The sequence below is a fragment of the Pseudarthrobacter sp. C1 genome, from assembly GCF_034720455.1.
GTDB lineage: Bacteria > Actinomycetota > Actinomycetes > Actinomycetales > Micrococcaceae > Arthrobacter.
Genome location: NZ_JAYESK010000004.1, coordinates 55830 through 113500, shown reverse-complemented (window position 1 = coordinate 113500; position 57671 = coordinate 55830). Strand labels below are relative to the sequence as shown.

General features: G+C 66.0%; 50 protein-coding genes, 2 tRNA genes and 1 riboswitch (2 of these 53 cut by a window edge). Of the genes, 13 read left to right on the top strand and 39 right to left on the bottom strand.

Annotation, left to right across the window (positions count from 1 at the left end; genetic code table 11):
• The 4 genes from U7114_RS08160 to U7114_RS08145 form a co-directional block, all read left to right on the top strand.
• Positions 1-64, top strand: partial view of a carbohydrate ABC transporter permease gene (locus tag U7114_RS08160; protein ID WP_104998153.1) — the final stretch only. 815 nt of this gene lie to the left of the window's left edge; 64 of the gene's 879 nt are visible here — the last part of the coding sequence; the start codon falls outside the window, past its left edge; its stop codon occupies positions 62-64.
• Between the two features lie 2 nt (positions 65-66).
• Complete coding sequence (locus U7114_RS08155) at positions 67-1584, top strand: glycoside hydrolase family 32 protein (protein ID WP_323057066.1); 1518 nt, start codon at positions 67-69, stop codon at positions 1582-1584.
• A 133-nt stretch (positions 1585-1717) separates the two neighbouring features.
• Positions 1718-2797 carry a glycerophosphodiester phosphodiesterase gene (locus tag U7114_RS08150; protein ID WP_323057065.1) on the top strand — a complete coding sequence of 360 codons (1080 nt, stop codon included), beginning with the start codon at positions 1718-1720 and terminating at the stop codon, positions 2795-2797.
• Between the two features lie 233 nt (positions 2798-3030).
• A complete protein-coding gene (locus U7114_RS08145; RefSeq protein ID WP_323057064.1) occupies positions 3031-4887 on the top strand; it encodes a vWA domain-containing protein in 1857 nt (618 codons plus the stop codon).
• Between the two features lie 83 nt (positions 4888-4970).
• Here the strand turns inward: U7114_RS08145 and U7114_RS08140 are convergent, their stop codons facing one another.
• On the bottom strand, positions 4971-5738 hold the full coding sequence (locus tag U7114_RS08140) for a nuclease-related domain-containing protein (protein WP_323057063.1): 768 nt from the start codon (positions 5736-5738) through the stop codon (positions 4971-4973).
• A 179-nt stretch (positions 5739-5917) separates the two neighbouring features.
• Positions 5918-6739, bottom strand: coding sequence for a hypothetical protein (locus U7114_RS08135; RefSeq protein ID WP_323057062.1), 822 nt, complete (start codon positions 6737-6739; stop codon positions 5918-5920).
• Positions 6740-8820: 2081 nt separating this feature from the next.
• Between U7114_RS08135 and U7114_RS08130 the strand changes: the two genes are divergently transcribed.
• The 4 genes from U7114_RS08130 to U7114_RS08115 all read left to right on the top strand — a co-directional run bounded on the left by U7114_RS08130 (position 8821) and on the right by U7114_RS08115 (position 12467).
• Complete coding sequence (locus U7114_RS08130) at positions 8821-9513, top strand: histidine phosphatase family protein (protein ID WP_323057061.1); 693 nt, start codon at positions 8821-8823, stop codon at positions 9511-9513.
• Between the two features lie 24 nt (positions 9514-9537).
• Positions 9538-10092 (top strand): DUF3090 domain-containing protein, encoded by a 555-nt coding sequence (locus U7114_RS08125; RefSeq protein WP_323057060.1) that lies wholly within the window; start codon positions 9538-9540, stop codon positions 10090-10092.
• A complete protein-coding gene (locus U7114_RS08120; protein WP_323057059.1) occupies positions 10092-10859 on the top strand; it encodes an SCO1664 family protein in 768 nt (255 codons plus the stop codon). The genes U7114_RS08125 and U7114_RS08120 overlap by 1 nt, the downstream gene beginning before the upstream one ends.
• A gap of 69 nt (positions 10860-10928) precedes the next feature.
• Entirely contained in the window at positions 10929-12467 is a 1539-nt protein-coding gene (locus U7114_RS08115) for an HNH endonuclease signature motif containing protein (RefSeq protein ID WP_323057058.1), read from the top strand.
• A gap of 79 nt (positions 12468-12546) precedes the next feature.
• Here U7114_RS08115 and nrdF read toward each other — a convergent pair whose 3' ends face one another.
• The 7 genes from nrdF to U7114_RS08080 all read right to left on the bottom strand — a co-directional run bounded on the left by nrdF (position 12547) and on the right by U7114_RS08080 (position 20472).
• Entirely contained in the window at positions 12547-13521 is a 975-nt protein-coding gene (gene nrdF, locus U7114_RS08110; RefSeq protein ID WP_056079660.1) for a class 1b ribonucleoside-diphosphate reductase subunit beta, read from the bottom strand.
• Between the two features lie 92 nt (positions 13522-13613).
• Positions 13614-15734, bottom strand: a complete 2121-nt coding sequence (gene nrdE, locus U7114_RS08105; protein ID WP_323057204.1) for a class 1b ribonucleoside-diphosphate reductase subunit alpha — start codon at positions 15732-15734, stop codon at positions 13614-13616.
• A gap of 20 nt (positions 15735-15754) precedes the next feature.
• Positions 15755-16219: a class Ib ribonucleoside-diphosphate reductase assembly flavoprotein NrdI gene (nrdI, locus tag U7114_RS08100; RefSeq protein WP_321213723.1), complete on the bottom strand. Its 465-nt coding sequence runs from the start codon at positions 16217-16219 to the stop codon at positions 15755-15757.
• A 74-nt stretch (positions 16220-16293) separates the two neighbouring features.
• Positions 16294-16539 (bottom strand): glutaredoxin-like protein NrdH, encoded by a 246-nt coding sequence (gene nrdH, locus U7114_RS08095; protein ID WP_013601222.1) that lies wholly within the window; start codon positions 16537-16539, stop codon positions 16294-16296.
• A gap of 383 nt (positions 16540-16922) precedes the next feature.
• Positions 16923-18347 (bottom strand): class I SAM-dependent methyltransferase, encoded by a 1425-nt coding sequence (locus U7114_RS08090; RefSeq protein WP_323057057.1) that lies wholly within the window; start codon positions 18345-18347, stop codon positions 16923-16925.
• Complete coding sequence (locus U7114_RS08085) at positions 18344-19075, bottom strand: DUF1365 domain-containing protein (protein ID WP_323057056.1); 732 nt, start codon at positions 19073-19075, stop codon at positions 18344-18346. The genes U7114_RS08090 and U7114_RS08085 overlap by 4 nt, the downstream gene beginning before the upstream one ends.
• On the bottom strand, positions 19072-20472 hold the full coding sequence (locus U7114_RS08080) for an NAD(P)/FAD-dependent oxidoreductase (RefSeq protein ID WP_323057055.1): 1401 nt from the start codon (positions 20470-20472) through the stop codon (positions 19072-19074). Before U7114_RS08080 ends, U7114_RS08085 begins: the two co-directional genes overlap by 4 nt.
• Positions 20473-20601: 129 nt before the next feature.
• Between U7114_RS08080 and U7114_RS08075 the strand changes: the two genes are divergently transcribed.
• A complete protein-coding gene (locus U7114_RS08075) occupies positions 20602-21519 on the top strand; it encodes a LysR family transcriptional regulator (RefSeq protein ID WP_104998187.1) in 918 nt (305 codons plus the stop codon).
• A 45-nt stretch (positions 21520-21564) separates the two neighbouring features.
• The gene (locus U7114_RS08070; protein WP_157241985.1) at positions 21565-22071 is read left to right on the top strand and encodes a DUF2004 domain-containing protein; all 507 of its coding nucleotides are present in this window, start codon (positions 21565-21567) and stop codon (positions 22069-22071) included.
• 83 nt (positions 22072-22154) lie between these two features.
• Here U7114_RS08070 and metE read toward each other — a convergent pair whose 3' ends face one another.
• The 8 genes from metE to U7114_RS08030 all read right to left on the bottom strand — a co-directional run bounded on the left by metE (position 22155) and on the right by U7114_RS08030 (position 31186).
• Entirely contained in the window at positions 22155-24494 is a 2340-nt protein-coding gene (gene metE, locus U7114_RS08065) for a 5-methyltetrahydropteroyltriglutamate--homocysteine S-methyltransferase (RefSeq protein ID WP_323057054.1), read from the bottom strand.
• Between the two features lie 111 nt (positions 24495-24605).
• Positions 24606-25565: a methylenetetrahydrofolate reductase gene (locus U7114_RS08060; protein WP_157241983.1), complete on the bottom strand. Its 960-nt coding sequence runs from the start codon at positions 25563-25565 to the stop codon at positions 24606-24608.
• Between the two features lie 328 nt (positions 25566-25893).
• A complete protein-coding gene (locus tag U7114_RS08055; protein ID WP_323057053.1) occupies positions 25894-26649 on the bottom strand; it encodes a hypothetical protein in 756 nt (251 codons plus the stop codon).
• A complete protein-coding gene (locus U7114_RS08050; RefSeq protein ID WP_323057052.1) occupies positions 26646-27791 on the bottom strand; it encodes a vWA domain-containing protein in 1146 nt (381 codons plus the stop codon). The genes U7114_RS08055 and U7114_RS08050 overlap by 4 nt, the downstream gene beginning before the upstream one ends.
• Complete coding sequence (locus U7114_RS08045; RefSeq protein ID WP_323057051.1) at positions 27788-28819, bottom strand: vWA domain-containing protein; 1032 nt, start codon at positions 28817-28819, stop codon at positions 27788-27790. The genes U7114_RS08050 and U7114_RS08045 overlap by 4 nt, the downstream gene beginning before the upstream one ends.
• On the bottom strand, positions 28810-29280 hold the full coding sequence (locus U7114_RS08040) for a hypothetical protein (protein WP_323057050.1): 471 nt from the start codon (positions 29278-29280) through the stop codon (positions 28810-28812). The genes U7114_RS08045 and U7114_RS08040 overlap by 10 nt, the downstream gene beginning before the upstream one ends.
• On the bottom strand, positions 29270-30172 hold the full coding sequence (locus U7114_RS08035; protein WP_323057049.1) for a DUF58 domain-containing protein: 903 nt from the start codon (positions 30170-30172) through the stop codon (positions 29270-29272). The genes U7114_RS08040 and U7114_RS08035 overlap by 11 nt, the downstream gene beginning before the upstream one ends.
• 6 nt (positions 30173-30178) lie before the next feature.
• Positions 30179-31186 (bottom strand): MoxR family ATPase, encoded by a 1008-nt coding sequence (locus U7114_RS08030; RefSeq protein ID WP_321213733.1) that lies wholly within the window; start codon positions 31184-31186, stop codon positions 30179-30181.
• Between the two features lie 139 nt (positions 31187-31325).
• On the opposite strand from U7114_RS08030, the gene U7114_RS08025 reads away from it, so the two are divergent.
• Positions 31326-31529 carry a hypothetical protein gene (locus tag U7114_RS08025; protein WP_157241980.1) on the top strand — a complete coding sequence of 68 codons (204 nt, stop codon included), beginning with the start codon at positions 31326-31328 and terminating at the stop codon, positions 31527-31529.
• A gap of 96 nt (positions 31530-31625) precedes the next feature.
• Here the strand turns inward: U7114_RS08025 and U7114_RS08020 are convergent, their stop codons facing one another.
• From U7114_RS08020 to U7114_RS08000, 5 genes are all read right to left on the bottom strand, one after another.
• Positions 31626-32501, bottom strand: a complete 876-nt coding sequence (locus tag U7114_RS08020; protein WP_323057048.1) for a carbohydrate ABC transporter permease — start codon at positions 32499-32501, stop codon at positions 31626-31628.
• Positions 32498-33379, bottom strand: coding sequence for a sugar ABC transporter permease (locus U7114_RS08015; RefSeq protein WP_323057047.1), 882 nt, complete (start codon positions 33377-33379; stop codon positions 32498-32500). The genes U7114_RS08020 and U7114_RS08015 overlap by 4 nt, the downstream gene beginning before the upstream one ends.
• 4 nt (positions 33380-33383) lie before the next feature.
• Entirely contained in the window at positions 33384-34736 is a 1353-nt protein-coding gene (locus U7114_RS08010; RefSeq protein ID WP_323057046.1) for an extracellular solute-binding protein, read from the bottom strand.
• Between the two features lie 118 nt (positions 34737-34854).
• Positions 34855-36057: an ROK family protein gene (locus tag U7114_RS08005; RefSeq protein ID WP_323057203.1), complete on the bottom strand. Its 1203-nt coding sequence runs from the start codon at positions 36055-36057 to the stop codon at positions 34855-34857.
• A gap of 199 nt (positions 36058-36256) precedes the next feature.
• On the bottom strand, positions 36257-37447 hold the full coding sequence (locus tag U7114_RS08000) for a class I SAM-dependent methyltransferase (RefSeq protein WP_323057045.1): 1191 nt from the start codon (positions 37445-37447) through the stop codon (positions 36257-36259).
• 297 nt (positions 37448-37744) lie between these two features.
• Between U7114_RS08000 and U7114_RS07995 the strand changes: the two genes are divergently transcribed.
• Positions 37745-39067: a class I SAM-dependent methyltransferase gene (locus U7114_RS07995; RefSeq protein WP_323057044.1), complete on the top strand. Its 1323-nt coding sequence runs from the start codon at positions 37745-37747 to the stop codon at positions 39065-39067.
• A 95-nt stretch (positions 39068-39162) separates the two neighbouring features.
• Here the strand turns inward: U7114_RS07995 and U7114_RS07990 are convergent.
• From U7114_RS07990 to U7114_RS07930, 13 genes are all read right to left on the bottom strand, one after another.
• Positions 39163-39235 (bottom strand) — tRNA-Ala (locus U7114_RS07990).
• Between the two features lie 175 nt (positions 39236-39410).
• Positions 39411-39483 (bottom strand) — tRNA-Ala (locus U7114_RS07985).
• Positions 39484-39595: 112 nt separating this feature from the next.
• Positions 39596-39997: a ribosome silencing factor gene (gene rsfS, locus U7114_RS07980; RefSeq protein ID WP_321213738.1), complete on the bottom strand. Its 402-nt coding sequence runs from the start codon at positions 39995-39997 to the stop codon at positions 39596-39598.
• 43 nt (positions 39998-40040) lie between these two features.
• The gene (locus tag U7114_RS07975) at positions 40041-41276 is read right to left on the bottom strand and encodes a hypothetical protein (RefSeq protein WP_323057043.1); all 1236 of its coding nucleotides are present in this window, start codon (positions 41274-41276) and stop codon (positions 40041-40043) included.
• Between the two features lie 7 nt (positions 41277-41283).
• A complete protein-coding gene (gene nadD / locus U7114_RS07970; protein WP_255428835.1) occupies positions 41284-41913 on the bottom strand; it encodes a nicotinate-nucleotide adenylyltransferase in 630 nt (209 codons plus the stop codon).
• 40 nt (positions 41914-41953) lie between these two features.
• Positions 41954-42184, bottom strand: coding sequence for a hypothetical protein (locus tag U7114_RS07965; RefSeq protein ID WP_157241972.1), 231 nt, complete (start codon positions 42182-42184; stop codon positions 41954-41956).
• Between the two features lie 77 nt (positions 42185-42261).
• Positions 42262-43641 carry a glutamate-5-semialdehyde dehydrogenase gene (locus U7114_RS07960; RefSeq protein WP_323057042.1) on the bottom strand — a complete coding sequence of 460 codons (1380 nt, stop codon included), beginning with the start codon at positions 43639-43641 and terminating at the stop codon, positions 42262-42264.
• A 26-nt stretch (positions 43642-43667) separates the two neighbouring features.
• Positions 43668-44819, bottom strand: a complete 1152-nt coding sequence (proB, locus tag U7114_RS07955) for a glutamate 5-kinase (protein ID WP_323057041.1) — start codon at positions 44817-44819, stop codon at positions 43668-43670.
• A complete protein-coding gene (gene obgE / locus U7114_RS07950; protein WP_323057040.1) occupies positions 44809-46398 on the bottom strand; it encodes a GTPase ObgE in 1590 nt (529 codons plus the stop codon). Before obgE ends, proB begins: the two co-directional genes overlap by 11 nt.
• Positions 46399-46514: 116 nt before the next feature.
• Complete coding sequence (gene rpmA, locus U7114_RS07945; RefSeq protein ID WP_009372867.1) at positions 46515-46778, bottom strand: 50S ribosomal protein L27; 264 nt, start codon at positions 46776-46778, stop codon at positions 46515-46517.
• A gap of 61 nt (positions 46779-46839) precedes the next feature.
• A complete protein-coding gene (rplU, locus tag U7114_RS07940) occupies positions 46840-47148 on the bottom strand; it encodes a 50S ribosomal protein L21 (protein ID WP_066276623.1) in 309 nt (102 codons plus the stop codon).
• A gap of 263 nt (positions 47149-47411) precedes the next feature.
• The gene (gene thiD, locus U7114_RS07935) at positions 47412-48959 is read right to left on the bottom strand and encodes a bifunctional hydroxymethylpyrimidine kinase/phosphomethylpyrimidine kinase (protein ID WP_416235548.1); all 1548 of its coding nucleotides are present in this window, start codon (positions 48957-48959) and stop codon (positions 47412-47414) included.
• Positions 48949-49046, bottom strand: a riboswitch (TPP riboswitch). Its footprint overlaps the gene before it by 11 nt.
• Before the next feature lie 129 nt (positions 49047-49175).
• A complete protein-coding gene (locus tag U7114_RS07930; protein WP_323057039.1) occupies positions 49176-52652 on the bottom strand; it encodes an Rne/Rng family ribonuclease in 3477 nt (1158 codons plus the stop codon).
• Positions 52653-53091: 439 nt separating this feature from the next.
• Between U7114_RS07930 and U7114_RS07925 the strand changes: the two genes are divergently transcribed.
• Positions 53092-53763 carry a vitamin K epoxide reductase family protein gene (locus U7114_RS07925; RefSeq protein WP_157241968.1) on the top strand — a complete coding sequence of 224 codons (672 nt, stop codon included), beginning with the start codon at positions 53092-53094 and terminating at the stop codon, positions 53761-53763.
• A 63-nt stretch (positions 53764-53826) separates the two neighbouring features.
• On the opposite strand, the gene ndk is transcribed toward U7114_RS07925, so the two are convergent.
• The 4 genes in view from ndk to ileS are tightly spaced (at most 54 nt apart) and all read right to left on the bottom strand, a layout consistent with a single transcriptional unit that may run on beyond the window.
• Positions 53827-54246, bottom strand: coding sequence for a nucleoside-diphosphate kinase (ndk, locus tag U7114_RS07920; protein WP_228403670.1), 420 nt, complete (start codon positions 54244-54246; stop codon positions 53827-53829).
• Between the two features lie 54 nt (positions 54247-54300).
• Positions 54301-54768 (bottom strand): DUF4233 domain-containing protein, encoded by a 468-nt coding sequence (locus tag U7114_RS07915; protein WP_321213744.1) that lies wholly within the window; start codon positions 54766-54768, stop codon positions 54301-54303.
• Positions 54769-56127, bottom strand: coding sequence for a bifunctional folylpolyglutamate synthase/dihydrofolate synthase (locus U7114_RS07910; protein ID WP_157241967.1), 1359 nt, complete (start codon positions 56125-56127; stop codon positions 54769-54771).
• 3 nt (positions 56128-56130) lie between these two features.
• A protein-coding gene (gene ileS / locus U7114_RS07905) for an isoleucine--tRNA ligase (protein ID WP_323057038.1) crosses the window boundary here: on the bottom strand, positions 56131-57671 show its 3' portion. 1792 nt of this gene lie beyond the right edge of the window; the window shows 1541 of its 3333 coding nt (coding positions 1793-3333); the start codon falls outside the window, past its right edge — the gene reads right to left on this strand; the stop codon is at positions 56131-56133.

Genomic DNA, 57671 nt, shown 5'->3' with positions numbered 1-57671 from the left:
GCTTTTCATCGCCTTCCAGCGTTCGTTCGTCAACAGCATCGCCTCCAGCGGTGTAAAGGGCTAACCATGAATTCATTGACGACGGCGGCGGGCGCCACGTTGGCTGCCACCGACCAGTACCGGCCCGCGTTCCACTACACCGCCGAACGGAACTGGCTGAACGATCCGAACGGGCTGGTGTACCTCAACGGCACCTACCACCTCTTCTACCAGCACAACCCGTTCGGCGCTGACTGGGGCAACATGTCCTGGGGGCACGCCACCTCGCGGGACCTGCTGCACTGGGACGAGCAGCCCGTGGCCATTCCGTGCGACGAACACGAGGCCATCTTCTCCGGCTCGGCGGTATTCGATCAGCACAACACCAGCGGCCTCGGCACAGCGGCCAATCCCCCGCTGGTGGCCATTTACACCAGTGCCTACAGTGACGCCGCGCCGCTTCCGGGCCGGCAGGCGCAGTCGCTCGCCTACAGCCTCGACGAAGGCCGGACCTGGACCAAGTACCACGGCAATCCCGTGCTGGACCGCGCGTCCGCGGACTTCCGCGATCCAAAGGTTTTTTGGTACGACGGCGGCGCCGGAAGTTACTGGGTGATGGTCGCCGTCGAGGCGGTGCAGCGCCAGGTAGTGCTGTACAAGTCGGCCGACCTGAAGGCGTGGGAACACCTGAGCACCTTTGGCCCTGCCAACGCCACCGGCGGCGTCTGGGAATGCCCGGACCTGTTCGAGCTGCCCGTGGACGGGAATCCGGAGGACAGCCGGTGGGTCCTCATTGTGAACATCAACCCGGGCGGCATTGCCGGCGGCTCCGCGGGACAGTACTTCGTGGGAGAGTTCGACGGCGTGGCGTTCCATTCCGGATCGACGGTCACCGAGGGCCTCCAGAAGGACAGCAGCCGGATGCGGGAGTACGGCTGGCTGGACTGGGGGCGGGACTACTACGCCGCCGTTTCGTTCAGCAACGTGCCGGACGGGCGCCGGATCATGATCGGCTGGATGAACAACTGGGACTACGCCCGCGAGACGCCCACCGGCGGCTGGCGCAGCGCCATGTCCCTGCCGCGGGAGGTGTCGCTGACCCGGGTGGACGGGAAAGTGATGCTTCGGCAGCAAGCCATTGATCCGTTGCCGGAGCGGGAAACAGGGCACGTCCGGCTGGGGCCGCAGCCCTTGGCGTCGGGCGTTCTGGACGTTCCGGCCGCCGCATCCGTGGCGCGGATCGACGTTGAGCTGGAGCCGGGCGCCGCGGCGGGCGTGGGACTGGTGCTTCGGGCGGGGGACGATGAGCGGACGGTCCTCCGCTACGACACTGCGGACGGGATGCTGCGGCTGGACCGCCGCGAATCCGGGCAGGTTGCCTTCCACGAAACCTTCCCGTCGATCGAAGCCGTGGCCGCGCGTTTGCAGGGAGGCCGGCTCCGCCTGCGGGTCTACCTGGACCGCTGCTCGGTGGAGGTTTTCGCCCAGGACGGGCTCGCCACGCTCACTGACCTGGTGTTCCCCGCTGAGGCGAGCACGGGCCTGGCCATCTTCGCCGAAGGTGAGGGGGCGCACCTCGTGGTGCTCGACGTCGTCGGCCGTTGAACCTTCCGGGAGTACGGTCTTAGTTCATGCCTGCGTAACGTCCCCGCCACCTGTTCGCTGTTCTTGGTTTCATCTGGATCCCGAGACTTGGTGTGCCCTTTCACCGGGCACCCCCCAACTTGGAGATTGACAGATGAAATACGCAAAGCTGCTGACCGCTGCGGCCATATGCACAGGAATGGCGCTGGGAACATCCCTTCCGGCCCAGGCCGCCGACACCAACCCCAACGGCACGGACAACCACTTTGACCTCCAGGCGCACCGCGGCGGGCTGGGACTGACCGTGGAGTCCACCCTGGCGTCCTTCGCCAAGGGCATCGAAACAGGTGTCTCCACCCTTGAACTGGACCTGCAGATCACCAAGGACGGCCGCGAAGTTGTCACGCATGACCGGAAGATCAGCGACAAGAAGTGCGCCGACACCGTCCCCGTCACCCCCGGAGACCCGCAGTTCCCGTACGTTGGCAAGTACATCAAGGACCTCACCTTCGACCAGGTCCGCAGCCTGGACTGCGGCTCAAAGACCCTGCCGCAGTTCCCGGGCCAGCAGGCGTCCCCAGGCGCCAAGATGCCTACCCTCGCCGAAGTTTTTGCCCTGGTGGACTCCTACCGGGCAAGCCAGGTGAAGTTCAACATCGAGACGAAGGTGGAGGCCGGCGCGCCCGAGCAGACCGCTCCCCGGGAACAGTTCGTAAACGTGGCACTGAAGGAAATCAAGGCTGCCAACATGCAGTCCCGCGTTTCCATCCAAAGCTTCGACTGGGGCGCACTCCGGCTCGTCCAGGAGATGGACCCGCAGATCCGCACCGTAGCCCTGACCAACAAGGACTTCCTGCAGGCCGGCAAGCCCGGCAGCTCACCCTGGTTGGGCGGCATTGATTCAGACGACTTCGGCGGTGACCTGGTGGACGCGGCCGCGTCCCTGGGCTTCGACGCCGTTTCCCCCGTCCACGGCACGCCCCAGAACGGAACCGTCACTGACCCCGGCTACGTCCCGTATGTCACGGCGGACATGGTGAGCCGGGCACACGCCAAGGGGATGCAGGTCATTCCCTGGACGGTTGACGACAAGCCCACCATGCGTGCACTCATCGACACCGGAGTGGACGGCATCATCACCGACTACCCGGACCGCCTTCGCGACGTCATGGCCGAGTACTCCATGAAGCTTCCGAAGCAGTTCTCGCTGGAACCCGGAGCTGCCCGGCCGTAGAGCCGATGCCGGCACCAAGCGGGCCCTGCACGGTATTCCGTGCAGGGCCCTTTTCTTGGCAAAATGTGAATCACAACGCTCAGTTCGCGCCCGCCGGGGTTATCCTCAAAGTGCGTCTCCGGTTGCGGGGGCATTCGGGCGGGGCTAGGCGCAATCGCGGTTTCACGGCCGCGGGTCGGTTTCATGTTTGTATTCACACCGGGGAAACCCGGCGGAAGCCAAAGGAAACGTGCATGGGCCGCCGACGCGCAGCAACTGACCCGATTTATCCACGCTGGATCTGGACTGCCGCAGCGGCAGCCGTGGCACTCCTGATCGTAGGCGCCGCATTCGTGCTTCGGGCGGTGATTTTTCCCGCCGATTCAGGAGGGGGCGGCGCATCAGGCACGCCTCCGGTAAGTGAATCCCTGGCGCAGGACAGCCCTGCCGCCGCCGCCGGGAGCGCTCCCTGCATCCCCTTGAATATCCTCACTTCGCTGGAAAACGCGGACATGGTCAGCGCCCTGGCCGGAGAGTACACGGCGAAACCCCGGAGTGTGGACGGCAAATGCGTGGCTCCTGCAGTGATGCAGGAAAAATCGGGAGTCGCTGCCGGCAAGGTTGCTGCACAATTCTCCGGTGCGCCGGCAGGTGACAGGCCCGCCATCTGGCTGCCGGACTCCTCCGCGTGGTTAAGAATCGCACGGGAAGGTGCCGGTGGGAGCCTTGTCCCCGATGAAGGAACCAGCCTCGCCCGGAGTGCCATTGTGGTGGCTATGCCGGAGACCATGACCGCCGCGCTCGGCTGGGACAGCAACCCGCCGTCGTGGTCTGAGGTCTTCCGGATGGCCGGGGAACAGGATGTGTGGGAACGCCAGGGCCATGGCGACTGGGGAAAGTTCAAGTTCGGCAAGGCCAGCCCGCTCGTCTCGACGTCGGGCTTGATGGCCCTCGCAGCTTCCTACGGTGCCGCCGGCGGCAGCGTGGGAGGTTTGGAGGGCATGGATCTGAACGCACCATCGCTGGTGGAGAAGGTGCGCGACGTGGAGCTCGGCACCAGCCACTACATGGCCACTCCCGAGCATTTCCTGTGGCACGCCAGGCAGGCTGACGACGCCGGGCGGGTCTCGGAGTTCCTTTCCGCGGTGATCGTGGATGAAAAGTCTGTTTGGGACTACAACCGGGGAGTCGTCAGCGAGGACGGCAAAACGAAGCAATCCGGTCCCGCGCCGAAGGAACCCCTTCGCGCCATTTATCCCGACGACGGCGTGCACGTAGCGGACAACCCCGCAGTAATCCTTAACGGTGATTGGGTGGGGCGCCAGCAGCGCATGGCGGCCGAGGACTTTCTCGCCTTCGCAGTAACGGAACAGGGCCAACACGTTGTGAAGGCATCCGGGTATCGCAGCATCCAGGGGAAGCTGGATGCCGGCGTGGCCGCGACCGGACGGTACGCTGAGACGCTCCAGCCGCTGCCGCTTCCCAAGGGCAAGATGCTTAACGACATCAAGGACAGCTTCGCCGATGTCCGGAAGCGGGCCAGGGCCCTGTTCCTGCTGGACGTCTCGGAGTCCATGGTGCAGGAAACCGGAGTGACCAAGCTGCAACGGGCCAAGGACGCCGTGCTCAAGGCGCTGGATCATTTCGTCGGCGAAGATGAGATTGGGCTTGCTGCCTTCTCCCACGTGGGCGACGGTCCCCTGACACCGGGCATCGTAAGCCCCGTAGCTCCTTTTGCAACCAACAAGGACGACCTCAAGGCCAAGCTCGCTGAACTTAAGGCCGTAGATGCTACGCCTCTTTTTGAAGCGGTGAGCCGCTTCGCGGGCGAACAAGCGAAGGAATACAAGGACAGCTTCATCAACACCATCGTGCTTTTGAGCGACGGAAAAAACGACACCACCCATCCGGGGGACCTGAAGGGTCTCTCGGAACAGTTGAGCCGTCAGAACCACTCCACGCCGGTCCTGGTTTTTACCCTCGCTTACGGTCCCGACGCCGATGTCCCCACCCTTAGGGAGATCGCCAAGGCCAGCGGGGCCCACTACTATGACGCCACCGATCCAAACAGGCTCGAAGAGGTGCTCAGCGAACTGGTGACCAGTTTCTAGGGCGGCCCGCCACGAGATCTGGGGCCGGGTTCAGCGGCCGGCGAGCGCCTGAAGAATGGCCGCGCCCCAGTGTGCGCTGTTTGTCAGCATGACGAAGCCCAGCGCCGGAAGTCCCAACGCCCACGCTGCCCGCCGCCGTCGTGCCTGCTCCACCAGCAGACGGAGGGCGTGGAAACCCTGTTGGAGCGCCTCTGGGTCGCCCCCTCGGACCGGCGTCCGGTGCCATGTCTGTGCCAGCAAGGCGGCTTCGGCGATCCGGGCAACTTCTGACGGACCCAGCTCCCGCCTCGCCGCCCAAGCCAACCCAGCAACTGCCCCTCCCCGACCACTACAACCTGGTCGGGTTGAGACTTGATGGTCAGGCTCTTGGGATCCACCACCACAACCATGCCGGTAACATCGACGGCGGTGCCCACGGCTGCGCTGAGCAGCTTCGACGCCCTGGCGGCTTCGTAGGCTGCGTTGTAGAGGTGCCGCGTTTTCCGGCCCGCCACCATCAGGGTGCGGCCTGCCACCCACACGGACTGTCCGGAATGGTTTTTCGTGTTGACTGTAAACACTCCGGCGGGACCGACCAGCAAGTGGTCGATATCCGAGGAACCCTTCCCTACGGGTATGGCATGCAATACCAGCCACTCCGGGCCGAGTCCCTCAAGGGTCCGCCCAACGGTGATTTCGCCGAGGGCTCCTTTGTACCAGGGCAGGCTCTCCGGGCCGAGCGGATTCGCTCCAAAGACCCGTTGGAGCCAGGTACGGGGCGGGACAAAGCTCTGGACCGCCATCAGCTCCTCGATCACGGCCTGCGCCGGCACCCGGGTGCCCAGCAGCAGTGGTTTAGCGCCAGCGGTCATGTCGTCCCCCAAAAATTGGCATGGTCGACAGCCTAGAACGGGAAATGTTCCAAAGACGGCGCCGGATGGCCCTTCTGCAGAATCCTTTCGGAATACTTGCAGAACGCTGAGGGCTTACTGCGGAAGCAGGAAAGGGGCCTCCCTCGACCAGCACCTCCTACCTGCCGGGCACGTCCCTACTAGGGCAGCCCTTCTACCGCGCTGAGGCCCCGCCGGGCGACGACATACCCCCAGAGCAACAACGCGTGCGGACGGGTTCCTCGCCAGCTCAACGGGACCGAAGCGCCGTCCCCCCCGACAACAGTTGCTGACCACCGGCGGCGGACCAGCCCGGGCCGGCGCAGCCGGAGCTTCTCGAGGGAGGCATACGGGATCCAGTTCCCTGCATGTTGCTTTGCAAGGCTTAGTGCCCGCGCTGACGTCACGATGGTGCGCTGAAAATGAGGGTTCTCACCTTGGTCCAGAGGACCGTGGGGGATGATGCCCGCCGGGAGGATAAGGATGCCGTTCATGTTGACCCACACCTGAACGCGCCGGCCGTCACTGGCGGCGTCCCCGGACACCAGCCGGCATAGGTCGTCGCTTTCCGTAGGTTCCACGCTCTGTGCTGCCACCGCCGGGGCGGACGGGCTGGATGGGCCGGCGTCGTCTACGGCCGGGGCACCAGTCTGGTCGGCATAATGCGGGTCATGTGCCCTCCTGTTGGCGGCTGCGACAGCCTGCATCACTGCTGCGCGCAATCCATCGGCACACAACCGGGGCGCGTCAACGGCGAACACCTCCCGATCGAGCTGGACAACCGAGCGGACACCGGCCTGCTCTCCCAGCAGTTCTGCCAAGTCGTAGTGGTCGGGACGAACCAGCAGACGCAATTCATCGTCCAGTCCCACCTGCCAGCCATGGCCGGAAATCTCGGGTTCGACCTCCAGCTCGACATCAATCCAGTCCACCAACTCGGCCGCACGAACCGGACCAAGATCCTCCCCCGCGATGCACGGCATGAGGAGTCCCAAACGCTGAACAACGTCAGAGGTGTGAACAGTACAGTCATGCTTGTTCGGTCGGTGCTGCTCCATCAGGCTCCCCCGGGAATAAGGCGGGCCAGGACCAGGAGCGCCCCAACGGCGGGTGTCCCGGTTCGCTTGCTGGTCCGCATCGAGATGTCATCGAATTAGCCGGTTTCGAGGTGGGTTCGATACTAAGTCATTTCACCTGCAACGATGCACGTTCTTGGTCCATTGTTTCGATCCTGTACCCGGGCTCCTTGCCATGCCGTATCTGCACCTGGGGCCCTGCCGACTCCCCCGGGACTTTGGGCTCTGGGGGCCGGGCCGGCCAGGTCTTACTCTCAGGGCATCCGGTCTACGCGATCAGCGAGGCAGCGTGGTTCCGCAGGTTGCCTGGATATCTCTTACCTTGGGAGGCAGGAAGATGCTTTTGCTTCGAAGCGCGGGCGGAACCCGTGGAACTGCCCGCTTTTCAGGACACTGGTTACCGGGGACCTGGGCGCTGGCGTGGTTGTCGGTGTTCTTACACACGGCGCGATGCCCCGCCTTCTAGGAAAGTGGGGTGCCGCCCGGTCAGAGGCGGACATGCCGCTTCCAGGGGATAACTTGATCCCCGAGCCCGACTCCGTGCAGACAATGGCAGTCACCATCTCCGCGCCGCCCGCACAGGTCTGGCCATGGCTCGTGCAGATGGGGGTCGACCGGGCCGGCCTGTATTCGTACACGTGGGTTGAGAACGGGCTGCTCCGTCTGGGGGTAACCAACGCAGACCGGATCCACCCGGAATGGCAAGACCTCAAAGTAGGCGACACAGTCGCCTTTACGCCCGCAAGTTATCCGGGAGGGCGCAGGGGACCCCGTGTGGCGGAGTTGGAGAGCCGCAGGCACCTTATTCTCGACTCAAGCCCGGGCGCTCCGGCAGGCACGGTAACCGGGACATGGCAGTTCATTCTCCGAGACGCTGGCGACGGCGGGACGCGGCTGCTGCTGCGGACACGTACCGGTCCGGGGCGGCCTGCAGTGCTGCGCTTCATGGACTTCCTGCTTCAGCCAGGTTACTTGCTCATGGATCGCGCGATGCTGTTGGGCATCAAGCAGCGGGCTGAGCGGGAGATGCAGGAGGCGCAGGCGCCAACCCCTGCGTGAGCCCTTTGCCGGGAGTCGCGGCATAAACTCATCTTCGAGGATCCTGGCTCAACGAGTCCGGCTGAGCCATACGGTGGGTGAAAAGACACCGGGCTGGAGCACTCGGTTGTTTTGGACTGCAGCCTTGCCCACTATGGAATGGTGGGAGCAAAGGTTAGGCGGCATCGATATGCGCCTGCCGTATGGTTGCTGATTCCTGCTGGGGTCTTGGCGGGGTGCACCTATAACTATGCCGAGCCTGCGCGCACCCCAACAGCTGCCCCCACACACGCAACAGCGGCACTCCAGCCATACGGCGATTTCGAGATCCTGGAAAGGGAAGCTGAGAACTACGCTGAGCTGTACCGGCTGCTGAGGGCGGTGCCTGGCCCGGTCCTCCTTTTTGAGGTTGGGCCACTCGATGGGCCGGTCAGGGGCTTTGGCACGATGGCGGAGGTGCAGGCGGCCGGGCAGTACACCCTCACCGCTGCCTGTGTTGGCGCAACAGGAGCCAAGGTCGCGGTTGGACAGGAGCATCCAGGCGCCCCCTTCCGACCGGTTGAGCTCGGGCTGGATTGTGCCGGAGCCACTTCGCAGGTCATTGCACTTGAGCAGGGGTATGTTTTCGCGCATCTGGTCCTGCCCGGGCCCGGAGATACTCCGTGGACTGGGGCAGTTGGCGGGGTCCGTGTGACCGGAGGCAGTTGACCTTCAACAGACCATTGCGGTCGCCGACCACGGGTACGGCTGCCCGGTTCAGGATGCTCCCCTGCACCCGGCCCAAGGACACGCCTATACCGGTCCGGAGGGCTGATGCAAGCGTCCGAGCTAATGATCGTCCCTCCCTGGGCAGCATTGGCGACGTGGTGGTCACCGTAGACCGATAGGACCCTGAAGACTTAATGGGTCTGGGTGGACACCGCCGTCGAGCGGGTAGATAGGCTGGGTGGATGGCGACAGTTATTCTCGTGCGGCACGGCCGCACCACAGCCAATGCCACTGGACTGCTGGCCGGGCGGGCCGCCGGTGTCAGCCTGGACCAGATCGGGCGCGAGCAGGCGGCCTTGACCGGAGAACGGCTCGCGGCAGTGCCCGTAGTTGGGGTGGTGTCGAGCCCTCTCGAGCGTTGCCAGCAAACTGCCCAGCTCATCCTCGACCGCCAGGCCGGCAATCCGTACGCGCCGGTGGAACCCGATCTCACCGAGTGCGATTACGGCCAGTGGCAGGGCCGCATGCTCAGTGATCTCGCAACCGAAGACCTGTGGTCCGCTGTGCAGTCGCAGCCGTCCGCCGTCGTCTTTCCCGGCGGTGAATCCATGGCCGGGATGCAGGCTCGGGCGGTAGCAGCGATTCGGCGCCACGATGCAGCCTTCGAAGCCGAGTACGGGCCGGGAGCCGTTTGGGTGGCGGTGAGTCACGGTGACGTCATCAAATCAATTGTTGCCGACGCGCTTGGCATGCACCTTGACCTGTTCCAGCGCATTAACGTGGGCCCTGCCTCGGTATCGATCGTGCGCTATGGCGCCACACGACCAAGCGTCTACGCGACCAACACCGATGGCGGGGATCTGTCCTGGCTGTCGAACGGCATCCAGTCCGTCGACGCGCCGGTGGGCGGCGGTGCAGGGCAAGGGACGCCATGAAGCGCCTGTGCCTAGAATGCTCTTATGCCTACACGTGTTCATGAGTTCGACTGGCCTGATCGGGTCGTCGTTGGCACCATTGGCCTTCCGGGGGCACGAACGTTCTACCTGCAGGTGCGGGCAGGGACTCAGATCGTGAGTATCGCCATGGAGAAACAGCAGTCGGCCCTGCTCGCGGAGAAGATCGACGAAATCCTCGACCAGCTTCTCAACATCGAGGGCAACCCCCACAGCGTTCCCACCAGCACTCCCGTTGAACTGGTTGACAATGACCAGCTCGAGGCCGTTCAGGAGCAGTTCCGGACGGGCGCCATGAGTTTGGGCTGGGACCCGACGACGGCGCAGGTCGTGATAGAGGCCTACCCGATCACCGATGTCGACGCTGATAACAACGACGAATCGCTTGATGAGGGTGACGCCGACGTGCCCGAAATGCTACTGGTGCGGATGCCGGTTGGCACCGCCCGCGCATTCGCCAAGCGCACGCGGGAGGTTGTGGGCGCCGGGCGTCCTGCGTGCCCGCTCTGCGGTTACCCCGTGGACGCCGACGGGCACGTCTGCACTTTGCCCGAGGCCTGATGCCGGCGCCTGACCTGGTGACGGCCGAACTGACGCTCACCGGGCGCATTACGACGGCGTCGAACGCCACCTTCGTGGGCAGCATCGGCGACACGACGGTTGTCTATAAGCCCATAGCCGGGGAGAAACCGCTGTGGGATTTTCCCGACGGCGTCCTTGCCCACCGGGAGGTTGCCGCCTACCTGGTCTCGGAGGTCCTCGGCTGGAACGTGGTGCCTCGCACCTGGCTGCGCGATGGTCCGTTCGGCGTAGGGATGGTGCAGCTGTGGCAGGAGACAGACCCCGGCCAGAACGCCGTGGACCTCGTTGCGTCGGACGACGTACCGGAGGTCGGTTGGAGACACGTCCTTGAGGGGCAGGATGAGAACGGACGGATGGTCGCCCTCATCCATGAGGACTCTCCGGCGCTCAGACGCATGGCGGTGTTCGACGTCGTCGTGAACAATGCCGACCGCAAAGGCGACCACATCCTTGCCATGGCGGGCGGCCACCGGCACGGCGTGGACCACGGGCTTACCTTTCACCGTGACCACAAGCTGCGCACGGTGCTGTGGGGGTGGCTGGGAGATGCCCTGACCGTCGAGGAACTTGAGGGCATCGACCGTGTCAGCGAAGGACTGGACGGTGAGCTGGGCCGAAACCTGGCGGACCTGCTCAGCGCCGAAGAAGTCGCCTCGCTCGCCGCGCGCTGCGCCCGGTTACGCTCGGCGGGTAGGTTCCCGGCTCCGAGCGGTGAGATGTCGGCGGTGCCCTGGCCGCTGTTCTGAGGGAATCACGCTACGGGCTTCGCAAGCTGGTGCACAAAAAATGTCACACCCTCCTTCAATAATGGGTACATGGCAAGCGAAGCGGTGGAAAAGGCTTTTGGGGCGATCGACGACGCGATTGCCATAATTCGCGCCGAAGTCGCCCGGCCCCATCGCGGGCCGGCGTCGGACACCGACCCTCTGGCCGCCGTGGCTGATGAGTGCTTGGACGTCCTTGCCGGGAGCGCACGGGCCGAAGCTCGGATCGCGGCATTGAAGGCGGAGGCAGCAGCTACCTATGCGGACTCGGCGCGGTCGGCGGCGCCCGTAGACATGCCGGCCCAGGCCCAGGAAATGGCAATAGCGGCCGAGGTGGGCTGCGTCCTGGCCATCGGCGATCGGGCCGCAGGCATGCTGCTGGAACAATCCCATGCTCTGGCTACGTCCCTACCCCGGACCCTGTCAGCCTTGCAGGCGGGAACTGTTTCGTGGCAACACGCCAAGGTGATGGTGGACGAAACCGCCACCCTCGACCGCGACGCAGCGGGGGCACTTGAAGCCCACTTCCTCGGGGATGATGCGGCCACTCCTGCCCGCGGCTGTCCGGCCGGCGAGATGCCCGCCTTCAGGTTCCGGCGGAAGGCCAGGACCTGGCGCGAACGGCACCACCCGGACAGCATCGAAAAACGCCATGCTAAAGGAGTGCAGGACAGATGCCTGGAATACACCCCGGAGCAGGACGGCATGGCGCGGGTGTCTGCCTACCTGCCGGCGGACCAGGGGGCTGCGATCTGGAACCGCATTACCGCCATCGCCCGGGGCCTGCAGGGGCCTAACGAGGCCCGGACGCTCACCCAGTTGCGGGCAGACGTATTCGCAACGGCAGCCCTGCGCAGAGACAACGGCTGCACCCGCTGCGGCAACGGCGTCAGGGCCGCGAGCGGGGCTGGGCCGGATGCAGGGGCCGGCGGTCTTGCCGATGTACCTACGCCCCGGGCCGAAATCCTGGTTACCGTTCCTGTCTTCTCCCTGCTCGGGGCGACGGAGGAGCCGGCCATGCTCGACGGGTTTGGACCCATTCCTGCCTCCATGGCACGGAATCTGGTGGCCAATGGAGCGGACTCGTTCCACCGGGTGCTCGTGGATCCACGGGACGGGGCACCCCTGGAAATCGGCCGCACCAGTTACCGGCTCACGAAGGCCATGCGGAACTGGCTACGGATGCGCGACGGCAAATGCCCGTTCCCAGGGTGCAGCAACCATTCCCTGGACAACGAGGCAGACCACCTCCTGGCCTGGCATCACGGCGGAACCACCGGGATCAGCAACCTGGGACAGCCCTGTCCACGGCACCACAGACTCAAACACGCCAGCGGCTGGAGACCGACGCCGGCAACAAAAAATGAGCCGCCCGGCTGGGTCTCACCATCAGGACGGAACTACAAAAGCGAACACCAGGACTGGGAGCCGCCCCACTGGCCGCGTTCGATCGCGCCGGAAGCCGGCGAATGGAAACCACAACGGCCCTACCCGCCTATGCCCACCGCCCTGGGCGGGACCGCGGACTACCTTAAGGTACCGCCATCTGCCGCAGAACAGTTCCTGCGCGCCTACCTCAGTGCCAACTAACTGCCGGCAAAGCACAAGGGACCACGCAAATCGTGCGGAGTCCCTTGTGTCAGGTCCGAAAGGTATCGCGGCAGGGGTCCTAGAAGTCCCAGTCCTCGTCTTCGGTGTTAACAGCCTTCCCGATCACGTAGGACGAACCTGACCCCGAGAAGAAGTCGTGGTTCTCGTCAGCGTTGGGCGACAGGGCCGAGAGGATGGCCGGGTTCACGTCGGTGACGGACGCCGGGAACATCGCCTCGTAGCCCAGGTTCATCAGCGCCTTGTTGGCGTTGTAGTGCAGGAACTTCTTGACGTCCTCGGCCAGGCCGACGCCGTCGTAGAGGTCATGCGTGTACTGGACTTCGTTCTCGTACAGCTCGAAGAGCAGCTCGAACGTGTAGTCCTTGATTTCCTGGCGCTTCTCCTCGGAAACCCTCTCCAGGCCCTTCTGGAACTTGTAGCCGATGTAGTAGCCGTGCACTGCCTCATCGCGGATGATCAGGCGGATCAGGTCGGCCGTGTTCGTCAGCTTGGCCCGAGAGGACCAGTACATGGGGAGGTAAAAGCCCGAGTAGAACAGGAAGCTCTCCAGCAGCGTGGAGGCCACCTTCCGCTTCAGGGGATCATCGCCCTGGTAGTAGTCCATGACGATCTGGGCCTTCTTCTGAAGGTTCTCGTTCTCGGTGGACCAGCGGAAAGCCTCGTCGATCTCCTTGGTGGAGGCCAGCGTGGAGAAGATGGAGGAGTAGCTCTTGGCGTGCACGGACTCCATGAACGCGATGTTGGTGTACACGGCCTCCTCGTGCGGGGTCAGCGCATCCGGAATCAGGGAAACGGCGCCCACAGTGCCCTGGATGGTATCCAGCAGGGTCAGACCGGTGAACACGCGCATGGTGAGCTGCTGCTCGGCAGGCGTCAGCGTGTTCCAGGACTGGACGTCGTTGGACAGCGGCACCTTCTCCGGCAGCCAGAAGTTGTTGACCAGGCGGTTCCAGACGTCGACGTCCTTGTCGTCCTGGATGCGGTTCCAGTTGATGGCCTCGACGTGGCTAAGCAGCTTGACCTTCTCGGTCATGTCATCCCCTATGCGTTGGGTGGTTTTCTCTAAGTTAAAGCGTACGACGGCGGGCGGGCACCCGCCGTCGTACTAGCACATTTAGTTGAAGACTAAAGCATGCAGGAAACGCAGCCCTCAACCTCAGTCCCTTCCAGCGCGAGCTGGCGGAGACGGATGTAGTAGATGGTCTTGATGCCCTTTTTCCAGGCGTAGATCTGGGCCTTGTTGATGTCGCGCGTGGTGGCGGTGTCCTTGAAGAACAGCGTCAGTGACAGGCCCTGGTCCACGTGCTGGGTGGCGGCGGCGTAGGTGTCGATGACCTTCTCGTAGCCGATCTCGTACGCGTCCTGGTAGTACTCCAGGTTGTCGTTGGTGAGGTACGGCGCCGGGTAGTAGACGCGGCCCAGCTTGCCTTCCTTACGGATCTCGATCTTGGACGCCACCGGGTGGATCGAGGAGGTGGAGTTGTTGATGTAAGAGATCGAGCCGGTAGGCGGCACGGCCTGCAGGTTCTGGTTGTAGATGCCGTGCTCCATGACGGAAGCCTTCAGCGCGCGCCAGTCTTCCTGCGTGGGGATGTGCACGTCCTTGAAGAGCTCACGGACCTTCTCGGTCTGCGGCACCCATTCCTGCTCCGTGTACTTGTCGAAGAACTCGCCGGAGGCGTACTTGGACTTCTCGAAGCCGCCGAACGTCTGGCCGGTCTCGATGGCCAGCAGGTTGGAGGCGCGGATGGCGTGGTACACCACCGAGTAGAAGTAGATGTTCGTGAAGTCCAGGCCCTCTTCGGAACCGTAGTGGACCCGCTCACGCGCCAGGTAGCCGTGCAGGTTCATCTGGCCCAGGCCGATGGCGTGGCTCTGGTCGTTGCCCTTGGCGATGGACGGCACCGAGGTGATGTTGGACATGTCGGACACGGCCGAGAGCGAGCGGATGGCCGTCTCGATGGTCAGGCCGAAGTCCGGCGAGTCCATGGTCTTGGCGATGTTCAGCGAGCCCAGGTTGCAGGAAATGTCCTTGCCGGTGTCCGCGTAGGACAGGTCATCGTTGTACGTGGTGGGCTGGGAAACCTGGAGGATCTCAGAGCACAGGTTGGACATGATGATCTTGCCGTCAATCGGGTTCTCCCGGTTCACGGTGTCCTCGAACATGATGTACGGGTAGCCGGACTCGAACTGGATCTCGGCAAGGGTCTGGAAGAACTCGCGGGCCTTGATCTTGGTCTTCTTGATCCGGGAGTCGTCCACCATCTCGTAGTACTTCTCGGTGACCGAGACGTCGGAGAACGGCATGCCGTAGACGCGCTCCACGTCGTACGGCGAGAACAGGTACATGTCCTCGTCCCGCTTGGCCAGCTCGAACGTGATGTCCGGGATGACGACGCCGAGGGAGAGTGTCTTGATGCGGATCTTCTCGTCCGCGTTCTCGCGCTTGGTGTCCAGGAAGCGGTAGATGTCCGGGTGGTGCGCGTGCAGGTACACGGCTCCCGCACCCTGGCGGGCACCGAGCTGGTTGGCGTAGGAGAAGCTGTCTTCGAGGAGCTTCATCACGGGGATGACGCCGGAGGACTGGTTCTCGATCTGCTTGATCGGGGCGCCGACTTCGCGGATGTTGGTCAGCGCAAATGCCACGCCGCCGCCGCGCTTGGAGAGCTGCAGCGCGGAGTTGATGGACCGGCCGATCGACTCCATGTTGTCTTCGATGCGGAGCAGGAAGCAGGAGACCAGCTCGCCGCGCTGCTTCTTGCCCGCGTTCAGGAACGTGGGGGTGGCCGGCTGGAAGCGGCCCTCGATGATCTCGTCCACCATCTGGAGGGCAAGCTGCTCGTTGCCGCGGGCCAGGTGCAGGGCAACCATGCAGACGCGGTCCTCGTAGCGCTCCAGGAAGCGCTTGCCGTCGAACGTCTTGAGTGTGTAGGACGTGTAGAACTTGAAGGCGCCCAGGAACGTCTCGAAGCGGAACTTCTTCTTGTAGGCACGGTTGAACAGTTCACGGATGAAGTTCATCGTGTACTGGTCCAGCGTCTCGCGCTCGTAGTACTGGTTCTTCACCAGGTAGTCGAGCTTCTCTTCCAGGTCGTGGAAGAACACGGTGTTGTTGTTAACGTGCTGCAGGAAGTACTGGTGGGCGGCCTCGCGGTCGGCCTCGAACTGGATCTCGCCGCTGGGACCGTACAGGTTCAGCATGGCGTTCAGCTCGTGGTAGCCCAGGCCCTTGTAGGCGGCGGGCATCTCGGGCTTCTGGGCCCTGGTTACTTCTGTGTCTGCGACAGTCGTGTCCAAAACGTATCCAATCCTTGGTTGACCCGGGTGACGTCTTCCGGCGTTCCCATAAGTTCGAATCTATAGAGGTGGGGTACCTGGCATTTGGCGGCGATGATGTCCCCCGCCATGCAGTAGTTATCCCCGAAGTTTGTGTTGCCGGCACCGATGACCCCGCGCAGCAGTTGCCTGTTCTGCGGGTTGTTCAGGAACCGGATGACCTGCTTGGGAACGGAACCTTCTCCCCCGGTGCCGCCGTAGGTGGGCACCACCAGCACGAACGGCCGGGTGGCGAGCAGGGGTGCGTCCTTGGCCAGGAGCGGAATCCGGGCCGCGTCGCGGCCAAGCTTGGAGACAAAGCGGCTGGTGTTCTCGGACGCCGAGGAGAAATAGATAAGCTGGTTCTCCGTAACAACCGCCGGGACCGGCCCTGAAGATGCCACGCGCTGAGCCACGTGGAAATCCTGGACTGCTGGTGCTGCCGTAAGAGTCACCTCGGCTGGTTGTTGTTTGTCGGCAGGGAAAGGCCTTAAGCCACGGAGGAAACGGCGGAGAGGGCCAGTTCCTCGATCTTGTCCGGGCGGAAACCCGACCAGTGGTCCTGGTCCGTGACCACAACGGGTGCCTGCATGTAGCCCAGTGCCTTCAGTCGCTCGAGGGCTTCGGCGTCCTGGGAGATGTCAACGCTCTGGTACGTGATGCCCTTTTTGTCGAGAGCCCGGTAGGTGGCGTTGCACTGAACACAAGCAGGCTTGGTGTAAACCGTTACGGTCATGATTCCTGTCCCCTTTTCTGGAAAAACTTGCTCGTCCGGTGTTCCCGCCCAAGCTGTATCTAGATACTACATCTAGTGCAGACGCCTCTTCGGAACCCCAAGATGATGTATTACAAGTATGTCATTTAATGCACCGTTAATCCACAGGCAAGGTCCCTCAAAATGTCCGGAATCCCGCCAAATTCGTGGACTGAATCCACACCCTGTGGAGTACTTAGCCACATTTAACGCCCAGCGTGTCGCTGGAAAGACGGCGTGTCGCGGCCCCTGCCGAGGGGGTGCAGGAGGGGTCCGGGGCACAGGAAAGGGGCCCCGAAGTGACCTTCGGAACCCCTCCTGGTGATGAAACGCACGACGACGGCCGCCGCCTTATCTATGAAGCGCTAGAGCAGCGCCTCCCGGCGGTCCAGCACGATTTGCTGCACGTCCAGGTAGCCGGACTGGAATCCGGCCCGCGAGTAGCAGAGGTAGAACAGCCACATCCGCTGGAACACGGCATCGAAGCCCAGCTCCCCCACCTCGCGGGACCGCTCCAGGAACCGTTCCTCCCACAACCGCAGGGTGGCGGCGTAGTGGTCCCCCATGCCCATCCGCTCCCGCACGCGCAGCGAGGTGTGCTGCTGCGTCACGCCCTCGATGGCGCGGACGGACGGCAGGAACCCGCCCGGGAAGATGTACTTGTGCACCCACGTGTACGCGTTGCGGGTTGCGAGCATGCGGCCGTGCGGCATGGTGATCGCCTGGATGGCCACTTTGCCGCCGGGGGCCAGCACCCGGTCGATGGTCTGGAAGTAGATGGGCCAGTACTCGTAGCCCACCGCCTCGATCATCTCTACGGACACGACGGCGTCGTACTCGCCCTCCACCGCACGGTAGTCCTGGAGGGCCACGGTCACACTGTCCGCGTAGCCGGCCGCCGCGATCCGCTCCTGCGCCAGCGCCTGCTGTTCGCTGGACAGGGTCACGGAGTAGACGGTGGCGCCACGGGCTGCTGCCCGAAGCGCCAATTCACCCCAGCCGGTGCCGATTTCCAGGAGCCTGGTCCCGGCTCCGACGCCGGCCTTGTCCAGCAGCCTGTCGATCTTTGCCTGCTGGGCTTCGGCCAGCGCCTCCCAGCCAACCGAGGCGAGCGGCCCGGCGTCGGACGGAAACAGTGCCGCCGAGTAGCTCATGGTGGTGTCCAGGAAGTTGGAGAACAGGTCGTTGGACAGGTCGTAGTGCCGCGAGATGTTGCTGCGCGTATTCTGCTCGGCGTTCCGTTCCTGGCGGGGCGTGCGCGGCAGGTACAGCGAGCGCAGCTTCTGCAAAGGAGTGGGGATGAGCGTGTCCACCGACGCCGCGAACACCTCAAGGACGCCCGCCAGGTCGCTGGCTTCCCAGTCTCCGGCCATAAACGACTCGCCCAGCCCGATCAGGCCGTTGTCGCCGATCCTGGCTTCGAACGCCTCCGGCCGCATCATAGTCATGACCGGAGCGTCCGGACCGCCGGTGCCGAGCACAGTGCCGTCGGGGTACTCCACCCGCAGCGGCAGCCGCTTCACGGCTCCCTTGAACAGCAGGCCGGCGGCTTTGCCGGCCACGGCAGCCTTGGCGCCCGACGGCGGCTGGGCCACTTCCGGCCACAGGTCCGGATCGATGGTGGCGGGCGACGCCGGCACGCCGGCCGCGGTCCAGGCTGCGGGAGAGTGCGCGGGGGCCTTGCCGGCAGCGTCGCCTGCTGCCATGAGCCCAGCCCTATCGGCGGCTGTGCCTGCTGCCTTGCCTCCGACATAGGCCGCAGTTGCTTGGTTGTCGTCCGTCATTGTCATTGAACTGCCTCCTGTGAGGGGTGGTGTGGCCGGGCGACGACGGGCAGGCGTCTTGCCCAGAGTGTAATGCCCTGCACCCTGATGAGTGCGGAAACCAGCAGCGGCGCGGCCGGCACCGCAAGGGCGGCCGCAAGGATGTTCCGGAGGGTAGCGGGCCGGCGGATGCCGTCCATGCTGGCCACGAAGGGCCGGTGGCCCTCGCGCTCCAGCACGATGGACACCGCCAGCCGCTCCCCCGGCGCAGGCAGCTTCATCCGGTACTGCCCGCTTACGTCGTTGAAGGGTGAGACATAGAACGCCTTGGGCACCGAAGCCCGGCCGGCCGCATCCGTCCGGAGCAGGTAGCAGTGGCGCTCCCCGTACGTGTTGTGGACCTCGGCCACCACGCACTCGAGCTCACCGCTGGTGCGATAGCACCAGAACAGCGTCAGGGGGTTGAAAACGTAACCGAAAACCCTGGCGCTGGTCAGCATGTGGATAGCGCCGCCGTCGGGCTCTATGCCCTGGGTGCGCAGGTAGCGCTCCACGTTGCTGCGGATGCTGGCATGCGGATCCCCGAGATGGTCACCGGCCTTGAACACGGCCAGCGGCCGGAGCAGGAACGGTAGCCGCGGGAGCTCGTCCACATCCACGAACCAGCTGTAGTTGCGGTACGTGAACGCGTTCTTCAGCGGTGTGCGCCGCACGTGCGAGATGGACGTGCGGTAGAGGGCTGGGGCAGTGGTCATGCGGGTTCCGCCGCGGACAGCAGCTCCCGTTCCCCGCCGTCGCGGGAGCCGGGCAGATCGGCAGCCTGGGCAACGGGCCAGGAACGGCCCAGCGCCTCGGCGGCCCGCACGCCGGAAAGCGCGCCGTCCTCATGGAAGCCCCAGCCGAGGTAGGCACCGGCGTACGCGATGCGGTTGTCACTGAGGCCCGCGATTGCCTGCTGGGCCTGCAGCGACTCGGGGGTGTACTGCGGGTGCTCGTACACCATCCGCTTGAGGACCCGGTCATCCGCAATCAGCTCCGACTCCCCCAGGCTCACCAGGTAGGGCATGCCGTCAGCCGGGCTGAGCCGCTGCAGCCGGGTCAGGTCGTAGCTCACCAGGACCTTGTCCGGCCGGGCTTCGCAGGACGGCAGGCGGTAGTTCCAGGAGGCCTTGGCATTGTCCGAGGCGGGCAGGACGGCCGGGTCCCGATGGAAGACAGTGTGGTTTACGGAGTACGGCATCCCGCCCAGCGCTTCCTTTTCGGCAGGCGTGGCATCGGCCAGGAACCCGAGGGCCTGCGCAGGATGGGTGGCGATGACAACCGCCTCGAAATCCTCCACGCCATGTTCCGTCACCAGCTCGACGCCAAGCTCGTGGCGCCGGACGGCGGTCACCGGCGTGTTGAGCCGGACATCCGCCAGCGTGGCGGCGAGCTTCTCGACGTACCTGGCCGAGCCGCCGCTGACCGTCCGCCACTGCGGCGACCCTTTGACGCCCAGCATGCCGTGGTGGCCCAGGAACGTGAAGAGGTAGCGGGCGGGGTACGCCAGCGCGGTGGTGGGGTCGCAGGACCACACGGCGCTGACCACCGGGGTCATGAAGTGCGAGATGAAGTAGGAGCTGAAGTTTTCGCGTTCCAGGAACTCGCCAAGGGTCTGCTCAGGTGCGGCCAGTTCCGGGTTGACCGCGGAAACGGGTGTGGTCTCCAGGAGGGCCCGGGCCTTCCGGTAGAAGCGGGTGACCTCGAGGAGCATCAGCAGGTAACGGCCCCGCAGGAGGCTGGAGGGGCGGGCGATGATGCCGCGTCCGCCCCCGCGGGCCCCGGCGTACTCCAGGCCGCAGCCGTCGCACCGGATGGACATGCTCATTTCAGAATCCTGCGTCTCTACCCCCAGTTCGGCGAACAGCCGCAGCAGAGTGGGGTACGTCCGTTCATTGTGCACGATGAAGCCGGTATCGACGCCCAGGGAGGACCCGTCCGGCTGCGGCAGGTCATGCGTGTCCGCGTGCCCTCCCAGCCGGGAATCCGCTTCGAACAGCGTGACGTCGTCCTGCCGGTTGAGGACGTAGGCGGCAGTCAGGCCGGCCACGCCGCTGCCAATGACGGCCACCCGCCGTCGCCCGCCTCCGCTTACTGCTGGGTTAGGTGACAATGTATGCTCCTCTGCTGAACATTTGCCGCTGGGCTGGGTATGCAGAGGGCAATTCGGCACCAGGTGCCCCGCGGATGGGTGGGATGGGCGGCAGTTTTTTCGGCGGCCGCGGCGGAGTACTGTGGGCGGGTGGTAAACCCGGTACACCTGAAGACCCTCCTGGAGGTCACCCGGCTCGGTTCATTCGCAGCCGCAGCGGCAACCCTGGGCTACACGGCCTCGGCCGTCTCCCAGCAGATGTCCGCCCTGGAACGCGACACCGGCGTCGTCCTGTTCCAGCGCTCGGCGCGCCGCGTGGTGCCCACGGAAGCCGCCGTCGTCATGACCCGCCACGCTGCCAAGGTCCTCACGGACATTGAAGCCCTGATGGCCGCTGCTTCCAGGACGCAGGATTCAGCCAGCCAGGAACTAAGGCTGGGGATCTTTCCCAGCCTGGCCACCTATGTCCTGCCACGGATCCTGAAGAACCCGTCGTGGAAGAACCTGGGCATCGACCTGAAGGTGTCCGTGGCTGAACCCGGGCAGACCATCCAGGGGCTGCGCACCGGCGGTGACCTGGACCTCGCCGTGGTCTTTCAGGTTGGCCAGACCGGTTTTGCGTGGCCGAACACCATCAACCGGCAATGGATCGGCGACGACGACTTCCGGGTGGTGCTGCCCGCCGGATGGGGCTTCCGCTCCGATGCCAAGGTGGCGGCTGACCATCTCTCCGAGATGCCGTGGATCATGCACCACCCGGGCACCAGCGACGCCATGGTGATTGAGCGACTGTTCGCCGGCTGCAACCTGCATCCGCGGGTGGTGGCGCACAGTGACGATTTCCACGCGAGCCTGGAGATGGCCGCCGCGGGGCTGGGCGCGGCTTTGGTGCCGGAACTCGCGCTGCGGAACAAGCCGGCGGGCGTGGTGGTGCTGGACGTTCCCGAAATCCGGCTGGCCCGGAACGTCTTTGCGCTCCTGATCAATGAGCGGAAGACCGCCCGGGTCCAGCTGTTCGTCGACCTCCTGGCCGAGACGCTCGCCGGGATGCGCACCGCGGTGAATTAGGCCCGAACGCTGGAATGCACCGCTGTTCGGGTCTATGTTGAAACTATGAGCAAGGTAGCGAGCCGGCACTTTGGAGAGATTGAGCTCAACCACGGCAGGGATCACTTGATCGCCGCGAAGCATGAACTGCGCGGCCACCCGCTGGAACTCGACCTGAACGTGACCGCCCACGACCACTTCGACGAGGCCGCGCTGCACAAGGTGGACTACCGCCTGCGGTTCCTGCCCGAGCTCGTGGACGAGGTCCGGGACATGATCGCGGAAGAACTGGAGCAGGAAGGCACCAGCCCGCAGGAGTACCTGCACTTCCACTGCAACGCCCTCAAGGATGAGCACCTGCAGAAGGTCTTCGGGATATCAGACCGCAGCCAGCTCACCAACGAGGTGTTCCTGAAGGCCCTGAAACTCGGCCACGTGGGCATCTACCCCGGACAGCCCGAACGCTACTTCGTCCTGGACTTCACCCTGGGTGAGCATTTCACCGACGAGGTGCTGGTGGCCTCCGCCGACGAAGACGGCGTGGTGGACGACGAAATTGTGTGGGAGTCCTAGGTTTCGACGGGCTCGACCATCAAACAAAAGAACGACGTCGGCAGGTCACCTGAAGTGACCAGCCGACGTCGTTCTTTATGTACTTACTTCGCTGACTCCAGCAAGCCGGCGCGGACTGCCTGGGTTGCCTTGACCAGGTTGCGCAGGGACTCTTCGGTCTCGGCGTAGCCCCGGGTCTTCAGGCCGCAGTCCGGGTTGACCCAGAGCTGGCGGGACGGAACGTGCTTGACGGCGGTGGCCAGCAGTTCGGTGACTTCACCCTCACCCGGCACGCGCGGCGAGTGGATGTCATAGACGCCCGGGCCAACGCCGCGGCCGAAGCCGTGGGACTCGAGGTCGTGGACAACCTCCATGCGTGAGCGGGCTGCCTCGATGGAGGTCACGTCCGCGTCGAGGCCGTCGATCGCGTCGATGATCACGCCGAACTCCGAGTAGCAGAGGTGGGTGTGGATCTGGGTGGCGTCGGCTGCACCGGCCGTTGCCAGGCGGAAGGAATCCACGGACCACTTCAGGTAGTCCTCGTGGTCAGCCTTGCGCAGCGGCAGGAGCTCGCGCAGCGCGGGCTCGTCCACCTGGATGACCTTGATGCCGGCAGCTTCGAGGTCGGCGATTTCGTCGCGCAGGGCCAGGCCAACCTGGTTGGCGGTTTCGCGCAGCGGCTGGTCGTCGCGGACGAAGGACCAGGCGAGGATCGTGACCGGGCCGGTGAGCATGCCCTTCATCGGCTTACTGGTCAGGGACTGTGCGTACTTGGCCCACTCCACCGTGATGGGGGCGCTGCGGGTGACGTCGCCCCAGAGGATGGACGGCCGGGTGCAGCGGGAGCCGTAGGACTGGACCCAGCCGTGGACCGTGACGTCGAAGCCCTCAAGGTTCTCGGCGAAGTACTGCACCATGTCGTTGCGCTCGGGCTCGCCGTGCACCAGGACGTCGTAGCCCAGCTCTTCCTGGAGTTCAACGACGCGTTTGATCTCATCCTTCATGAGCTGTTCGTACTGCTCGTTGGTGAGGTCGCCCTTGTTGTTGCGGGCACGGGCCGAACGGATCTCCGAGGTCTGCGGGAAGGAGCCGATGGTGGTGGTGGGCAGCGGCGGCAGGTGCAGCGCCTGTTCCTGGGCGGCCTCGCGGACCGGGTACTCCGAGCGGCTGAAGTCAGCGGCGGTGAGCGCCTCGGTGCGGGCACGGACGTCCGTGCGGCGGACCCCTGCGGCGGTGGCGCGGGAAGCAATCACTGCTGTTGCCTCGTCAATGGCGGCCTTCGCGGAAGCGGGGTCGGCCAGGTATGACGCGAGGGTCCTGACCTCAACCGCCTTCTGGTCGGAGAACGCCAGCCAGCTGCGCAGCTGTTCGGAGAGCTGCGTCTCCTCGGCAACGTCATGCGGCACGTGCTGCGTGGAAGTGGAGGTGGAGACGGTGACCTTGCCTGCAGCTGCCTTCAGGGCGTCCAGCTTGGCAGCCGAAGCGGCGAGGTCGTTGCGCCAGATGTTGTGGCCGTCAACGACGCCGGCAACCAGGGTCTTGCTGCCCAGCCCGGCGAGTGCCGCGGCGGAAGGAACGGCGCCCTTGAAGACGTCAATGTGCAGGGCGTCGATGTTGGTGGCTGCGAGGGTGCCGAGCTGGCCGTCGAGCGAACCGTACGGGGTGGAGACGAGGATCTGCGGGCGGTTCGCTGCAGCGGTGAGGACCTCGTAGGCGCGGGCCACGGCTGCTTCGATTTCGACGGCCGGGGTGTCCTGGTCAACGACGAGTGCGGGTTCGTCCAGCTGGACCCAGCTGGCGCCGGCGGCGGCGAGCTTCTCAAGCAGCTGGACGTAGACGGGCAGGATGTCCTCGAGGCGGGACAGCGGCGCGAAACCGGCCGGGGCGCCGTCGGAAGCCTTGGACAGCAGCAGGTACGTGACCGGGCCAACGATGTACGGGCGGGTTTCGATGCCGTTGGCCAGGGCGAAGGCGAACTCGTCAACCTTCGCGGTGGTGGCCAGGCTGAACCCGGTCTCCGGCCCGATTTCCGGCACCAGGTAGTGGTAGTTGGTGTCGAACCACTTGGTCATTTCCAGCGGCTGCTGTTCCTTGTTGCCGCGGGCAAGGGTGAAGTAGCCGTCGATGTCCAGCTGTCCCTCGGCGTTGAGCAGCTTGCCGAAGCGGGCAGGCACGGCGCCGAGGTGGGCAGTGGTGTCCAGGACCTGGTCGTAGTAGGAGAAGGTGCCCGGTACGGCTGCGGCTTCCGTGAGGCCGAGTTCCTGCAGGCGCCTGGCGATGGACAGCTGGATGTCCTTGGCGGCGGTGTCCAGGGCGGCGGCGTCGATCTTGCCGGCCCAGTAGGCCTCGACGGCTTTCTTGAGTTCGCGGCGGCGGCCGATGCGGGGGTATCCCAGCAGGGAAGCGGCGGGAAAGGGCGTGGTGGCGTTGTTGATGTCAGTCATGGGAATCTCCTGGGGAGTTGGAATGTGTGCGGAAGGCCCGTTGGAGGGCGCACAGCTGAAGGGTGTTCAGCTAAAAAGCGTTCAGCTAAAAGACGTTGGGCTTTGGCGGGCTCAGCTGGCGAGCTGGCCGGCCACGGCTTCGCGGCGGCTGGAGCGGGTGCGCCGCGGGAGGGCCAGCTTGTCCAGCACGTCCAGGGCGCTTTGGTGTTCGTTGAAGGTGTAGAGGTGGATGCCCGGCGCTCCGGCTTCCAGGGCTGCGTTGGCAAGATCCACGGTGGCGCTGACGCCAATCCGCATGCGTTCCGCGTCGCTGTCCGCCGCGGCCATGCGTTCCAGCAGTTCGGGAGCCGGCTCCACGCCTGTCAGCTCGCCGAGCCGCTTCAGGCGCCGGAGGCTGGTGAGCGGCATGACACCGGGGATGATCGGGATGGTGACCCCGGCCCGGCGTGCCCTCGTCAGGAGGTCGGCATACTGCTCCGTGTGGAAGAAGACCTGCGTGATGGCGAAGTCCGCGCCGGACCGCTGCTTGGCGAGCAGCACCTCGACGTCGTGCGCTTCGCTCGGTGACTCCGGGTGCCGGGTGGGGTAGGCAGCGACGCCGACGGCGATCTTCCCGGCGCAGAGCAGGGCGGACCGGCGCTGTTCAACCCGGCGGATCAGTTCGATCAGGTCCTGCGCATAGCGCAGCGACCCTTCGGCCGGTTCGCCGCCGTCCCTGGGCAGGTCGCCGCGGAGGGCAAGGATGCCGCGCACGCCGGTATCCAGCAGTTCGCCGATGATTCCCGCAAGTTCCTGGGGCGTGTTGCCCACGCAGGTCAGGTGGGCCAGGGGCCGGAGCGTGGTTTCCAGGAGGAGGCGGTTGATGAGCTCGACTGCGGTATCCCGGTTGGAGCCGCTGGCACCGTAGGTGACGGAAACGTAGTCCGGTGCGGTGGTTTCCAGTTCCCTGATGGTGGTCCAGAGCGTTTCCGCGGCTGCCGGCGAACGTGGCGGGAACAGCTCGTAGGAAAGCGCCACCGGAGCGGCGTCGGAAAGATTCGGGTGCGTTTCAATAAGGCTTGGTGGCGACATTTGCGTCCTTGGCTTTGGGCCATTGACGGCTGCTGTCGGCAAATGCGACGGCGGGCCGGCAATGAATTGAGTTTGGGGAACACGGAAGGACTCCACGAGGACGCAGCCGCGGCTGGTACGCCCTGAAATGAAGTTGTCCGTGAGCAAATGTCAGGCCCACATGGGGGCACCCACACCCTCCACACGGAGGATCGCTGACACGTTACCGGGGTAACTTGTATAAGACTCTATGAGCGGCCGGGCACGTATTCAAGTTGGCCTCCGAATTAAGACTCAGTTTTACGCCCTCTTTTGGATCTTTACGGAATTTTGTTCGTTGCGCCCGGCGCTACCAGGGGCGCTCCGGGCCGGGCGCATATTCAGTGTCATTCAGGTATTCCTCCCGTTCGCGGCCGCTGTTGCGTTCGCGCTGGCCCTGCCGGGCGCTGTCCTCCAACTGCTGGAGCTGGCTCTGCAGCGGCGAACCCTGGCCGTCCTCACCGGGTGCGTCCTCCGTCGGTCCTGCGTCCGGCGCCGGCTTGTTGCCGGCGGCCGAGAGTTTTTCCTGCAGGCGTGCGTCGGCTCCCGCCAGCCGGTCCCCCGTCCCGCCGGGCTGTCCCTCGGAAAAGCATCCGTCCGGTGCTGCTTCCGCGGCTGCGAGTGCCTCCCTGAACAGGCCGGCCGCCGGCGCGGGTTCACCTGCCTGCAGTTTTTCGTCGCCGAGGCGCTCGATGGCCAGGACCAGGTTCACCCTGATGACGCAGGCTTCGGCCGACTCGGACCGGGCCGGGGGAACAAGGTCCAGCGCTTCCTCGAAGCGGAGGCGCGCCGCGGCGAAATTGCCGTCAAGGACATCGGCACCCCCGGCGGCGAAGGGCGCCTTGTGGGGTTCGATGAGGTTTGCCGGCTGCAGGGCGTCCGCGGCGGCCCGGACGGATGCCGCGTCGGCGGCGTCGAAGGCGTCCGCTGCCCGGCCTCCCAACAATCCAAGGCTGAGCAGTTTGACGGCGATGCACACGGCCAGGACCACCGGCAAGGCGGACCACGCGAGGAGGCGGCGGCGCCGTGCCGGCCGGCTGCCCGCGTTGCGCTCGAGGGACGTCACCCGTCCTCCGCCTTTCCATCCTGGGATCGCCGGCCGGCCGAGGCCGGGACAAGGGCCCGCACTTCACGGAGCCGGCGAATAATCACGATGGCCTCCGCCAACCCCAGCACGAAGGCACCGGCCGCGAGGATCCAGTACAGCTCGGTCCGCCCCGCCAGGGATCCGTCACTGCCCGGGCGTTCGAGCGTGCCCCCGGATTCGGGCACCGCAGGGCGGGCATCCTGCATCATCGGCGCAACGGGGTCGCCGGACGACCGGTGGACATAGGGAACGCCCAGCTGCCCTGCGAGCTCCCGCAGCCGGGGCTCATCAATCCTGGACAGTGCATCCCGAGGCTGCGCCTCCCTGCCGGCACCGGCGGTGCTGTCCTGGACATAGGGGGCGTCCTCGCCTTCCGTGGAACCTCCGTGGTGCTCCTGCCCGGCGCTTTCCCGCCCGGTGTTTTCGCGCATCCTTCCGCCGCCTGGTGTGCCGTAGCCCAGCACTGCTCCCCCGGCCACCAGGCCATCCGCCAGGTCCAGGGCTTCCGGTTCCTTCGGGCTGGTGTGCTCGCCATCGCCAAGGTAGTAGACGAGCCGGGGCCGCTCAGGGTGGCTCTGCCGGGCTGCGGTGAGGCGTTCGGCCAGCACCTTCCGGGCTGCGGTGATGGTGCTTCCTTTGGCATAGGCCGTGACCTGCGGCTCCAGCACAGAGATGATGGTTTCCAGCGCCAGGGTATCGGTGGTCAGCGGCATCCGGACATGGGCTTTGGTGTCGAAGGTGATGACGGAAAAGCGGGCGCCGGGCAGTTCCTCGGCGATGGCCGCGATGTCCTGCCGCACTCCCTCCATCCTGGGTCCGGCGTTGCCGTAGTCCTCCGCGACCATGCTGGTGGTGGTGTCCACCACAAAAAACACGTTGAGGTCGGCGGTGGCTGCCTGGGCCGTGCCGCCCGGCAGTCCGGGCCGCAGCGCCGCGCCGAGGAGGAGCAGTACCAGTGCGCTTCGGGGCATCCAGGCGCGGACGTTGGCTTCCGCACTTCGCTCCGCAGCCGTCCGCACAGCAGTCCCCGCTCCCCGGTAAAGCCGCCATCCCAGGAACCCGAGGGCCGCCACCATGACGGGAAGCAGCAGCCACCAGGGAAGGATCGGTTGCAGGGTCATGGCCGCAACCGCCAGCCGGCGACGGCGAGGACCAGCCCGGAGAGGAGGGCCGCGGTGAGCGGCAGTCCCGGCTCGTCCGAGACGACCGCCCGCGGCGCGCCCTGAAGAGCCGACTTTTCCGTTTCCTCGACGCCCCGCACGACGCCCGGCACAGCTTCGGGGTTGTCCAGGGCGTAATAGGCACCGCCCGTGGATTCCGCCGCAGCCCGCAACTGCTCCCCTGGCTGATCCTTGCCTGGGCCGTAGTCAAGGTCACCCGGGTTCAGTGCATACAAGCGCACAGCCCTGTCCCTGGCAAGGGCGGCCGCTTCCCCGAGGGTCATGATGGGGTCTCCGGAGAGAAAATTGTCCGTTGCCAGGACCACTGACCGCGAGCGCGCCGGTTGGCCGGATGGGCGGTTGATGTCGGTGTCCCGGTTTCCGGCCTGTTCCGTCCCGCGGGGGAAGCTGGTGAGGCAGGACGCCAGGCCGTCGCCGATCAGGGAGGAGCCCCGGCCGCTCCACGTCCCGTCGAGGAATCCGGAACTGCCGGGTTTCCCGTTGAAGGCGTCCCGTGCGAGCTGCAGCTGCTCCCGGGCGTAGCCGTAGTCGTCGGTCAGCGGAAAAACCTGGATGGCCGTGCTGTCAAAAACGGTCAGGCCGATGCGTTCGCCGTCGAATTCGGCGGCCAGTTCCGAGAAGACGTCCACCACGGCGGCGTCGGCACTGCTCATGGAGCCCGAAACGTCGAGGCACAGCATGATGTCGCGGTTGTGCTGTTCCGGCCGGATGGTGGCCACCTCGGCGGGCCGTGCCGCCGCCACAGCCGTGGAAACCAGCAGGGACGCGCAGGCGAGCGCGGCCACTGCGAGCCAGCGGCGGTACCGCCGCACGGCTAACTGGTACTCCGGCAGCACGGTGAGCCGGTCCGCATGGGCCACCGGCCGGCGTCGTGCGTTGGCATTCCTGTCCGGCCGCAGGGCAGCCCATAGGGCAGCGCCGGCTGCCACGGCGGCCAGCGGCAGCAGCCACCACCACATCAGTTCCATGCCTGCACCGCCTTGCGTGCCGCGGCCGCGGAGCCAGCGACGGAGGGAAGGGGCTCGGGACCGAACTCGGCCGGATACAGCTGCCCGACGGCGGATGCGGCGGCCGGCAGCGGATGTTCCGCGAGGTCCTTCCGGGTCATGCGGGGCGCATCCACTCCGGTGGCGTCGCGGATGAATTTCCTCAGCAGGAGGCTGATTTCCTGGTGGGAGTCCCGGGCGCTCCGCTTTCCGGCGGCGGCGTCACGTTCCACGTCATCGATCCTCTGCAGGTACGCCGCCTTGAGTCCTGCCAGCTCCGTCAGGCGTGCAGGTCGGTGGCGGGCCTGCACGCCCAGTGGCTTGCGGGTGGCGGCAAACACGAACGCGTACCAGGCGGCAACCATCACCAGCAGTCCTGCACCGGCCCAGCCCCAGACGGGGGCATACTCCAGCGGTCCGTAGAACTCCGGTTCAGCCTGCACGTCGGTGCCTTTCCAGGAGGGCGAACAGGGCCGTCATCACGCCCCCGGTTCCGGCCACTTCGCCTTCCGTGATCCCGGCCTGGCGCAGCATGGCCCTGCGCCCGGCGTCCCGTTCTGCCACGGCGTTGGCATAGGCCGCGGCGACTGCCGGGTCCCGGGCAAGGTGCGCAAGAAGGGGGCGGGAACCGCTGACGCTGTAGGAATCAGGCAGGCCCTGCTCCGGCTGAAGGAGCGGGTCCCCAGGGGCCAGTCCTGCGTCCCGGACCGTGAGCCAGAGGACCTCGTGCTGGGCCCGAAGCCGGCGCAGCAACTGCCCCAAGGCCGGGCTGGCCGCAAGTTCGTCGGCAACGACGAACAGCAGGTTGCGCCCCTTCACCTTGCGCGCCACATGGTGGAGCTGGTCCTCGATCCTGCTGGGCGCAGCGTCCAAGGTAGCCGCCGAGTGCACCTGCCGCAGGAGGCGTTCCAGATGGGCCTCACCGCCTTTGGCGGGCAGTGACGTTGTGCCCCCGGAATCGCCGCACACCAGTCCCACCATGTCACCGTGCCGGTGGGCAAGGTACCCCATGACCCCCAGCGCCATCACAGCGATGTCCTTCTTGGTTTCCCCGCTGTAGGCTGCCGCGGCCATGTTGCGGCCCGAGTCCGTGACCAGGATGACGCTCTGCCGGCGGACCGCCACGTACCGTTTGATCAGCGGCGAGCCGTGCCGCGCCGACGCCTTCCAGTCGATGTCGCGGACTTCGTCGCCGGGAACGTAGGCACGGAGGTCATCGAAGTCCAGGCTGCGGCCGCGGAACACCGAGCCGTATTCGCCGTCGAGCATGCCGCGGGCCTTGCGGTGCGCGAAGATGGCCATGTTGGACTTCACCCGCTGCAGGAGGCTGGTCACGCCGGCCTAGGGGGTTTGGACGGCAGCGACGACGGCGTCAATCACCGTTTCCACCCGTACCTCTTCCGCCACAGCGTCAAAGTTCAGGATCAGGCGGTGGCGGAGGACCCGGTGGGCGAGCGTTCTGACGTCCTCTGGAATGACGTGATCCCTGCCGTTCAGCAGGGCGACGGCCCGCGCAGCCTGGCTGAAGGCGATGCTGGCCCGGGGGCTGGCACCGAACTCGATGAACCCGGCCAGCCGCGGGTCGATGTACTGCCCGGCGTTCCGGGTGACGAAGACCAGCCCCACGATGTAGTTGATGACGGCAGGGTCCACGTAGACGCGCCGGACGAGTTCCTGGACCGCCGTGACGGCCTCCAGCGAGGCTGCGGCGGGGGGCGCCTGCTCCGGCGTGTACACCCCCGCATCAATGCGCCGGATGATTTCCGCTTCCTCCGCCGGGGAGGGATAGTCCAGCACGTCCTTGAGCATAAACCGGTCCATCTGCGCCTCCGGCAACTGGTACGTGCCTTCCTGCTCGATGGGGTTCTGGGTGGCCAGGACAAGGAAGGGCGAGGGCAGCCGGTATTCCTGGCCGCCGATGGAGGTCTGGCGTTCCTGCATCGCTTCGAGCATGGCGCTCTGCGTTTTCGCGCTGGAACGGTTGATCTCGTCCAGGAGGACAATGTTGGCGTGCACCGGTCCCAGTTGGGTGATGAACGTGCCCTTGGCAGCGTCGTAAATCTGGGTCCCCACGATGTCACTGGGCAGCAGGTCCGGGGTGCACTGGATCCGGCGGAACTCTGCGCTGACGGCTTCCGCCACCGTCTGCGCGGCGGTGGTCTTGGCAAGCCCGGGGACGCTTTCCAGGAGGATGTGCCCGCCGGTCAGCAGGCCAACCAGCAGTGATTCCCGCAGCCTTGCCTGCCCCACCACCTTGGCCTCGAAGCTCCTGGCGATGTTCGCCACAACCTGCCGCGCCCGGGCCAGTTCCGCCGGTTCAATTCTTGCGGACGCGCTGGTTGAAAGCACTCGGACTCCCCCTGGTGGCTGAACTGGGCTTTGCTGCCGGACCGGCTGCACTCCGCCGCCATCCTATCCAAGAACGGGGCTGCACTTCCGGCAATGGGGAGCCCTCCCCATCAAGGGCGCCCGGGTCTATCCTTTTGACATGAGCGAGCTTCCAGCCAGTTACAAGGAGTTTCTCGCCGACAAAAGCGAGATGTTCATCAGCACTGTCAGGCCTGTCCTGCTGCAGTCCGCGGCGGACAAGCTGCACGGGGTCCGGGTCATCTACAATCCCGGAGCCACAGGCCACCAGGCGCACTTGGACGAAAGCCTGCCGTACGGAGTGGTCATCGAGGACATCGACTGACTCCTCCTGCGCCGGGAAAGTCGCTTGGCAGGGGCCGCCATGGTCCGTGCCGGGCTGCAGCCGTTGCCGGCGGTGATGCGAAACCGCGCTGCCCGGCTACCCCCTGACGGCTCCGGACAAGGCAAAGGAACCGCCGGCGCCCCTGGCCACAATGACGTAGAGCACCAGCACCGGCAGGGAATACAGGATGGAGAACGCGGCCAGCTGGCCGTACGCAACAGCCCCGTGCTGTCCGAAGAAACTGAAGATGGATACCGCGGCGGGCTGCCGTGCCTCGGACAGGAGCAGCACGAACGGCACAAAGAAGTTGCCCCACGCCTGGATGAACACAAAGATGAACACCACGCCCAGCCCCTGCCTCATCAGCGGCAGCACAATGGTTCGGAGCGCAGCCATCCGCGTTGCACCGTCCACCCAGGCGGCTTCCTCCAGCGATGCCGGCACGCCGTCCATGAAGTTCTTGGTCATCCAGATGGCCATGGGCAGGGTGGTGGTGGCCATGAAGAAGATGGTGGCGGGCATCGAGTCGAGCAGCTCGAACTGGACGAAGAGGCCGTACACCGGGACCATGATGGCAGTGATGGGCAGGCATGTTCCGAAGAGGACGGTGTACATGAACGGCCGGTTGAACCGGGACTGGTAGCGGGAGAGCGGATAGGCAGCCAGGACGGCTGCAACCAGGGTCACGGCGGCCGTACCCCCGGACAACACCACGCTGTTCCACAGTGGCCGGAACAGCAGTTCCGGGGTCAGGACGGCGGCGAAATTGTCCGCGCCGGCTTCGGCAGGAATCCTTAGTTCATGTCCGGCTTCGGCATCGAGGGACGCCAGGATGAGCCAGAGCAGCGGCAACAGGAAGCCAGCTCCGATCAGGAGCAGCACCACGTCGGCCGGAGTGCTGCCGGGCCGGCGCCGCTGCCGCCTTCCAGTGGTGGCCGGACGCGTGCGGGCTGTCCTGGCGAGAGCGCTCATGGATTCGGTTCCCGGAGCAGCCGGACGTACACCAGGCCGAAGACCGCGCCAATGAGGATAAGCACCGAGGCCACCGCTGTCCCGTAGCCAATGTCCCCGAATTTGAAGGCCTCCTGGTAGGCCAGGACAGGAAGCGTGGTGCTCGCGTTGGCCGGTCCACCGGCAGTCATCACCCACACCAGCGTGAACACCGCCAGTGTCTGCAGTGTGATCAGCATCAGGTTCGTGGTGATGCTTCCGCGGATCATCGGCAGCGTGATGAAGGCGAGCCGCTGCCAGCCGTGCGCGCCGTCCATCTGGGCCGCCTCTGTCACCTCGGCCGGAACATCGTTCAGGGCCGCACGGTACACCAGCATGGAAAACGCGGTTCCCCGCCACACGTTGGCGAGCGTTATTGCCACCATGGGAAAGGCGTAGAGCCAGTCCGGCCGGCCAAGCCCCAGGCTCCCCAGGAGCTGGTTCAGCGTCCCGTCGCCGCTGAAAAAGGCATAGGCGGCAAAGGCAGCAACGATCTCGGGAAGGACCCAGGCAGCTACCACCGTGGTGCCAACGACCGTGGACACCACCGGCCGGGCCCGGCGCATCAACACCGCCAGGGCGAGCCCCAGCAGGTTCTGGCCCAGTACCGCCGAACCACCGACAAACACCACCGTGAGGAAAAGCGAGAGCGGGAACACCGGGTCCGCCAGCAGCCGGCCGTAGTTGTCCAGCCCCACCCATAAGGGGTTGCGGGCGCTGCGCCCGGTCAGGCCGGCGTTGGTGAGGGACGCGTGGAAGGCCCAGAGCACGGGTCCGGCAAGAAAGACGAGGAGGAGCAGCACAGCAGGAAGGACCGGCAGGTACCGAAACAGTTGCCGTGCCGTGGCGGGTAGCTGCAACGGGCTACTTCCGGACGGTGTTGTCGCCGCCCACGATCCCGGCCACGGCGGCGTCGTACTCCGCCGCTGCCTCCTGGGGGGATTTGTTGCCGGTGATGACGGCTTCCGTGGCCTCCTGGACGGCCGCTGAAATCCGGGGGTATTCAGCAGTGGCCGGCCGGTACCGGGTCACCGAGACAAGCTCGGATACATCCCTGACGAACGGGTTGGCATCCAGGTACTCCTTCTCGGCTGCCACGTCCTTCCGGACGGCAATCTGCGAGCTCTCCACGGTGAAGGCCAACGAATTCTTCTTGTTGAGCGCCGTTGAGAGGAAGTTGAAAGCCAGTTCCGGTTCCTTCGTCCCCGCCCCCAGCGCCAGGGTCCAGCCGCCCGACATGCTCACGGCACCGGGCGCCTGGCCGTTTTGGGTGGGGAAAGGGGCCACGCCGATCTCCTGCTCGTAGCCGGGCCACTCGTAGGAACCGCCATCCTGCCAGAACGACGGCGCGTAGGAGCCTTCCACCGTGGCACCCATTTTGGCGTTCGGGAACCATTCACCAAAGACCTTTTTCCAGACATTCGCGACCAGCGCTTCAGCCGGCGAAACCGCCAGTTGCTCTTCATACAGCGTTTCAAGGAATCCCAGCGAGTCCCGGAAACCGGCGGACCCAACCACCCATTTGCCGGCATCTTCGTCATACAGGGCAGACCCCGTCCCGTACAGCAGCTCGTAGAAGCTTTGCATCACAGAGCCCTCGCCGGTGCCCTTGCCCGCGTACATGTTGAACGGGATCACCGTGGGGTCGTTGGCCTTGATCTTCCGGGCGGTGTCCAGGATGTCCTGCCAGCTCCGCGGCTGCCAGGGAAGGCTGATCCCGGCATTTTCCAGGACCTTCCGGTTGTACCAAATGGCGCGGGTGTCCGTGCCCAGCGGCACCGCGTACGTCCCGCCGTCGTCCGCGCGCCCTGCCGCCTTGGCGCCGTCGTCGAACGTATCCCAGTCCGCCCAGCCCTCAAGGTGGCTGTCCAGCTTGAGGAGGTAACCGGCGTCCACGTCGGAGCGGACCTTGAAGGTGTCCTCGTAAAACACGTCCGGTGCCGTGGACGGCGACCGGAGGGCAAGCGCCAGTTTGGTGCCGTAGTCGTCGTCGTTCGCCTGGATGGGCTGCAGCTCAACCTTGACACCCTGGTTCGCCGCCTCGAACTCCTGCTTGGCGGCCTGGAGCATGGTATCCAGGGCGGTGAAGGAGTCCGTCTTCTGGTAAGCCACCTTCAGGGTCTTGGAAGCACCCGCCGGATCAGCCGGGTTGCACGCCGTCAGGACAATCATTGCCGAAGCGACGAGGGACATGGTCTTCAGCGACTGGCGACGCATGGTGCTCCATTCGGTCAATGGCTGCGGTCCCCGTTGTCAGCGGGCCCCCAGCCGCGGCAATAAGCAAATGCTAGATGGACGCCCTGACCCAGGCAAGGCACCGCCGGCGGCGCACCGGTCAACTCTCCAGGAGGAGCCGCTGGGCCCGGGGCGCCAGCGTATATTCCAGGACCAGGGAGGCCGCTCCGATGGCTCCGACGTCCTCTCCTACCCCGGTGCCCACCACCTCGATGGGGTGGATGAGCCGGGTGTCGCTGTTGGCATCGAGCAGCGCCGGAATCTTCTCGAGGTAGCGTCCGGCCAGCCGGCTCCAGAAGGGCCCTCCGAACACCACGCGCTCAACGTCCAGCGTGTTGGTGACCACTGAGGCGGCACGCGCTACCCGCGCTGCGGACTTGTCGATGATGGCAAGGGCCTGTTCGTTTCCCTCGTCCGCAAGGTCGCACAGCCGGGAAAAACTTTGCTGGATCTCCGCACCGCTGTTCCCGGACCGCGTGCCGTCCAAAATCCCGGCGGCCTCCGCTTCGGCCACCAACACCTGCGGGATGCAGGTGGACTTCACGCAGCCGCGCAGGCCGCAGTCGCAAGGGGGTCCGTCCGGGTCCACCACGATATGGCCGATCTCGCCGGCGTTTCCGGAAGTTCCCCGGACAACCTCGTCATTGAGGACAATGCCGCAGCCGATGCCGGTGCCCATGTACATGAAGACGAAGCTGCCGGAGCCGCTGGGGCCGCCGGCCCACGTTTCCGCGACGGCGGCGCTGGTGACGTCCTTGTCCATCAGGACGGAATAGCCCGTGGCTTCGGAAAGGGCGCTGCGCAGTTCCACCCGGTCCCAGCCGGGGAGCAGGGGCGGATCCACCACGGATCCGCTATCAAGGTCGATGGGGCCGGGAGCAGCGACGCCGAGTCCGGCGATCCTCTCCCGGTCCACGCCGGAGTCCTCCACCAACTGGGCGATCTCCTCAGCGATGGTGGAAATAACGGCCGACGGATCGTTGCCGCCGGGGGTTTTGATCCTCGAGTGCCGCACCACTGCGCCCACCAGATCCAGGACCACGAAGGTGGTGACAGCGGGATCCAGGTGGACACCCAGCGCGAACACACCGCCGGGGTTGAGCCGCAGGATGGTGCGCGGCTTGCCGGGTCCGCTGCCTTCCTTGCCCGCCTCCACGATGAGGTTCTGGTCAAGGAGGCGCCGGGAGATGTTGGAGATGGTCTGCGGTGAGAGGCCCACAATCTGGGCCAGCTCCACCCGGCTCAGCCCGGCGGAAGCCCTTCGGATGGCGTCCAGGATCACCGTGAGGTTGAAGTCCCCCATTTTGGGCAGGTTGGTTCCGCGCCTCGGTGAGGATTGGCGGATCTCAGTCACGGCTTCCCCTAAACGTCTTTGGCCACGTACTTGTGGTGATGCTTGAATCGTACGTTACGCGTGGTCACAGACCCATAGGGCGGGCACGACGGCGCGGCGCGGCAACGGCGGTCCTCCCCCTGGGCGGAGCGGGGCCGGCCTGTTCCGCTCATCCGTCGACGCGGCGGGTGCTCAACGTCACCGTGAACTTGGGGTTCCTGCCCTTCACGGCAGTAGGCCCAACGTGCCGCTCCAGCGCGGGCAGGTAGGGCAGGTGTCGGTTGAAGACCGTCCACAGCTCGCCCCCGGGCGCGAGGACCCGTCCCGCCGCCTCAATCATCTTTAGGCCTGCTCCAGCATGGACCCCGGCGCCGACGTGGAACGGCGGGTTGAGCAGGACCAGGTCCACGCTGCCTGCCGCCAGGCTGCTGAGGGCGTCATCCTGCAGGACGGTGATTCGGCCTTCCAGCCCGTTGGCTTGTGCCGTTGCCTGCGCGGAGGCCACTGCTGCGGCGGACTGGTCCGTGGCGGTCACTGCTGCCCCAGGGTGCTGCCGGGCGTACATGGCGGCAAGGATTCCCGTGCCGCAGCCCAGGTCGACGGCGTGCCGGGCCGTCTTCATGGCCGGGAGGAACGTCAGCAGGAACCTGGTACCGATGTCCAGTTTGGTGCCGGCGAACACTGCCCCATGGGCGGCGACGTCGAGGTCGAGGTCGGCGAGGTGTTCGACGACGGGATAGTTTCCCTTCCCGCCCCCTTGCGGACCGCATGCCAGGATCACGCGCGACTTCTGCCTGGCGAGCTGCGGCTGGACGGAAGAGAAGTGGCGTTCCAGCACGGCGTTCATGCCGAGTGACATGTGCTTGACCCGCCCGCCGGCCAGGAGCGTAACGTCCGGTGCCGCGTAGCGGGCCACCGCGGCGGCGATCTCGTCCAGCTCAGCCAGCGTCTTGGGCAACTGAAGCAGTACTGCCTGCGCCCCGGCCAGGAGCTCCGGGCCAAGCGGCAGCTGGGTGAACCCGGGCTCCCCGTCCGTGGAACCGGCGGGCATCCCCGCCGGGGCGTCCGGGAGCAGGCCGGCGCTACGGAGCCCGGCCGCGTTGAGCTGCAGGGCGCGCTCCCCGGTGATCAGGTCCTGGTGGACCCTTACGGAGCCCGGGTTGAGCGCGGCGAGGGCCCCCAGCGTCAGCGCACCGTACCGGTCCCCGATGACGGCCACTGCGCTTCCGGAAGCCACCAGTCCCCCGGCTGCCTCAAGCAGGAGCCGGTCCGTGGCGTCCCACGCCTGCAGGTTGGGTGCTTCCACATCCGGCCTGCGCCGGAGTGCTGCAAAGAGATCCCCAAGACTGTTTGATGCCAACTGTTCCCGCTGCTTTCCGTTGTTCTGGTTGCACGTGCCGCTGCCCGGAACTGCTGCCGCTCATTCCAAAGCCGTCCGCAGGCTTTCCCGGCGGTCCCGCCGGGCGCCACCCGGGCCGTCCCCGGCGTCGAGCATTACATGGCCGGTGCCACGGCGCTGAAGGTGACAGGCAGCGGAGAACCCGGCCGGCCCGCACCAACGACGATGACGTCGGTTCGGGCAGAATTCACCTCCCCAATGATAGTCGCGCGAGGTATTCCGGCCTTAGTGTTGGCCCATGGAGACGGGAGGAGCACCATGACCACAGCTACCGGGAATGCATCGCGGCTCGCCAGGGCCCTGGCAGTAGTGCTTGGCACTGAAGAAATACCCCTGCGCCTCCGCGCTTGGGACGGTTCCGAGGCAGGGCCGGCGGGAGCGCCTGTCCTTGAGTTCCGATCCCGCCGCGCCCTGCGCCGGATCCTGTGGTCCCCGGGCCAGCTCGGCCTGAGCCGTGCCTATGTGGCTGGCGAGATCGACTCTCCCGGGGACATTTTCGCAGCGTTCGCGGCCCTGAGCTCGGCGGGCAAGTTCGCGGAGCCGGGTCCGTTCCGGCCGCTCACCGCCGGTGAAGTCTGGACGCTGCTGCGCACCGCGGTCCGGCTGGGCGCCCTGGGCCCCAACCCTGCACCACCGCCGGAGGAGGCAAGGGTGGCCCGGAGAGGTCCCCTGCACTCGCGCCGCCGTGACTCCGCAGCCATTTCGCATCACTATGACGTGGGCAACGACTTCTACGCCTTGGTGCTGGGACAGTCCATGGTCTACTCCTGCGCCGTGTGGACCGACGACAGCGACCACCCGGAGCAACCGGATGCCGGGAGCCGGCTCGCCGACGGCCTGGACGCCGCGCAGGAGGCCAAGCTGGACCTGGTATGCCGCAAGCTTGGCCTCCGGCCGGGCATGCGCGTGCTGGATGTCGGCTGCGGCTGGGGCAGTTTTTCCCTGCATGCGGCCGGGAAGTACGGCGCAACCGTTGTGGGCGTGACGCTGTCCAAGGAACAGGCCATCCTGGCCCGGAAACGGGCCGCAGACGCCGGACTGACCGAACGGGTGGACATCCGGGTCCAGGATTACCGGGACATCGGGGACGGTCCGTTCGATGCCATCAGTTCGATCGGAATGTCCGAGCACGTTGGGCGGGCGCAGACCCCCGGTTACGCCGCTGCCTTGTTTGGCCTGCTCCGGCCGGGCGGGCGGCTGCTAAACCACGCGATCTCCTGGAATGCCGGTCCCACCAAACCCGATCCGAATTCCTTCATCCCCCGTTACGTGTTTCCGGACGGGGAGATGATCAGCCTCGGCGAGATGGTTTCCGCCCTGGAGGCAGCAGGCTTCGAGATCCTGGATGTGGAGGCACTGCGGCGCCACTACGCGTTGACCCTGCGCGCGTGGGTCCACAGGCTGGAGGCAAACTGGGACCAGGCTGCGAAACTCAGCGGCCTCGGAAGGGCCCGGGTCTGGCGGCTTTACATGGCTGCAAGCGCACTGGGTTTCGAAGGCGGCCTGACAGGCGTCAACCAGGTCCTGGTACAGCGGCCCGGCGGCGACGAACCGCCGCTGCGGCGTACAGCGTGGCTTTGACTGCCTGGGCCGTGGGGCGATACCGGGTCGTGCCCCCGGAACCGGGCTCTTAAGCAAAAGGGACGATCCCGTGGGGATCGTCCCTTTTGTGCCGGTGGAGCTGAGGGGACTCGAACCCCTGACCCCCTGCATGCCATGCAGGTGCGCTACCAGCTGCGCCACAGCCCCGGACTTTGCCGCTCCCGGTTTACCACCTCGAAGCAACCTGTTCAGCTTAATGCACTTTCGCCGCTCACGCCAATCGGCCTGGTCCGCCTTGGCGGCCGCATGGGCTCCCGGCCGGGGCAGGCAAAGCACACAAAAAAATCCGCCGGAATCGCAGTGATTCCGGCGGACCGTCCGGTGGAGCTGAGGGGACTCGAACCCCTGACCCCCTGCATGCCATGCAGGTGCGCTACCAGCTGCGCCACAGCCCCGAACTATTGCCGCTCCTTCAAGCTTTTCGGCTTTCCCCGAAGCAACTCAAATATCTTAGAACAGCAATTCCGAAAATTCCAAATCGGGCATATTCCGCGTGGTTCCGCGGATTTACTCGCTCTCGGACGCAGCAACAGCCTTCACGGAGGTGTCGTCACCGAGCTGCAGGTCAACGACGGGGCAGTCCTTCCAGAGGCGCTCCAGGGCGTAGAAAACGCGGTCTTCCTCATGCTGGACATGGATCACAACGTCCGAGTAGTCCAGCAGTACCCAGCGGCCGCCGGAACGGCCTTCACGGCGGACAGGCCGCAGGTCCTGCTTGGCGAGCTCTTCCTCGATCCCGTCCACGATTGCGTTGACCTGCCGCTCGCTGGGTGCGGAGGCAATGAGGAAGACGTCGGCCAGGGCGAGCCGCTCGCTGACGTCCAGGGCAACGATATCCTGCGCGATCTTGTCCGCGGCTGCCTTGGCGGCGGCGCGGGCTATGGTGATGGATGATTCTGATGCAGTCACGTGACTCCTTGTTGGGTGGAAACTCTAAGTGGCGGAACGCGGCTCAGCGGGACATGCCGCTGATGATGAGGATGATGCCCGAGACCAGGGCCACGATTCCGAATGCCAGGATGCAGAACTGCAGGACCCTGTTCCGCTGCGCCCGGGCCAGTCCGGCCGTGGCAGCGTCCAGGGGCTCCAGGCCATAGGCCGACCTGGCGGGGATCCGCGGGAGGTCCTCAAAGAGGTCCTCCGCCTGGTTCGCGTCGGTCATCACGGGCCGCGGACGGGCGGCCGCGCGGGCTGCGGCTTCCGCCCTGGCGATGACGTGGGAGCGGCCCGAACCGGCATCGGGTGCGGCCGGACGCTGAGGCCCCGCAGGGCGCCGTTTCTTGGTTCCGGGCGCCGTAACCTTCGACCCCGGACGGGTGGTGACCGGGACATGTGAGGTTGCGGGCGGCTTCATGACCGGCCGGTCGATGCCGGGTACCTGCACGAACTCCAGCGGGGTGACCATGGCAAGGTTGCTGGCCGTCGATGGCGCCGGGCGCTGGCTTGCCGGGCCGGCCTGGTCCCCGGCGCCGGGTTCCCGTGCCGGGCTCGTGGCAGGATCCCTCGACGGCGCAACCGGGGCTCCGGCCTGCTCGGCCAGCTTCTGCTTGGCAATGGCGCGGCGGTTCAGGATCGCCGCACGTTCGGCCAGGGCGATCTGCTCCGCCAGGATCTCCGGGTCAACCGCTTCCGGGTCCAGGGAGGCGATGTGCTCCATCTTGGCGATCTGGTTCTTGGCCTGCTCGGCGAGCAGTGCCCGTGCCGCCAGGGCCTGTTCCACCGTCATGCCCGCAGGGGCTGCAGGACTCGGCTCCGCACCGGAGGGCTTCTTGCCGTCCTGGGCAGCCCGCTCCCCCGCGCCCCGGCCTCCCGGCACCTGAGCGGCGGCATCGGTCTGGACGGACGACGGCGGCACAACGGGGTTGGCCGCGGTCAGCGCCTGTTCCTTGAGCTGCTGCAGGCGGAGCTGGCGCCGGGTGGGTGGCCCTCCGGCAGAGAGCTGGCCCTCTTTTTCCTCCAGCTCCTTAAGGGTGCGCAGGGCTGCGCGGTCGCGCGCCCGGATCTGGGACGACCGTTGAGTGGAGGTTTGCTCGGACACAGCAGCAGCGGGCCCGGGGGCCGAAGGGGTGGCAGCAGGCGGATTCGCGGCAGGGGAAAGCTGCTCCGTGCCGGCGGGCACGGGCTGTTGGGCATCCCTGGCCTTCCGGAGTTCCCGGCGGCTGCGGATGGGGGGCTGTTCCTGACTCATTGAGAACTCATTCAGTACTGGCTGGTTCACGTGCTTGGGAAGTTGGGACATCGCCGGCTTCCACGGCGTCGGCGTACAGGCCGTACTTGGCGATGTACTGGACAACGCCGTCCGGCACCAGATACCAGACCGGGTTGTTCGCCGCCACGCGCGTGCGGCAGTCCGTGGATGAGATGGCCATGGCCGGAACCTCAAGGAGGCTCACGTCAGCGCGTCCCATCCCGTCGAGGACATGGCCCGGCCGGGTGACTCCCACAAAGTGGGCGAGCGACCACAGTTCGTCGATGTCCTTCCAGGAAAGGATTTGTGCCAGTGCGTCCGCTCCGGTGATGAAGAACAGATCAGCGTCGGGACGCTGGGCGCGGAGGTCCCGGAGGGTGTCGATGGTGTAGGTGGGACCTGGCCGCTCAATGTCTACCCTGCTCACAGTGAAGCGCGGATTGGAGGCCGTCGCGATGACTGTCATGAGGTAGCGGTGCTCGGGCTCGCTGACGTGCTGGTGGGACTTCTGCCACGGCTGGCCGGTGGGGACGAAAACCACCTCGTCCAGGTCGAATTCCGCCGCCACTTCGCTGGCTGCGACCAAGTGGCCGTGATGGATGGGATCGAACGTCCCGCCCATCACGCCAAGCCGCAGCCTGCCGGTGGCACCCGAGCGGTGCAGGGCGCGGGAAATGTTAGCGGCCCTGCCCGTGATCGTGCTTGTTGGGGTGCTGGCGGTGCGGGTCCGCGTGCTCCTCGGTTGCTGCGTGGCGGTTGCCCAGGTTGGAGTAGGACAAGGTGATGAACATCAGCACCAGCAGGAGGGCGAAAATAACCACCCCGAAGACCCACGGCTCAGCCCACAGCGGCGCGAGTTCGTGTTCTCCGCCTTCGGCGACGGACGTGGCAATCTGCTGGAACAGCATTTTCTCCCCTTGGGCTCAAACTATTGTGGCAGCGGAAAGCTCCGCCGTTTCTGACTTCTGGTCTATGTTACCGTGCGCTACCCGCGCACCTGGCCCTCGCCCTGCACGATCCACTTCGTGGTAGTGAGCTCGGTCAGCCCCATGGGGCCCCGCGCGTGCAGCTTTTGGGTGGAAATGCCCACCTCGGCGCCGAGGCCAAGCTCCCCGCCGTCGGTGAACCGGGTGGAGGCATTCACGATGACGGCAGCAGAATCAACCTCGGCGATGAACCGTTCTGCGTTACGGAGATCGTTGGTGAGGATCGCCTCGGTGTGGCCCGTGGACCACGTACGGATGTGCTGCACGGCCTCGTCCAGGCTGTCCACCATGGCCACCGCGAGGTCCAGGTCCATGTACTCCGTGCCCCAGTCCTCCTCAGTGGCAGGTTCGGACTCGATGGAGGCGGGCAGGGCCGCGCGGACCCGCTCGTCGGCATGCAGCCGGACCCCTGCCTGGCGGAGCGCGGCTGCCACGGCGGGAAGAACGGGGGATCCCGAGTGGACCAGGAGCGTCTCCACCGTGTTGCAGACGCTGGGCCGCTGGGTCTTGGCGTTGAGGAGGATCTCGACTGCCATGTCCTCGCTGGCCGATTCATCGATGAAGATGTGCACGTTCCCTTCACCGGTCTCGATCACAGGCACGGCGGAGTTGACGACAACGGTCTGGATGAGCTCCCGGCCGCCGCGGGGAATCAGCACGTCCACCCTGCCGCGCGCCTTCATGAGGACGTTGGCACCTGCGCGGCCGTACTGGTCGACTGTCTGGACGGCGTCGGCAGGCAGGCCTACGGACTCCAGCGCTTCACGCAGTACCCGCACCAGCACCTCGTTGGTGGCTTGGGCGGCAGTGCCGCCGCGCAGGATCACGGCGTTGCCGCTCTTGAGTGCCAGCCCCGCAATGTCCACGGTGACGTTCGGCCGTGCTTCGTAGATTGCCGCCACCACACCCATGGGCACGTTCACCTGCCGGAGGCGCAGGCCGTTGGGAAGCGTCTGCCCGCGGACCACGTTACCCACGGGATCGGGAAGGTTGGCCAGGTTTTCCAAAGCTGCCACGAGTCCCGAGATGCGGGTTTCCGTCAGGGTAAGGCGGTCCAGCATGGCGGCGGAGGTGCCATTGGCTTTTCCTGCCGCCACGTCCATGGCGTTGGCCGTAAGAATGGCCCCGGTGTTCTCCTCCAAGGCTGCGCCGACGGTACGGAGGGCGCGGTCCTTCCAGGCCCGGTTTGCCATGGCCATACGGCGCGCGGCGTCACGGGAGCGGTCCGCAATGGCATGGACTGCTGCCTCAATATCGCCCGAAGACAGCGGGGAGTCAGCCGGCACCTGCGCCACAGATGAAGTAGCCGGCTGCGCCTCGGTGGCGGCAGTATCTCCGGGATTTTCAGCAGTCGTGTTGTGGATCAGGGCCTCAGTCATGTTCCAAGTTTAGGCGAGCGGGAAGCTCAAACCAGCACCAGGTCGTCAACGTGAACAACTTCGCGGTCATAGCCGCTGCCCAGCGCCTCACCCAGGTCCCTGGTGGACCGGCCAAGCATCTGCGGCAACTCCGCTGACGAATAGTTCACCAGTCCCCGCGCAACCACGGTGCCGTCGGCAGCTGCTATCTCGACGGCGTCGCCCGCTTCAAATTCACCCTGGACGGCGGAGATGCCTGCGGGAAGCAGCGAGGTGCGGTGGTGCCGCACAGCCTTGACGGCGCCTTCGTCCAGCACCAGCCGCCCTTGGACGGAGGCGACGTGCGCCAGCCACAGGAGGCGGACGGGCTTGCGGGCACCGTTGACCGTGAACCAGGTGCCCACGTCCTCGCCGTTAAGGGCAGCCGCCGCGTTAGGGGTGGAAGTGACAAGGGCATGGATGCCGGAGCCGGCTGCCATGGTGGCCGCTTCCACCTTGGTCAGCATCCCGCCGGTGCCCACGCCTGCCTTGCCGGGTTTCCCGATGGAGACACCATCCAGGTCCGCGGGGCCCGCAACGAGCGGGATCCGCTTCGCGCCAAGTGACGGCGGGCCGTCGTAGAGGGAGTCGACGTCGGACAGCAGCACGAGGGCATCGGCCCGGACCAGGTGGGCAACCAGGGCAGCGAGCCGGTCGTTGTCACCGAAGCGGATTTCATGCGTGGCCACGGTGTCGTTTTCATTGACCACCGGCACCACGCCAAGGTTGAGCAGCCGGTCCAGGGCGCGGAAGGCATTGGTGTGCTGGCTGCGCCGCATGAGGTCTTCGGCGGTGAGCAGCACCTGGCTGACCGTCACACCGTGCGCCCCGAAGGCCTGGGTGTAGCGGGCCATCAGGAGGCCCTGCCCCACGCTGGCAGCTGCCTGCTGGGTGGCAAGATCGCGGGGGCGCTTGGCAAGGCCCAGGGGTGCCAGGCCCGCGGCGATGGCACCGGAGGAGACCAGGATGATTTCGGTGCCGGTGTTGCGTTTGGCCGCCAACGCGTCAGCCAGGGCAGTCAGCGCCTCTTCGGAGATGCCGCCCTTGATGCTGGTCAGCGACGACGAGCCAACCTTCACCACGATCCTGCGGGCGCCGGCGAGCACGCTCCTGTCCACGGACCGCGCCAGCGGCACCGCAGCTGCCGCCCTAGAACTCATCGCCTGCGTCCAGTCCACTCTCCTTGAGCGGCTTGGCGACCCGGCGGCTGCTCACGGACTCGGTCCAGATGCCGGCCTTGCGCTCGGCTTCAAGTTCGGCGCGGGCGGCCGCCCTGGCGTCCTTGCGTTCCTGCTGCTCTTCACGTTTCTGTCCGCGCGTGGGGCGGTCGCCGATATCGGCAAACCGGACGTCGGTGCCGCGCGGCGAGGCCAGCAGTTCCGCACCGGCCATCATGGTGGGCTCCCAGTCGAAGACAACGCCGTCATCCTCGCCAATAACAACTGTGTCGCCGGGCTTGGCGCCCTGCTTGAACAGCTCCGTCTCCACGCCGAGCTTTGCCAGGCGGTCAGCGAGGTAGCCGATGGCTTCCTCGTTGGTGAAGTCCGTCTGCTTGACCCAGCGCACCGGCTTTTCGCCCAGCACGCGGAACAGCGGCTCAAGGCCCTTCTCTTCCCGGCGGATCCGGAAGCCTGCTTCATTGACCGCGCGGGGCTTGATGACAACGGGCTGCACCTTGGGCGGCGCAGCAGCCACCGCGTCCCGGGCCGCCTGGACGATTTCGGCCATGGCAAAGCCCAGCTGGCGGAGGCCCTCGTGGCTAGTTGCCGAGATTTCAAAGACCCGGTAGCCGCGGGATTCCAGTTCGGGGCGGACGAACTCGGCCATGTCCTTGCCGTCCGGCAGGTCCACCTTGTTCAGTGCCACCAGGCGGGGGCGGTGGTTCAGCGGAACCACTTCACCGTCCTGGCCCGCGTAGCTCATGTCCACGGCGTACTTTTCGAGTTCGGCCTCGATAACGGCCAGGTCCGAGAGGGGGTCCCGGTCAGCCTCCAGCGTTCCGCAGTCCAGGACATGGACCAGCGCCGCACACCGCTCCACATGGCGGAGGAAGTGGTGTCCGAGGCCCTTGCCCTCACTGGCGCCTTCAATCAGCCCCGGTACGTCTGCAATGGTGAAGCGGACATCCCCGGCCTGCACTACGCCCAGGTTGGGAATCAGGGTGGTGAACGGGTAGTCGGCGATCTTGGGCCGCGCCGCGGACATGGCGGCGATAAGGCTGGACTTGCCGGCGGACGGGAAACCCACCAGGGCAATATCCGCAATTGACTTCAGTTCCAGCACAATGTCGCTGGACTCGCCTTCGATGCCGAGGAGGGCAAAGCCGGGAGCGCGGCGCTTCTGCGAAGAGAGCGCGGCGTTGCCCAGGCCGCCGATGCCGCCCGCCGCAGCCACGTACTCGGTGCCTTCGCCCACGAGGTCGGCGAGGACGGTGCCGTCCTTGGACTTGACCACCGTGCCGTCCGGAACGGGCAGGATGAGCGTCTCGCCGTTCTTTCCGCCGCGCCAGTCCCCCATGCCCGGGCCGCCGTTGGTGGCGTGGCGGTGGGGCGCGTGGTGGTAGTCAAGGAGCGTCGTGGTCTGGTGGTCCACGCGAAGGATCACGTCGCCGCCGTTGCCGCCGTTGCCGCCGTCGGGACCACCCAGCGGCTTGAACTTCTCACGGTGGACGGAGACGCACCCGTGGCCGCCGGTACCGCCGGATACGTGCAGTACTACCCGGTCTACAAAGCTGGCCACGTGGATCTCCTCAGTGCTGTTTCCTGGACACCCAAGGGCGCCAAGACGATTGTAATGCGGTTAAAAGAACAGTGGAGCGGACCACATGGCCCGCTCCACCGCTTCAGAACTGGTTGTTACTCTGCAGCTGCAGCAGCAACGATGTTGACGACGCGACGACCGCGGCGGGTGCCGAATTCAACGGCGCCCGGGGTCAGGGCGAACAGGGTGTCGTCGCCGCCGCGGCCAACGCCGGCGCCCGGGTGGAAGTGGGTGCCGCGCTGGCGGACGATGATCTCGCCTGCGGAAACTACCTGGCCGCCGAAGCGCTTGACGCCGAGGTACTGTGCGTTGGAGTCACGACCGTTGCGAGTGGAGCTCGCGCCCTTTTTATGTGCCATCTGAAATGCCTGCCTCTAAATTCTGGGGAATCTGCTGAAAAACCTGAACAGTAACGGAAGGTTACTTGATACCAGTGATCTTGACCTTGGTCAGTTCCTGGCGGTGACCCTGGCGCTTCTTGTAACCGGTCTTGTTCTTGAACTTCTGGATCACAATCTTAGGACCACGGAGGTCCTGGAGGATCTCAGCCGTAACAGTTACCTTGGCCAGGTCAGCAGCGGCGGAGGTGACCTTGTCACCATCAACCAGGAGCAGTGCGGGCAGCTGAATGGTGCTGCCAGCTCCACCGGCGACGCGGTTCAGGGTAACGAAGTCTCCAACGGAAACCTTCTCTTGGCGGCCGCCTGCGCGGACAATCGCGTACACCACTTGGGAACTCACTTCTCTCGACGTTTATTACAAATTTGCGTGCGGAACCCGGTTCCATAATTGGTTGGGCTCTCGCTGTGCCTCAACGCCGTGGGGTCATAACCCAAGTGTTGGCGTAAGCACCGAAGATCTAGAATACGCTAGTTTTGGCTTCGGCCGCAAATGAGGCTGGTTCCGGCGGGTTGTCTGTGATAGGTACCACAACACATTTCCTTGGCCGGGGGGTGCCCCACCATAGTACCGGCGCGGCGGCCGTCCGGACGTCAGGAATGAAGGCGCGGCGCGTCGAAAAATTCAACTTCCAGGCGGCAGGACTGCCTGAATGCCGTGGCCATGGCATCCTTCTCATGCGCCGGAGCGGTGCGCCCCGCACTGTCCACAATGGCAACCGCCCTGCGGGTGGCCGCGGCGAAGTCCTCATCCGCGTATGTGCGCAGCCACTCCGCGTAGGGATGGCCCGCCGGCTCCCCGGCAGCCACGAACTGTGCGTGGAGCGTTTTGCCCACCTCCGCGTACAGCCAGAAGCAGGGCAGGACGGCTGCCGCCAGCACGGCATAACTGCCCGACGCCGATGCCGCCACCAGGTGGTCCACGTAGGACTTGGTTACGGGTCCCAGCTGCGGCTCAACGGTCCGGGTACTGAGCCAGGAGCGGTGCAGTTCAGACTCGACCTCCAGGCATTGCGCGGCGGAACGTGCCCAGAAGAGTTGCTCTGCCTCGGTGGGGGCCAGGGCACTTGTCCGCGCGAGCACCCGTGAATAACCGTTGAGGTAGATGGCGTCCTGGGCCAGGTAGTAGCCAAACTGTTTCTCGGCCAGGTCGCCGGAGGCCAGGTCCCGGATAAACGCCAGGGAATAGATGGCTTCCAGGTGCTCCTCCGCTTCAGCCCACAGCCGCGCCGCGAAGCTGCCTTCAGCAGGCTCCGGCTGAAGGTGGTGGAAGTGGTGGACTGGTCCGTTGCCCGTACCCACCTCCAGCGACTCCGAGGCCTCCAGCGCGCCGGACAGCCAGGGCTTGACCTCCCGGAGGGCTGCCTCCCAGTCCCCCAGCCGCACCTGGACTGTGGCCATGGCTGATGACAGTGAACAACCGGTGCCGTGGCTGTTCAGCGTTGCCACCCGCTTGCCCGGGACCACCACCACGTCCTGGCCAGGCGTGCCTGCAGTGTTGACAAGGGCGTCGGGGCATTCGTCCCCGGCCAGGTGTCCGCCCTTCACAAGCACCGTCGCCCCGGTGGCGGAAGAGAGCTCGCGGCCCTGTTCCAGGGCGCCTTCCCAGCTCTCCTGCACGTTCCCGCCCACGAGCATGGCAAGTTCAGCCAGGTTGGGCGTGATGAGGTGCGCCAGCGGCAGCAGTTCGCGAAGTGCGGCTTCGGCGGATTCCTGCAGGAGCCGGTCACCGCTGGTGGCCACCATGACAGGGTCCAAAACCACGACGCCGGGACGGACTTTTTCGAGCCACGCCCGGACAGCTTCGATCACCGCGACATCACCCAGCATCCCGATTTTCACGGCGTCGATGCTGATGTCCTCACTGAGCGCGTCAAGTTGCCGGGTGAGGAAGGCAGCAGGGGGAACGTGGACGCCTCGTACGCCGCGGGTGTTCTGTGCGGTGAGGGCAGTGATGGCGGCCATTCCGTAGCCGCCGTGGGCCGCGATGCTTTTCAGGTCCGCCTGGACGCCGGCTCCGCCGGACGGATCCGAGCCCGCGATCGAGAGGACCCGGGGCACGTTCCGCCGCTGGCCGGACTGTGCTGCAGGGGCAGGGGCGCCCTGAGGGGTGGCAGCGGGCAATTCGAGAGTTGAAGACAAGAGACATCCCTTCGCCGGTGCTAGCCGGACAGGTTCAACGGGTGTGGATCTCAGCCGGCTCTGTGCGCGGCACCCCGTGTCGGTTCACCAGCCTAGCTTTTTTGCGGTACGCAGGGCGAAGGTGACGCAGTGCGACTGGTGCGGCCTTAAATGCCGGATGCCCGGCCGTCCACACGTGGTGGGCGGCCGGGCATCCAGCGTGTCGCGTGCCGTGGCCTAGAGTTCCGAAGCGGGAACCCCGACACCCAGGATGATGGGCTCCGCGGCAGGCTTGGCGTTGCCTGGCGCAGGGGCACCTGCCTGGTCAGCTTCCGGCGCCTTTGCAGAGTGTGAATGCCCTGCCGCCGCGGCGGGGACATTCTCGTGCTGCTCGACGGAGGTCTCGTTGGCCGCACCCTGGGCGCGGCTGGCGCTGCGGTTGCGGCGCGCCCGGCGCGGGCGGGACTGTTCCAGGGTGTGGTCGGAATAGTCCTTTTCGCGCAGCGCATGGGCAGCCTGCAGCGGCTCAGGCCGGACCTGCGGCGACTCCGCCTGCGGTGCCTGGACGTGCTGCGGTGCCCGGACCTGCTCCGGTTCCCGCTGCTCCTTTTCCGGCGCCCGCCGTTCGGGCTGACCGGCTGCGGCTTCCGCGGCAGGGGCAGGCTCACCGAGGTGGGCGAAGGCTTCGGCGAGCCGGTCCAGCGTCAGGGCCGGCTTCGGCTGCTGCTCCTCCGCGTGCTCCACGAACGGCAGGGCAACCTTCTCCCCGCCAAAGGTGAGGACGGCGGCAGGCCGGGAGGCGTCGCCGTCGTGCTTCTCAGGTTCCGCCGGCTGGACCTGCGGAGCCTGCCGGGCCGCGGCTACCTCATCGTCGTGCAGGTGGGCGGCGTGTGCTGCCGCAGCAATATTGGCAAGGGCAAGCCTGGTGGCTTCGGCCTTCGCGTGCCGCTCGGCGTCCGTGGGGTCGGGGTGGACCGTGTGCACGTGGAGGGCGGCTGCAGGAGCAGCGTCCACCTGCTGGCCGCCGCGGCCACGGCGGCGCTTCCGGTCAGGACGGACGCCGGGCTGGCTGCTGTCCCCGCGCTGGGCCTCAGCGCGGTGGCTTTCATTCCGGACGTCCGGGCGGGCGTCCGAGCGCTGAACGTGGTGTTCGGCCGCCACGATATTGGCCCGGCGGTGCTCCACGGGGTCATCGTGGGTCACCACGCCGCGGCCGGCGCAGGCCTCGCACTGCTCGCCAAACACTTCAAGCAGCCCGGTGCCCATCCGCTTGCGGGTCATCTGCACCAGGCCAAGGGACGTGACTTCGGCAACCTGGTGCTTGGTGCGGTCGCGTCCCAGGCACTCCACCATCCGACGGAGGACGAGGTCGCGGTTCGATTCCAGGACCATGTCGATGAAGTCGATGACGATAATGCCGCCGATATCGCGCAGGCGGAGCTGGCGTACCACTTCCTCCGCAGCTTCCAGGTTGTTCTTGGTGACCGTCTCTTCAAGGTTGCCGCCGCTGCCGGTGAATTTGCCGGTGTTGACATCCACAACAGTCATGGCCTCGGTGCGGTCGATCACCAGCGAGCCGCCGGAGGGCAGGAAGACCTTCCGCTCCAGTGCCTTGTGGATCTGTTCGTCGATCCGCCATGCGCTGAAGATGTCCTGGTCCTTGGTCCACTTCTCGAGGCGCCCCACCAGATCGGGAGCAACGTAGGTGACGTAGGCCTCAATGGTGTCCCAGGCTTCCTCGCCGGAGACGATCAGCTTGGAGAAGTCCTCGTTGAAGACGTCGCGGACCACCTTGATGGTCAGGTCCGGTTCGCCGTACAGCAGTTCCGGAGCAAGGATCTTGGTGGACTTCGACTGGCTTTCGATGCCTTCCCACTGGGCCCGCAGCCGGTTGATGTCGTGGGTCAGCTCTTCCTCGGAGGCGCCTTCCGCAGCGGTCCGGACAATAACGCCGGCCTGCTCGGGGAGGCGGTCCTTGAGGATCCGCTTGAGGCGGTTGCGTTCGACGTCGGGCAGCTTGCGGGAGATGCCGGTCATGGAACCGCCGGGAACGAAGACCAGGTAGCGGCCCGGCAGTGAGATCTGGCTGGTCAGGCGCGCGCCCTTGTGGCCCACGGGGTCCTTGGTGACCTGCACCAGGACGGTGTCGCCGGACTTGAGCGCGTTTTCAATGCGGCGCTGCTTGCCCTCGAGGTTCACGGCCTCCCAGTTGACTTCGCCAGCGTACAGGACGGCGTTGCGGCCGCGTCCGATGTCCACGAAGGCTGCTTCCATGGACGGCAGCACGTTCTGGACCTTGCCCAGGTAGACGTTGCCGATCAGGGAATCCTGCTGGGTCTTGGAGACAAAGTGCTCGGCCAGGACGCCGTCTTCCAGGACGGCAATCTGGATTCTGTCATCGCGCTGGCGCACGATCATCTGGCGGTCCACGGACTCCCGGCGGGCCAGGAACTCGGCTTCGGTGATGACGGTGCGGCGGCGGCCCGTGTCGCGCGATTCGCGGCGGCGCTGCTTCTTGGCCTCCAGGCGGGTGGAGCCCTTGACGCTGGTGACCCGGTTGCTGACCGCGGGTTCTCCCACGGGGCGCGGGGCGCGGACGCGGGTCACCGTGTTGGGGGGATCGTCGTCTCCCCCGCCCGTCAGTTCAAGGTCCTGGTCGCCACGGCGGCGGCGGCGCCGACGGCGGGACGTCACGCCTTCGTCGGCCTGCCCGGCGGCTTCCTCGTCGGCGTCATCGGCAGCATCGGTCTCGGCATCGGAGCCTTCGGCGTCTTCGCCGTCACGCTCGCCAGTCCTGCTGCGGCCGCGGCGGCCGCGGCCTCGGCGCCTCCTGCGGTTACCGGCATCGTCCGAGTCGTCCTCGGTGTCCTCTTCTTCAGCTTCTTCCGTGGCGGCCGGCGCGGGCCGGACAACAGCGCTGAGATCCGGGGCCTGGAACAGGACGGAAGTGGCGGAACCTGGCTCCAAAAAGAGGGAGCCGAAAGGGCTTGCCGGGGCGGTGGAAGCGGCAGGGGCGGCTACGGGTTCCGCGGCAGCCTCGCCCTGGGCGGCTGCCTCGGCGGCGGGCGGGCCCTGCACGGGAGTGCCGTTGTCCTGCCCGGCTGCGGAAGGCAGGACCGCAGGTTCCGGTGCGGCCGCTTCGGCTTCAGCTGCGGCGACTGCCGGGTCAGCGACGGCTGCAGCTTCCGCGGCAGGTGCGGCTTCGGCGGGTGCAGCTTCGGCGGGCGCACTCTCTGCCTGCGCAGCCGCAGCCTCCACCGCCGGGGCGGAGGTCTTGCGGGTGGCAACCCGCCGGCGTCGGACGGGTTTTACGTCCTCCGCGGCGGCTTCAGAAGGCGCGCCGGCCGACGCAGCCTGCGCGCCGGCGTCGTCGCCGGTAGCGGCAGGGGCGGCTGCCTCCTCAGCGAAGGCCGGAAGCGGCTCAGCCGGGTCAACCTTCTTCCTGGAGCGGCTCCGGCGGACGGGTGCCTTCGCCTCAGCGGCGTCGGTAACCGGCACTGTGTTTACTGCGTTCGCGCCGGATTCGGCGGCGCTGGCCCCTGCCTGCACGGAATCTGCGCCCGCGGTGCCTGCCGCAACGTCTGTTTCGGCGATCAGGGCGTCACTGGCCTTGGGAGCGGCTTTCCGCCTGGTCCTCGTGGCCTTCTTCGGCTCGGCCTCGGCACCCGTGGCGGCGGCTTCATCATTAACGGCTGAAACTTGTTCATTATCCATATGTGGCAACACTCCTGCCCCTGACGTACCGCCACATCCGGCACCCATTGGGGCACATATTGTCAAAACCCGCAGGCGTTGACAGAAGTCAAGTGGATACCCCCAGGTTCGCACCGGCAGTGGGGTGCGGCAGCCCGTGGGGGCCGGCAGGATGTTCAAAAACCCGTTGTTCCACGTGTCACAACCAGGTGCCGCCCAATGGAGTTGCGGGAGGCCGGATTGACAAATCCAAAGCCTGCGCTGCTCATCATTGGCGGTCTTGCGAACAAGCCACCGGACCGGAATCCGAATGTGGATCGGGTTCCAGCCACGTTCATTCTCTCATACCCGGACTATTCCACGGCGGAAGAGGCGCTGCCTGTTCCCTCCCTGAAGGGTCTTTCCAGCCGCCGGCGTTACAATCGGGCAAGGAGCACCCGATGAAAAGGACGCCTTGCCAATGCCCAGCATTTCCCCCGTCAGCGGCACCCACGCGCCGGAACGGACTCTTGACCCGGACACCAGTGCGGCTGGAGCCCGCCCGCCCATGACCCGCGACCGGCCCCTCGGCTGGCTGCTGGTGGTCACCGGGGTGGTTGGCTGGCTCGCGTCCGGAGCACTGGTCCTGGAGAAGCTGGAGGTCCTCAAGGACCCTAACCACACCACGGTGTGCGATGTGAACCCTTGGATCTCCTGCGGCCAGGTGATGCAGACGTGGCAAAGCTCGCTGTTCGGCTTCCCCAACATGTTCATCGGCATCGTGGCGTTCGCCATCACCATCACGGTGGGAATGGCGCTGCTGGCCGGCGCCAACTTCGCCCGGTGGTACTGGCTTGGCCTGCAGGCCGGCGTCACGCTGGGCTTCGCGTTTGTGGTGTGGCTATGGTCGCAGGCGCTGTACGTCATCCACATCCTGTGCCCGTTCTGCATGATTGTGTGGGCGGCAATGATTCCGCTCTTCGTGTGGGTGACCATCCGGAACATCAGCGCGGGCGTGATCCCGGTACCTGCCAAGGCCGCCCGCATCCTGGGCGACTCCGGCTGGATCATCACCGCACTGCTCTACGTGGCCGTTATCGCCACCATCTTCTTCGCCTTTATCCAGGTTTTTGCCGGCACGTCAGGCTTCTAGGCCTGCGGACGGGAAAAGCCCCTGGTTCCGAAGAACCAGGGGCTTTTTGCTGTCCCCGGGCGGTCAGCCCTGGAACCAGATCTTGATCTCGCGCTCCGCGGAATCGGTGGAGTCGGAGCCGTGCACCAGGTTCTGCTGGACCTTCAGGCCCCAGTCACGGCCGAAGTCGCCGCGGATGGTGCCGGGGGCCGCCGTGGTGGGATCGGTGGTGCCGGCAAGGGAACGGAATCCCTCGATGACCCGGTGGCCCTCGAAGATCGCCGCAACAACGGGGCCGCTGAGCATGAATTCCACGAGGGGCTCGTAGAAGGGCTTGCCGACGTGCTCCTCATAGTGCTGCTCCAGGAGTTCGCGCGAGGCGTCTACCTTCTTGAGTTCGGCCAGGGTGTAGCCCTTGGCTTCGATCCGGGCCAGGATGGCGCCGGTGAGGTTGCGGGCGACGCCGTCGGGCTTGATCAGGACGAGGGTGCGCTCAGTGGTCACGACTGCTCCAATGCGTTGGGATGGGTTTCGGGGACAAGTCTACGGGGACTTTGCCTACGGGGACTGCGGCTGCTGCCCCGGTCCAGCCGCCTGGTCCGGGTGCGCCGCCTCCCACTCCGCCTGCTCGCGGGCGCGCTCCCCGGCCTCGCGGTCCAGCCGGATTCCGGTGCGGATGCCGTACCACCAGGCCGCTGCGAACAGGGCGCCGACCAGGAACATGGCGGGCTCGAAGATGCCGGTCAGGACCAGGACGAGCTGCAGGATCCAGCCCAGCCCGATGCCCCAGGGCCTGGTGAGGAACGCGCAGGCCACGATCATCACGACACTGAGCCCGATCCCCACACCGAGGATGAGGGCCGGCGGGAACTCCCCGCGGCGAAGTCCGAACACTGCCAGGGTGGCGAAGAACATGACGAAGGCTTCCAGCAGCAGCACGGTGGATGCGAACATCACCTTGGTGGAGCGGCGCTTCCTGGGCATGCCCGGGCGCCACTCACGCTGGGCTTTGGTCAACTTGGGCACTCAGGCCTCCGTCTTTCCGAGCAGGATCCGGGCCTCGGCAACGAGGGTGATGGAGCCTGTCACCAGGACTCCCCCGGACAGGTCGTCGTTGGCTTCGGCGCGTTCCACTGCCCACTCAAGGGCGTCGTCGAGCTTCTCCGCGATGTGCACGTTGTCCTCGCCGAAGCCAAGCTCAACCGCGAGTTCGGCCAGTTCCGCGGCAGGGACTGCCCGCGGGGAGTTCGACTGGGTGAAGCAGAATTCCTCCGCGATCCCGCCCAGCGACTCCTTGAGCTGCCGGAGGATCTCCTCGGCGTCCTTTTCCTTCAGCACCCCCACTACCGGAACCAGCCTGGTGAAGTTGAAGGCTTCCTGCAGGGCGGCAGCCGACGCCTTGATGCCATCCGGGTTATGGGCTGCATCCACAATGATGGTGGGCGCGGTCCGGACCACTTCAAGCCGGCCCGGCGACGTCACGTTGGCGAAGCCTTCCTGCAGCACGTCGAAGTCGAGTTCCTTTTCGCCCCCGAAGAATGCCTCGATCGCGGCCACGGCCACCGCGGCGTTCTGCGCCTGGTGCGCGCCGTGCAGCGGGACCAGGAGTTCGGGGTACCGGCCGGCGATGCCCTGGATGCTCACCATCTGCCCGCCCACCGCCACGGTCCGGGACTCAACGCCGAATTCCACGCCTTCGAAGCGGAACGGCACGCCCACGTCCTTTGCCTTCTCCAGCAGGACCTGGGCCGCGTCCAGGGGCTGGGCGGCGCTGATGAGGTAGCCGCCCGGCTTGATGATTCCCGCCTTCTCATGGGCGATGTCCTCCGTGGTGTCGCCCAGGAGGTCCGTGTGGTCAAGGGAAATGGGCGTGATGACGGAGACCTGCCCGTCGCCCACGTTGGTGGCATCGGTGATCCCGCCCAGGCCCACCTCGATGACGGCCACGTTGACCGGCTGGTCCGCGAAGATTGCGAAGCCAAGGATGGTGAGGCATTCGAAGTAGGTGAGCCGGGGCTGGCCCTCGGCTTCAAGCTCGGAGTCCACGATCTCCAGGTAGGGACGGATTTCGTCCCAGATCCGGACGAACGTCTCGTCGGAAACCGGGTGGCCGTCGATGCTGATCCGCTCAGTGACCTTGGACAGGTGCGGGCTGGTGTACCGTCCGGTGCTGAGGCCGTGGGCCCTCAGCACCGATTCGATCATGCGGGCGGTGGAGGTCTTGCCGTTGGTGCCGGTCACGTGGATGATCGGGAACGCCTTGTTGGGCTCCCCCAGCACGTCCATGGCGCGGAACAGCGGCGCGAGGCGCGGCTCCATCTTGTTTTCCGGCGCCCTGCCCAGCAGTTCGGCGTAGACGCTCTCTACGGAAAATTCGTCAGTCATGGATCAGGCCTCTACTTTTTCGACGGCGACAGCCGGCTCGGCGGCGTCCGAAGGTTCTGCCGCCAGGTCAACGGTGAGGGTCTCACCCTTGACCAGGTCGGCGTTGGCGAGCAGGGCGTCCACGACGTTCTGCCGGGCAGCCACGGTGGTCCGGATCCGGTCGCTGACGTTCAGCCCGGCGTCCTTGCGGGCCTGCTGGATGGCGCGGATCATGTCCCGGGCCAGTCCCTCTGCTTCCAGTTCCGGGGTGACCTCGGTGTTCAGGACCACAAAGCCGCCCCCGGGAAGGACAGCGGCTGCACGTGAGCCGGCACCCTCTGCGGCTTCAGCCACGACGGTTTCCAGGACGTACTCCTGCGGCTCGAGCTCGAGGCCGCCGGCGGTGACCACCCCGGCTTCGCTAACGGACCAGTCACCGGACTTGGAGCCCTTGATGGCCTGCTGGACGTTCTTGCCCAGGCGCGGGCCGGCAGCCCGTGCGTTGACCACGAGCTTCTGCTCGATGCCGAACTCCTCCGGGGAGGCGGCCTCGGCGTCGAGCAGGCGGACCGAGCGCAGGTTCAGTTCATCGGCGACGACGGCGGCAAAGCCTCCCAGCGCGCCTGCACCGGGTGCCACGACCGTAAGTTCCTGCAGCGGGAGGCGCACGCGCAGGTTCGCGGCCTTGCGCAGGGAGGACCCGGTGGAGCAGATCTGCTGTACGCGGTCCATCGCCTCGACCAGCCCCGGGTTGGCCGGGAACAGCCCGGCGTCCGGCCAGTCGGCCAGGTGCACGGAGCGCCCGCCCGTGAGCCCGCGCCAGATCTCCTCGGAAACCAGCGGCAGCAGGGATGCGGCTACGCGGGCGACGGTTTCCAGCGCGGTGTAGAGAGCGTCGAAGGCGTCGACGCTCTCGTCGAAGAACCGCTGCCGGCTCCGGCGGACGTACCAGTTGGTGAGCATGTCCAGGTAACTGCGCAGTTCGTCGCAGGCGCCGGAGATGTCATAGCTGTCCAGCTGGGCGGTCATATTGCGGACCAGCTCGCCGGTGTTGGCGAGCAGGTACTGGTCCAGGGTGTCGGCGTAGCCGTCATAGCGCAGCTTCGCGTCGTAGCCCGCCCCGCCATTGGCCGCGTTGGTGTAGAGCGTGAAGAAGCTGTACACGTTCCACAGCGGCAGGATGACCTGGCGGACGCCGTCGCGGATTCCCTGCTCGGTGACCACGAGGTTGCCGCCGCGGAGGATGGGGCTGGACATCAGGAACCAGCGCATGGCGTCCGAGCCGTCGCGGTCCAGGACCTCCGACACGTCCGGGTAGTTGCGCAGGCTCTTGGACATCTTCTGCCCGTCAGAGCCCAGCACGATGCCGTGGCTGATGACGTTGCGGAAGGCCGGCCGGTCGAACAGTGCCGTGGAGAGGATGTGCAGCATGTAGAACCAGCCGCGGGTCTGGCCGATGTACTCCACGATGAAGTCGGCGGGGTTGTGGGTGTCGAACCAGGCCTCGTTCTGGAACGGGTAGTGCACCTGGCCGTAGGGCATGGAGCCGGAGTCGAACCAGACGT

What these genes read in the sequence shown, in the direction of transcription:
- U7114_RS08135 (WP_323057062.1), bottom strand. Translation starts at nt 6,739, where the DNA reads ATGCCGTGCATCGCGGGGGAGGATCTTGGTCCGGTTCGTGCGGCCGAG.
- nrdF (WP_056079660.1), bottom strand. Translation starts at nt 13,521, where the DNA reads ATGACCGAGAAGGTCAAGCTGCTTAGCCACGTCGAGGCCATCAACTGG.
- proB (WP_323057041.1), bottom strand. Translation starts at nt 44,819, where the DNA reads ATGAGTTCTAGGGCGGCAGCTGCGGTGCCGCTGGCGCGGTCCGTGGAC.
- U7114_RS08025 (WP_157241980.1), top strand. Translation starts at nt 31,326, where the DNA reads ATGAGCGAGCTTCCAGCCAGTTACAAGGAGTTTCTCGCCGACAAAAGC.
- U7114_RS08090 (WP_323057057.1), bottom strand. Translation starts at nt 18,347, where the DNA reads ATGACAATGACGGACGACAACCAAGCAACTGCGGCCTATGTCGGAGGC.
- U7114_RS08020 (WP_323057048.1), bottom strand. Translation starts at nt 32,501, where the DNA reads ATGAGCGCTCTCGCCAGGACAGCCCGCACGCGTCCGGCCACCACTGGA.
- nrdE (WP_323057204.1), bottom strand. Translation starts at nt 15,734, where the DNA reads ATGCCCGCCGCCTACAAGGGCCTGGGCTACCACGAGCTGAACGCCATG.
- U7114_RS07960 (WP_323057042.1), bottom strand. Translation starts at nt 43,641, where the DNA reads ATGACTGAGGCCCTGATCCACAACACGACTGCTGAAAATCCCGGAGAT.
- U7114_RS08145 (WP_323057064.1), top strand. Translation starts at nt 3,031, where the DNA reads ATGGGCCGCCGACGCGCAGCAACTGACCCGATTTATCCACGCTGGATC.
- metE (WP_323057054.1), bottom strand. Translation starts at nt 24,494, where the DNA reads ATGACTGACATCAACAACGCCACCACGCCCTTTCCCGCCGCTTCCCTG.
- U7114_RS08140 (WP_323057063.1), bottom strand. Translation starts at nt 5,738, where the DNA reads ATGACCGCTGGCGCTAAACCACTGCTGCTGGGCACCCGGGTGCCGGCG.
- U7114_RS08115 (WP_323057058.1), top strand. Translation starts at nt 10,929, where the DNA reads ATGGCAAGCGAAGCGGTGGAAAAGGCTTTTGGGGCGATCGACGACGCG.
- U7114_RS07995 (WP_323057044.1), top strand. Translation starts at nt 37,745, where the DNA reads ATGACCACAGCTACCGGGAATGCATCGCGGCTCGCCAGGGCCCTGGCA.
- U7114_RS07965 (WP_157241972.1), bottom strand. Translation starts at nt 42,184, where the DNA reads ATGCTGTTCCAGCAGATTGCCACGTCCGTCGCCGAAGGCGGAGAACAC.
- U7114_RS08155 (WP_323057066.1), top strand. Translation starts at nt 67, where the DNA reads ATGAATTCATTGACGACGGCGGCGGGCGCCACGTTGGCTGCCACCGAC.
- U7114_RS08070 (WP_157241985.1), top strand. Translation starts at nt 21,565, where the DNA reads ATGAGCAAGGTAGCGAGCCGGCACTTTGGAGAGATTGAGCTCAACCAC.
- U7114_RS08005 (WP_323057203.1), bottom strand. Translation starts at nt 36,057, where the DNA reads ATGGGGGACTTCAACCTCACGGTGATCCTGGACGCCATCCGAAGGGCT.
- U7114_RS08050 (WP_323057052.1), bottom strand. Translation starts at nt 27,791, where the DNA reads ATGACCCTGCAACCGATCCTTCCCTGGTGGCTGCTGCTTCCCGTCATG.
- U7114_RS07925 (WP_157241968.1), top strand. Translation starts at nt 53,092, where the DNA reads ATGCCCAGCATTTCCCCCGTCAGCGGCACCCACGCGCCGGAACGGACT.
- U7114_RS08045 (WP_323057051.1), bottom strand. Translation starts at nt 28,819, where the DNA reads ATGGAACTGATGTGGTGGTGGCTGCTGCCGCTGGCCGCCGTGGCAGCC.
- U7114_RS08060 (WP_157241983.1), bottom strand. Translation starts at nt 25,565, where the DNA reads ATGTCGCCACCAAGCCTTATTGAAACGCACCCGAATCTTTCCGACGCC.
- U7114_RS07975 (WP_323057043.1), bottom strand. Translation starts at nt 41,276, where the DNA reads ATGAGTCAGGAACAGCCCCCCATCCGCAGCCGCCGGGAACTCCGGAAG.
- nrdH (WP_013601222.1), bottom strand. Translation starts at nt 16,539, where the DNA reads ATGACCGTAACGGTTTACACCAAGCCTGCTTGTGTTCAGTGCAACGCC.
- rpmA (WP_009372867.1), bottom strand. Translation starts at nt 46,778, where the DNA reads ATGGCACATAAAAAGGGCGCGAGCTCCACTCGCAACGGTCGTGACTCC.
- U7114_RS08085 (WP_323057056.1), bottom strand. Translation starts at nt 19,075, where the DNA reads ATGACCACTGCCCCAGCCCTCTACCGCACGTCCATCTCGCACGTGCGG.
- U7114_RS08010 (WP_323057046.1), bottom strand. Translation starts at nt 34,736, where the DNA reads ATGCGTCGCCAGTCGCTGAAGACCATGTCCCTCGTCGCTTCGGCAATG.
- U7114_RS07910 (WP_157241967.1), bottom strand. Translation starts at nt 56,127, where the DNA reads ATGACTGACGAATTTTCCGTAGAGAGCGTCTACGCCGAACTGCTGGGC.
- U7114_RS08120 (WP_323057059.1), top strand. Translation starts at nt 10,092, where the DNA reads ATGCCGGCGCCTGACCTGGTGACGGCCGAACTGACGCTCACCGGGCGC.
- U7114_RS08130 (WP_323057061.1), top strand. Translation starts at nt 8,821, where the DNA reads ATGGCGACAGTTATTCTCGTGCGGCACGGCCGCACCACAGCCAATGCC.
- U7114_RS08125 (WP_323057060.1), top strand. Translation starts at nt 9,538, where the DNA reads ATGCCTACACGTGTTCATGAGTTCGACTGGCCTGATCGGGTCGTCGTT.
- U7114_RS08150 (WP_323057065.1), top strand. Translation starts at nt 1,718, where the DNA reads ATGAAATACGCAAAGCTGCTGACCGCTGCGGCCATATGCACAGGAATG.
- U7114_RS07930 (WP_323057039.1), bottom strand. Translation starts at nt 52,652, where the DNA reads ATGGATAATGAACAAGTTTCAGCCGTTAATGATGAAGCCGCCGCCACG.